Below are 55,628 nucleotides of genomic sequence, written 5' to 3'. Positions count from 1 at the left end.
TCGGCGCTCTATTTCCTCTCCATCTTCCCGATCCTGCTCATCTACGGCGTCGGGCTGACCAACACGGTGGAGAGCTTCATGGTCAACCAGCTAGGCCTGGCCTCCCCGGATCGGGTAATGCTCTCCGGCGTGCTGGTGTTCGCCATGATCGCCGTGATGCTGGCCGGCGAGAAGGCGATGCTGCGGGCCTTCGCCGTCATGGTCTACCCGCTGGCTGCGATCCTGCTGGCCCTCTCCTGCTACCTCATTCCCCAGTGGCAGTGGCCGGAAGTGACCGCCTTTGAAGGCACGAGCTTCCTCAACACCGTCTGGCTGGCGCTGCCGGTCACCGTGTTTGCCTTCAGCCACGCCGCCGCCATCTCGGGCTTTGCCAATGTGCAGCGCCGGGAGTACGGGGAGCAGGCCGAAACCAAGAGCGGCCTGATCCTGCGCAACACCACCGTCATGCTGGTGGGCTTCGTGCTCTTCTTCGTCTTCTCCTGCGTGCTGAGCCTCTCCCCTGCCCAGTTGGCCGAGGCCAAGGCCCAGAACGTCTCCGTGCTCTCCTATCTCGCCAACATCACCGACAACCCGGTGATCGTGACCCTGGGGCCGCTGATCGCCTTCATCGCCATCAGCTCCTCCTTCCTCGGCCACTTCCTCGGTGCCCGCGAGAGCCTGAAAAGCCTGATCGCCAAGCCCACCGGCCTGCCGCTGGCGAAGGCGGACAAGCTCGGCATCGTCCTGATGTTCTTCGCCATCTGGGGCGCCGCCATCATCAACCCGGGGATTCTGGGGTTGATGGAGACCCTCTCCGGCCCCGTTATCGCCATGATCCTCTTCATCATGCCGGTGGTGGCCATCTACAAGGTGGAGGCGCTGGCCCGCTTCCGTCACCGTTGGGTCAACGGCTTCATCCTGCTGACCGGTGCCCTGGCGGTCTCGGCCCTGCTGTTCAGCCTGCTGAAATAAGCCAGGCCGTCAGCATCAAACAAGAGAGGCGACCCCGGGGGGCGCCTCTCTTGTTTCTGCTCTCTGGTTACCTTGCCGTCGTCTCACCCCAGCTTGGCGCCGTTCTCCACCGCCTGCTCGGGGATGGCGATCACCACGGCGCCATCCGGGCGATAGAAGCCGGTCAGCAGAAACTCCGACTGGATGGGGCCTATCTGCTTGGGGGGAAAGTTCACCACGGCGACGATCTGGCGGCCCACCAGATCCTCCGGTCGATAGAGGTCGGTGATCTGGGCGCTGCTCTTGCGCACCCCGAGCTCGGGGCCGAAATCCGCCCACACCTTGTAGGCGGGGCGGCGCACCTCGGGGAAGGGCTCGACCCGCACCAGGGTGCCCACCCTGAGCTCCACCATCTCGAAATCCTGCCAGCTTATGGTCTGCATCTTGGCTCCTCGTTGCCCATACCTTGCATGAGCCTCAGCATGCCTCGAATGCCCGGGGATTGTCTTCGGCAAAGAGCCGACCGATTACGGCAGGCAGCCGTTTTGTCGGCGCCAGAGGGAAGGGGTCAGTCCGGTCTCGGCCAGGAAACGCTCGGCAAAGGCTCCCTGGTTCTGGTAGCCGCAGCGGCTGGCCACTTCGCCGACGGGCAGCCGGGTGCGAGCGAGCAGGGTGCGGGCCAGCGCCATGCGCCGCATCCTGAGGTAGTGGGAGACGCTCGTGCCCACCTGCTGGCGAAAGGCGTGTTTGAACTGGCTCAGGCCGAGGCAGGCGATGGCGGCGAGTTCCTCGTTGGTGAGGGGGTCTGCGAGGTGGGCTTCCATATGACGCTGCACCTTGGCGATACGAGGGGCTATGCGGGGAGCGACGGCGGGGCCCATGCCGCGTCCCTCGGTCAGCAGCCCGAGCCACACCTGATCCATGCCGGCCACGTGGCGCCCCTCGGCCACCATGCGGTGCAGGAAGGCGAGGTAGTGGCGCTGGGCCTCATCCAGCTCGACGAAGGGGTGGTCCCCCAGGGCTGCCGGCAGCCAGTGGCTCTCCTGCACCAGAAACACGTGCGCCGGGTCGGCGGCGTAGTCGTGGCGAAGGCCAGGGGCGATGATGCAGGCAAAACCGGGGGCGAGGCGACATCCCCGACCCTGCACCTCGATCTCGAGGGGGCCGACGAGGGGGATCACCAGCTGGGCGTGGTCATGACTGTGGCTCTGCATGTCGCTCTGGTAGTGACGCAGGCTGAAGGGGGAGGCGGCAGATAAGCATGACGCGGCACCGGGCCGCGTCATTGAAAGGGATGCATCGTTTGCCATGGGCAGCCGCATTACTCGGCGTCGAAGTCTTCGATCTCTTTGCCAAGGGCTTCCATGATGGCGCGGGCCTCGGCGGGGACGCTGTCCGGGTGATCCTTGCGCAGGTCGTCGTCACAGGGCAGCGGCTGGCCGGTGAAGGCGTGCAGGAAGGCTTCGCAGAGCAGCTCGCTGTTGGTCGCATGACGCAGGTTGTTCACCTGGCGACGGGTGCGCTCATCGGTCAACACCTTCAGCACCTTGAGCGGGATCGAGACGGTTATCTTCTTGACCTGTTCGCTCTTCTTGCCGTGCTCTGCATAGGGGCTGACGTAGTCGCCGTTCCACTCTGTACCCATGTTCCACCTGTAGTCGTTTGGCCGTGAGCGCGGATTTTAACCCTTAAGGAATTCAATGGCAATCCAACAGCAAAGCCATTTAGACGTCTAGAAGTGTTGACGGCTTTTTTAAGGTGGCGTAGTGTGGTGCACCATGGGCCGGCAGTCCGGCCAGCGAAAATGAGAGCGGGGCTGGACGACACGAGGCGGACCGGCTCCGGCAACCCATCAAGGAGAGTGACATGACCCACAAGGCCACCCTGGCGGTACGCACCGGGATTGAGACAGACACGCAGCACGGTGCCGTGGTGCCCCCCATCTACCTCTCCAGCAACTACACCTTTGCCGACTTTGGCGAGCCCCGTCAATACGACTATGCCCGTTCCGGCAACCCGACCCGCACCAATCTGGCGGACGCCCTGGCGGCCCTGGAAGGGGGAGCCGGCGCCGTGGTGACCGGCACCGGCATGGGGGCCGTTCACCTGGTGACCACGGCTCTGCTCAAGGCGGGGGATCTGCTGATCGCCCCCCACGACTGCTACGGCGGCACCTGGCGCCTGTTCGAGTATCTGGCGGCCAAGGGCCACTACCAGGTGCAGTTCGTGGATCAGGGAGACGAGGTGGCGCTGGCCGCCGCGCTGGCCCAGAAACCCGCACTGGTGTGGGTGGAGACCCCCTCCAACCCGCTGCTGCGGGTGGTGGACATCGCCGCCATCGCCGAGGCCTCCCACGGGGTGGGGGCCCAGGTGGTGGTGGACAACACCTTCCTCTCCCCCTTGCTGCAACAGCCTCTGGCCCTTGGTGCCGATGTGGTGGTCCACTCCACCACCAAGTACATCAACGGCCACTCCGACGTGGTAGGGGGTGTGGCGATCGCCAAGGATCAGGCTCTGGCCGACTCCCTGGTGTGGTGGGCCAACTGCCTGGGGCTCACCTCCGGTGCCTTTGACTCCTACCTCACCCTGCGGGGCCTGCGCACCCTGGCTCCGCGCCTGCGCACCCATCAGGAGAACACGGATCGCATCCTCGCCTTCTTGCAGCAGCAGCCGCTGGTCAAGCGGATCTATCACCCCAGCCTGCCGAGCCATCCGGGCCATGACATTGCGCGCCGTCAACAGTCCGGCTTTGGCGCCATGCTAAGTTTTGAGCTCGATTGCAACGAGACGGGGCTGCGCGCCTTCCTCGCGGGGCTGCGCCTCTTCTCGGTGGCGGAGTCCCTCGGCGGTGTGGAGAGTCTGGTGGCCCATCCGGCCAGCATGACCCACAGGGCCATGACCCCTGCGGCCCAGCAGGCGGCGGGTATCAGTGCCCAGTTGCTGCGCCTGTCGGTGGGGATCGAACACGGTGAGGATCTGGTGGCCGATCTGGCCCAGGGGTTTGAACAGGCGCAGTTGGCACAACAGGCAGAGCAGGTGAAGTAATGGAACAACAACAAGGAGAGTGTGTGGTGGCAACAGAGGCAGTCTTCAAGCGGCGCCATGTACACAAGTTCGGCGGCAGCAGCCTGGCGGATCCGGTCTGTTATCGCCGGGTCGCCAGCATCGTCGAGCAACAGGTGGGGGGCAACGAGCTGGTGGTGGTCTCCGCCGCGGGCAAGACCACCAACCGGCTGATCCAGCTGGTGGAGCTGGCGGAAGCGGGGGATGAGGCCGCAGGCGAAGCCATCACCGCCCTGCACGCCTATCAGCAAAGCCTGATCGACGGCCTGCTGGAAGGGGAGCTTCACCTCGATCTGAGCCAGCAACTGACGGACGACATGCAGCTGATCGCCAAGACCCTGGAGGGGCAGTTTGACCGCTTCGAGCGCAACGGCCTGCTCGCCTTTGGCGAGGTGTGGTCCGCCCGCCTGCTGGCTGCCCTGCTCACCAGCCGGGGTGAGGCGGCCGCCTGGCTCGATGCTCGCAGCTTCCTGCGCGCAGAAGACGGCGCCCTCATCAAGGTGGATACCGCCCTCTCCAGCGAGCTGCTCAAGGCCCGCCTGGCCGAGCACGCCGGTCGCATCGTGGTGACCGGCTTCATTGCCGCCGACATGGAGGGGCGTTCCCTGCTGCTGGGACGCAACGGCTCCGACTACAGTGCCAGCCTCCTGGCGGCGCTGGCGGACGGCGAGTCCACCACCATCTGGAGCGACGTGGCCGGGGTCTACAGTGCCGACCCGCGCCGGGTGAAAGAGGCTCGTCTGCTGGAGCGCCTGAGCCTGGCCGAGGCCAACGAGCTGGCGCGCCTGGGCTCCTCGGTGCTGCATTCGCGTACCCTGCAGCCGGTGGCCGACAGCCGTCAGCGCCTCACCCTGCGCTGCAGCTACAATCCGGACGAAGGCTGCACCCACATCCTGCGCCGTGCGCCCCGCTCAGGCGGTGCCCGCATCGTCTCCTCGGTGGATCAGATAGCCCTCATCGAGCTCAAGGTGCTGCCGCAGACTGACTTTGAGCAGACAGTGGCGGCCATCGAGGCCCATCTGGCCCGCCATCGCCTCCATCCGCTCACCCTGCAGCGCCAGCCGGATCGACGGGTCCTGCGTCTGGCCTACACCCTGGAGGTGGCACAAGGGGCCTTCGAGGTGCTCCGTGACTTCCAGTTGCAGGGCAACTTTACCGGCCTCATCCAGAAGGAGGGGTTCAGCCTGGTCGCCCTGGTGGGGGCCGGCGTTACCGACAACGCCGAGCAGTGCCACCGCTTCTATCAGCTGCTGGCGGATCAGCCTCTGGAGTTCGTGCAGGTGGCCAAAGACGGCCTGAGCCTGGTGGCCGTGCTGCGCCAGATTGTGCTGGAGCCGCTGCTCATCGCTCTGCACAGTGCCCTGTTCAGCCGCCCGACCCGGGTCGGGCTGGTGGTGTTCGGCAAAGGCAATATCGGCGGTCACTGGCTGGGGCTCTACGCCCGCGAGAAGGCGCGCCTCGAGCATGAGCTCAATCTGGCGCTCACCCTCTACGGGGTCTTCGACTCCAAGGGCGGGCTGCTGGACGAAGAGGGGCTGGATCCCCTCAAGGTACAGGACAACTTCCATCCCAAGCCGCTTATCTGGCCGGAGCTGCTCTCCCAGCTGGAGCTGCACAGTTTTGACTCCCTGATCGCGCTCGACATGACCGCCAGCGAGACGGTGAGCCGCTACTACCCGGACTTTGCCCAGCTCGGCATCCACATCATCGCCGCCAACAAGTTTGCCGGTGCCGCCGACAGCGAGTTTTACCAGCGCATCAAGCAGACCTGCCGCGACCACCAGGTGCAATGGCGCTACAACGCCACCGTGGGGGCCGGGCTGCCCATCCAGTCCAGCATCCAGATGCTGCGCCAGAGCGGTGACCGCATCCAGGGGGTCTCCGGCATCTTCTCCGGCACCCTCTCCTGGCTGTTCCAGCAGTATGACGGCACTCGCCCCTTCTCCGAGCTGGTGGACGAGGCGTGGCAACACGGCCTGACCGAGCCGGATCCCCGGGAGGATCTCTCCGGTCAGGATGTGCGCCGCAAGCTGCTCATCCTGGCGCGGGAGGCGGGCTTCGAACTCGACTCCGCCGACATCGAGCTGGAGAACCTGGTGCCGGTGGCCCTGCGCAAGGTGAGTGCGGATCAGTTCATGGACAGGCTCAAGGAGCTGGATGACCCTATTCAGACCGCCTTCGAGGGGGCGCGCCGGGTCGGCAAGGTGCTGCGCTATGTCGCCCGATTCGAACACGACGGCAAGGCCCGCGTCGGGCTGGAGGCGCTGGAGCCCCATCACCCGTTTGCCAACCTCTTGCCCTGCGACAACGTGTTCGCCATCGAGAGCGACAGCTATCGCACCAACCCCCTGGTGATCCAGGGGCCGGGAGCGGGCCGGGAAGTGACGGCCGCCGCCATCCAGTACGATCTCTGGCAGATCTGTGCCAGCCTCTGAGGCTGCGTGACACGATGCAATGAGAAGAGGCGCCCCAGGGCGCCTCTTCTGTTATCGGGTGGCGGAGTTACCAGAACAGCCGGCCCAGGAGGGGGGCGAGCAGCACGGTGGCCATGCCGGCGATCATCATCACCATGCTGGAGACCACCCCCTCCTCGTTGCCCATCTGATAGGCCCTGGCTGTCCCGGCCCCGTGAGCCGAGGCACCAAAGCCCGCGCCCTTGCCGAGGCGGCTGCGGATGGCGAGCACGGTGAGCACGCTTTCTCCCACCGCCATGCCGATGACGCCGGTCAGCACCACGAACAGGGCGGTGAGATCGGCGTTGCCACCCACGGAACGGGTCGCCTCCACCGCGAAGGGGGTGGTGATGGATCTCATGGCCATGCTGCGTTGCAACAGCTCGGAGAGGTTGAGCCAGCGGGCCAGCAGCACTGTGCTGCCCACCGCCATCACCACGGACGCCACGACCCCGACCGAGAGGGAGAGCCAGTGGCGGCGCATCAGCTGGCGATTCTCGTAGACGGGCACCGCGAAGGCGACGGTGGCAGGGCCCAGCAGCCAGAGCAGCCAGTGGGATTCGGCCATGTAGTCCCGGTAGGGAATGTGGAACAACATCACCACGGCCACCAGCAGGGTGGGGGCCAGCAGCAGCGGCATCAGGGGCAGGATGCGCTTTTTGCCATAGAGCCACTTGCTGGCGTAGTAGAAGAGCAGGGTCAGGGCGAAGCAGAGCAGGCCGAGCAGGGTGTCAGACATGGCGGCGACTCCGGCGGGCCAGCTTCAGCTCGAGGCGATAGACCCTGTCCACCACCAGCGCCGTGGTGCCGAGCACCAGCACGGTGCTGACGATCAGGACCACCATGATGCGCCACCCCTCCTGCAGCAGCAGCTCCTGATAGTTGACCACGGCCACTACGGCAGGGACGAAGAAGAGCAGCATCTCCGCCAGCAGCCAGCGGGCCCCGGCACTGAACCACTGGGCCTTGACCACCCCGAGCAGGATGCAGATCAGCAGCAGCAACATGCCGGTGAGGTTGGCGGGCAGGGGCAGGTGCAAGGTGCGCACTGCGATGTCGGCCAGCAACCAGATGGCCGCCAGCAGGGCGATTTGGAAGGGGGTTTGCAACCAGCGAAGGCAGAGGGTTTTCATGGCAAGCGTCTTTCTGTGAACCTGCTCACAGTATAGAGAGGGACCAAACCTGCAAAAAATGAATTTAAATTATCAAAATCATGCCAAAGAGGCATGATTTAGCCAGCCATCCCCGTCAAGAGAGCACCATGGATATTCGAGCCCTGCGTTACTTCGTCGAGCTGGTGCGGGAGCAGAGCTTCACCCGCGCCTCCGAAAAGCTGTTCGTCACCCAGCCCACCATCAGCAAAATGATCCGCAACATGGAAGAGGAGTTGGGCCAGCCCCTGCTGAGCCGGGTTGGCCGCCGCTTCACCCTGACCGACAGCGGCCAGGTGCTGTTCAATCGGGCCCAGACCATCCTGGCGGAGATGCAGCAGCTGGAGGCGGAGCTGGCGGATCTGCAGAGCCTGCAATCCGGGCGTCTTGCCCTCGGCATCCCGCCCATGGTGGGCCATGTCTATGCGGATCTCATCCGTACCTATCGCAGCCGCTACCCCGGGGTGGAGCTCTCCATCGTCGAATATGGCGGGCGGCGCATCGAGCAGGCGGTGCTGGCGGGGGAGCTGGATCTCGCCATCACCATGCTGCCGACCAGGGAAGAGGGGGCTCTCTGCGCCCTGGAGCTGGACAGTTACCCCATCCGGGTGGTGCTACCGGACCTGCCCCGCTGGCGCGAGGGGGGCGAGATCCGGCTGGAGGCTCTGCGGGACGAACCCTTCCTGCTCTATACCCAGGCCTTCACCCTGAGCGAGCGGCTGGAGCAGGCCTGCGAGCAAGCCGGGTTCGTGCCTCAGGTGGCGGCCCGCAGCAGCCAGTGGGACTTTCTCACCGCCATGGTGCGAAGCGGCATGGGGGTCGCTTTCCTGCCGGAGCCCATCTGCCGGCGGCTGACGCCGGACGGCCTGGTGTTGCGCCCTCTGGCCCCGGCGCTGAGCTGGCGGCTCGGGGTGATCTGGCCAGGGGATCGCTACCTCTCCCGCACCGCCGAGGCCTGGCTTGCCCTGTGCCGCGAACAGGGCTGAAGAGCGGGTCAGGGGGTCCCCGGTGACGCCATGCCTGTGACGAAGCGGGCATAGGCTGCGGAGTGTCGCACCTCCTCAATCTCGTCCCACACCTGTTGGCTGAGATCGGGGTGGGCTTGATGGAAGGGGTGGGAGAAGATGAGGTAGTAGGGTTTTTCGACCAGGGGAGGGGTGATCCGCTCGAGTGTGGCCTGCAACTGCGGGTGGGCGGCCAGGGTCCGTTCTGCGACCCCGGTTTGCAGGGCGGCGGCAACGGCGCGCTGCATCGCGACCTTCTTGAGCAGGATCAGTGGTTCCCTGCTGGAGTCATCCACCCTGACACCGCTCTCCTGCAGCTGGGCGACGATGGAGAAACCGGACTGCGCCGCAATGACGCCAGGGGCGACGAGCTGCCGGCCATCCCAGCGAACCTGTCCGCCTTTTGGCTGGTAGAGGCTGTAGCTCTCGGTGAGCAGGCGCTTGGCGGGATCAGGTGCCCCCTGTCGCATGGGATAGACCCCTATGGTGCGAGCACGCTCTTCGCTGTAGCTCAGCTTGACGGCGGCATCGAGCTGGCCCTGGCTGACGAGGGAGAGGCAGCGTTTCCAGGGAAGGGGGGTGAGAATGATGGGATGCCCGATCCGGTTTGCCACCTCCTTGAGGTGGAACTGCACTATCCCCTCGCCGGACATCAGCAACCAGGGAGGCGAATCACTGTTCTCCATGCAGGCACGAATGCTGCCGGGAGCGGCCATGACGCAGGTCGGCAGCAACCAGAGCAGCAGCGCCAGGCAGAGAGTGCGCAAGGGGAGCCTGCCTGACAGGGGAGAACCGGCGAGCCAGTCAGGGAGCGATACCAAAGTCATCCCTCATCGGGTCATAGAGATAGGAGCGGTAGTCGGTGCTCTCGTCGGGCAACTGCGGGTTGGCCAGCCGGAAGATCTGGCGTGAATCGAGTCGGGCAAAGACCAGGGAAGGCTGGAAATGATGGCGCCAGAGGCGCTGCAGGGAGCCATCTTTCCAGGCCAGTTGCAGGCCGCGCAAAAGGCGCTCGCGCTCCTTGCTGTAGGTGGCGTGGCTGTAGAGGGAGTGGATGAGCGGATAGAAGAGGGCGACATGGCTATCCACGGTCAGCCCCGGCAGGCCGGGTCTGTGGTTTTTCCACTCGCTCAATATCTCGTTGGCACCACGGCAGAAGAGATCGATCCGGCCACGGGCCACCAGGCGAAACAGTGACTCATAGTTATCCACCTCCTGCACCCTGAAGCCGTTGTAGCGCAGGATGTCGGCATCCCGCCAGCCTGTGCCCACCCCTTGCCTGAACTGCTGCAACTGGGACAGGGTGTGAACCCCGGCCAGGGCCTGGGCACGGGCGCTGCCGACAAAACAGACCCGGTAGCCGAGCACGCCCAGATCGATGGGGAAGGGGACCAGGGTGACACCGGGTTGAGGGATCTCCTGGGGCCAGCTGTCGACGATGAAGAGGGCATTCTTGCCCGGCGTTTGCACTTCGAGCCGCATCCTCGCCTTGTTCATCCTGATGGCGTCGAGCAGTTCATAGTCGCCGTAATCGGGCCGTGTTTTCTCCAGCGCCAGCCGCATCGCCGCCCGGTAATAATTCATGCGGACATCCTGTTGGGTCTCCCCGGTGATCAGGGTGAAGCGGGTGGCCGCCATCGTGAGGGACGGGAGGGAGAGGGCGAGCAAAAGGAGCAGGATTCGATGCATCTTGACCGGGTTCGGCAACGGGATTGTGCCCAGTATAGACGGGCCATTCCCGTCGACACAGCGCTATCAGGCTCTGGCAGATCTGACCTCTTGAGAAGGGGGTCATGCGGATTGCATCAAGAGACCCAGGCGACGACAGAGTTGGCGCAGCGTCTGGTTGTCGAGGCAGCCAAAGCCGAGCAGCCACCCTTCCAGCGTCGGCGGGCCCAGGTAGAACTGGCCCAGATGGCGCAGCCCCAGCCCGCAGGCGTTGGCGGCATCGGTCCAGCGCGCCTCGCCACCGGGGGGCAGCAGCACGGCGCACTGCAGGCCGGCGCCGCTGTGGATGGGGGTGAGCCCCGGGCAGTGCTCGGCCAGTTCCGCCAGCAGCAGATCCCGTCTGCTCTGGTAGAGGAGGCGGCTCTGGCGCAGGTGGGTGGCGAAGTGCCCGCCCCGGATGAAGTCTGCCGTGACCGCTTGCTGCAACTGGTTGCTGTGGCCGTCGACGGCGGCCCTGGCGCGGCAGAAGGAGTCCATCAGCGGCCTGGGCAGCACCAGGTAGGCGAGGCGCAGCGAGCCGAACAGCACCTTGCTGAAGGTGCCCACATAGATCACCCGCCCCTGGCCGTCGAGCCCCTGCAGGGCGGGCAGGGGACGCTGATCATACTGGTACTCCCCGTCGTAATCGTCCTCCAGGATCCAGGCGCCGTGACGCTCTGCCTCGGCCAGCAGCGCCATGCGGCGGGGCAGGCTCATGGGGACGCCAAGGGGATACTGGTGTGCCGGGGTGCAGTAGATGAGGCGAGGTGCCGGGTGATCCCCATGAGGGTTGAGCCCCTCTTCATCCACCGGCACCGGATGTACCCGGGCACCGGCGCTCTCCATGGCGGTGCGAGCCCCGGGATAACCGGGGTCTTCCACCCAGACGGTGTCACCGGCATCGATGAGCAACTGGGTCGCCAGCAGGATCCCCTGCTGGGAGCTGGTGAGGATCAGGATCTGATCCGGCTCGCACACCACGCCGCGTGACTGCACCAGATAGCTGCTGATGGCGGCGCGAAGTTCCCCAAGCCCCTGGGGATCCCCGTAGTTCATCCAGTCGCTGGCGCGCTGGCGCCACTGTTGCTGCATCAGCCGACCCCAGAGTGCCTGGGGGAAGAGACGGGGATCCGGCTGGCTGGAAGCAAAGGTGGTGCCCACCTCGGGCACGTCGTGACAGGCGCCACCCAGGGCCATCTCCTGGCCGCGACGGGAGAGGCCAGCCGCTGACTGGGGCGGGCGCGGCGCGGGGCGCACCGCCGCCAGGGCGACAAAGCTGCCGGCGCCCACCTTGCGCACCAGATACCCCTCCGCCTCAAGCCGGCCATAGGCCAGTTCCACCGTGCTGCGGGAGATCCCGAGATCCCGGGCCAGGAGACGGCTGGCGGGTAGGCGGCTGTGCAGGGGCAGGTGGCCCGCCAGGATGGCCTCGCGCAGGGTACGCACCAGTTGTTCGTGCAGGGGCAGATCCCCTTGCTGCTGGCTGGCGAAGAGCGTTGGCAGAACGGTCATGGTGTGCTCCCGTTGGCTCGGGGGGTGCACCTCTTTCGAGGCAGGGAGACTGCCCGCAGGGCATGGCGCGGCAGTGGGGCTGGCGACCGACGGGCAGAGCGGGTGGGGTGGATGGTCATGGTGGCGGCTCGATGAAATTGGTCTGCCCATATTGGCAAAATTGGTCGGCGTGGCAAGGCCATTTTGTCGCTACATTGGTGGTCACAGGGTGGCGCCAGCGGGCGGCACGGATTGGCAACACAAGGAGTCTGCATGTCGGAATACAGTGCCACCATCAGTTGGCAGAGGGGGGAGCACGAGCCCTTCGTCGATCAGCGTTACAGCCGGTCCCATGAGTGGGCGTTTGATGGCGGGGTCAGGGTGCCGGCCTCCTCCTCTCCCCATGTGGTGCCGCTGCCTTACTCGGTGGCGGAACATGTGGACCCGGAAGAGGCGTTTGTGGCGGCCCTCTCCAGTTGCCACATGCTCACCTTTCTCTGGCTGGCGGCGAAGGCGGGCTATCGGGTAGAGAGCTACCGGGACGAAGCGGTCGGCATCATGGCTAAAAACGGGCAAGGTCGCCTCGCCATGACCCGGGTCACCCTGCGTCCCAGGGTGATCTTCGGGGGAGAGCGGGAGCCCGCCCTGGCGGATCTGGAGCAGTTGCACCACCAGGCCCATGAGGAGTGCTTCATCGCCAACTCGGTCAACACCGTCGTCACCACAGAGATCGTCATCTAGTCATCAGGAGCGTTCAGGATGAGTCATGTATTGAGCACAGGGGTGGCAGGGGCCGCCGAAGCCAGCGCCTTTTTCGAGGCCCAGCTGAAGTTTCGTACCGATCCGGCGGATCTGGCCGCCGATCTGCTGGCCGGGGCGGCGGGGATCGTGGTCATCGATACCCGCTCCCCCGCACACTATGCCGAGGGGCACATTCCCGGCGCCATCTCCTTCCCCCACAGGACCATGACGGCGTCGACCACGGCGGTACTGGACCGGAACCTGGTGTATGTCTGCTATTGCGACGGCATCGGCTGCAACGGTTCGACCCAGGGGGCCTACAAGCTGGCGTCCCTCGGGTTTGAGGTCAAGGAGTTGATAGGGGGTCTGCACTGGTGGCGTCAGGACGGTTTCGCCGTCGCCACGGGCAGCGAGCCCGGAGTGCTGCTGGAAGGGGGAATTGCCTGTGCCTGTTGAACGTTGCAATGAGGGGGGCGACGCCTCCCTGTCCGGCGCCGCCCTTTTCAACGACTTTGGGCAGCCTCTGGGGCGTGCGCTGCCAGAATGGCGCGGCGCCGAGTTCCCTCCCCACCGCGCACTGCATGGCTGGGGCTGTCGTCTCGAGCCCCTTGATCCCGAGCGCCACCTGGGGGATCTGTGGCAGGCATTCAGTGCCGACAGCGGGGCCATGTGGACTTACCTGACCAGCGGCCCTTTCGCGGACGAGACCGCCATGGGGGTCTGGCTGCGGGAGGTTGCCACCAAGCGGGATCCCCAGTTCTACGGCATCATCGACGAGGGGAGCGGACGGGCGCTGGGACTGGCGAGCTACCTGCGCATCGATCCCCTGGCGGGCAGCATAGAGGTGGGCTGGCTGCACTTCTCCCCCGCCATGCAGCAGTCACGGCTGGCGACGGCGGCCATGGTGTTGATGATGGCCAATGCCTTTGCTCTGGGATACCGGCGCTACGAGTGGAAGTGCAATGCCCTGAACCTGCCTTCGCGCCAGGCGGCCCTGCGCCTCGGCTTTCACTATGAGGGGACCTTCCGTCAGGCGCGGGTGGACAAGGGACACAACCGGGATACGGCCTGGTTCTCCGTCATCGACAGCGAGTGGCCCGCCCTGAAAGGGTGCTTCGAGCGCTGGCTGGAGGACGGCAACTTCGATGCGGCAGGGCGCCAGCGGCTGCGCCTCTCCGAGCTGACCGCCGCCTGCCGTTCGGCAGAGGCATGAGGGAAGGGGTGAGGCGGACCCGATCGCCCGCCGTGTTCTGGTCACCCGCGAAGGGGCTCCGATGTCGGAGCCCCTTCGTCCTTTTCAGTCGTGGTGATCGCCGATGGGGGCGGCAATCCAGTTCATCAGGCGCACCATGTCTGCCGGCGCCACCCCGACCGAGAGGCCGCGCTTGCCGCCGCTGACCAGGATCTCGTCGAAGGCCATGGCGGAGTCGTCCAGCACGGTGGGCAACTGCTTCTTCTGGGCCAGGGGGCTGATGCCACCCACCTTGTAGCCGGTCAGCTTCTCGGCGTCGAGCGGCTTCATCATCTCCACCTTCTTGAGCCCGGTCGCCTTGGCGAGTTGCTTGAGGCTGCACATGCCCGATGACGGGACTATGGCGACCACTGCCTGCTTGTCGTGATGGGCGAGCAGGGTCTTGAACACGCGCTCCTCGGGCAGGCCGAGCTGGGTCGCGGCATGCTTGCCGAAATCGTCGTGGGCCTCGCACTCGTAGGGGTAGAGCTTGTGGGGGATCTTCAGCTTCTTCAGCAGGTTGATGGCGGGTGTCATGGGGTCTCCTCGAGCCAGGGCAAGGCCAGACAGTCTGCGCCCGGGCGCCTGATGTGGCAAGTACCTGGCTGCATCAAATGGGACTCGTGTTCGCGTAACCGAGTGCCGGATCCTATGCTCTGAACTCTTGTTCCCGCATTCTCGCGGGGGGCGTCGGCGAACGAAAGGAATCGTAGCCATGAATACCCCAGCAATTCGCGCTCGCGACGTCGAGACGTTCGATCGTTATGAGTCCCTGGCCCGGCAGACGGCTCTGGAGCGGGCCTACGGCATGGTCGAGTTCGATCTCGATGCGCGCATCGTGTCGGTCAATCCCCTGTTCTGCGACATGCTCGGGTACGAGGCCGAGGCGTTGATCGGTCAATCCCACCTGATGTTGCTGCCGGCGGATCTGCACGTCGGGCACGCGTTCTTCTGGCAGAGGGTGCTGAACGGCGAAATCCACTCGGGGGAATTTCGCCGGATCACGCGAGACGGCGGCACCCTCTGGATCCATGCCACCTACATGCCCATCACCGACGAGGAGGGGTCCCTGCTCGGGGTGATCAAGCTGGCTCACGACATCACTTCCGGGGTACTGGCCAAGCAGCGGGTCGAGCTGCAGAGCCGGCTGTTCGACATCGTCGTGGCCGCCCACCAGAGCTTTCTGCTGGACCGCAATCTCGCATCCGCCTGCGACACCGTCTTCGAGCGGCTGCTGAGTGTCAGCCAGAGCTCCTATGGCTTCATCGGCATCCTCCAGTACGAGGAGGGGAGCCCCAGCCTCTATGTCCCCTCCATCTCCAACGTCTCCTGGGACGAGCAGACCCATGCCTGGTACGAGCAGCAGCGCCAGAATCGGGGAGGGCTCACCTTCAGCAAGCTCGACAACCTGTTCGGCCACGTGGTTACCCACAACGTCCTGGTGTGCTGCAACGATCTGCCGAGCCACCCGGCGAGCCGCGGCGTCTCCCCTCGTGGGCATCCGCATCTGGACAGCTTCCTCGGCATCCCCATCCGCCACAAGGGGGAGGCCATCGGCATGATAGCCCTGGCCAACCGCCCAGGTGGCTTCGATGAGGCGTTGGTGACCCTGCTCGAGCCGCTGACCACGGCACTGGGCACCCTGATCCATGCCCGCAACCTGGAGGATGAGCGCAGCCGCATGGAGCGGGTGCTGCGTTTCAATGCCGAGCACGACTTTCTCACCAAGCTGCCGAACCGCAGCAGCTTCTTCAGCCAGGCCAACGTGGTGCTGGAGCACATCCAGCGCCATCCCGCCGGGGGAGAGGCCTGCTGTCTGGCTCTGATAGACATCGACTTCTTCAAGCAGATCAACGATGAGCATGGCCACCTCGCCGGGGATGCGGTGCTGGAGGCGCTGGCCAGCCTGCTGATGCAGGCGGTGCGCAGCAAGGATCTGGTGGCACGCTTTGGTGGGGAGGAGTTCATCATGCTGCTGCGGGGGGTGGGCCTGGAGGAGGCCCATGTCATCATGGAACGCACCCGCCAGCTGGTGGAGCGTCACCACTTTGCCTACCAGCAGCAGGCGATCACCGTCACCATCAGCGTGGGGCTCACCGCCTATCAGATGGGCTATCGCCGCATGGACGACTGGCTGCAGTGCGTGGATCAGCGCCTCTACGAGGCCAAGCGCCGGGGACGCAACCGGGTTGCCTAGGATGCAGGGAGATGAGACAAGAAGGGCGCCATCAAGGCGCCCTTGGTTTGAGGAGCGGCTAGCGCGATGACCTAGAGCGAAGACCCATTGAAGCCCCTTAGTGAGCGCTACTCGATGCGGCGGTAAGGGGGGGGCGGGGAGGAGTTTGCTCTTTTCTCTGCGATGATGTGGGTCAGCCTCGCGGCCGGCAGGGCCTTGTAAAACAGCCAGCCCTGGATGAAGGCGTGCTTGTCGAACGACTCGATCAATCTCAGTTCGTGCGGGCTCTCCACCCCCTCGAAGACGAGCTGCTTGTTCAGCTTGGCGATGCCGTTGAGCATGGAGATGAAGAGATCCCTCTTCAGCTCTTCATGCAGGCCATGAATAAATATCTTGTCCAATTTTATTTCGTCGAAATCGATGGATGTCAGCCAGACAATATTGGATGCTCCGGTACCAAAGTCGTCCAATGATACCTTGAACCCTTTTTTGCGGGCGGCAATGGCGAACTCCGATATTTTCTGGTGGTACTCGTTGATCCTCTCCGTTATTTCAAGCTTGATCTGATGAGGCTTTATATCGTGCAGGATGACTTGTTTATGCAGGTAGTCGAGATATTCCGGTTTGGTGATTTCATAGTTGCTGATATTCAATGACACCATCAGGTTACTGTCTTGCTTGAGCAGGTGCTGCAAATCATGCAGGGCGCGATGAGCAATAAAGAAGGAGATATGCTTATACAGCGCAAGCTTGGTGGCGATGGGAATGAACAGCTCGGGGGAGACCTGGCCATAGAGCTCATCCTTCCAGCGCAGCAGCGCCTCCACACCGACGATGTGATGTTGTACGGCATGCACCACTGGCTGATATTCGAGGTAGAGCTCCTCCCTTTTTATCGCGCGTATCAGACGAAACTCGAGGGAGCGCTTCTCTTCTTGATAGCTGGTGACCGAGAAGGCGATGAGGCCGCCGAAACACAATGCGATGACACAGTACAGCGCGATCAGCAGCGGGTGATAGGCGAGGATGCCTACGCTGTCATTGTAGGTCACGATGCAGTAATCGAAGGTGTCGCTGCACAGCCGGGTCGACAGGGTCGAAAAGTGGTTGCTCGCGGCGGGGGAGCCCGCCAATGAGATGAACTTGTGTTCCCCATTCTTGGTGACGAGCTCATACGAGAAATCCGCGGTGTCCTTGTATATCTGCTCCGCTCTCAGCCGAGAAGAAAACGCCACGACGTTGCCGAGGCGGGTCATATTTCGGATGAGCTGGGAGGGGAAGAGATCGCGCGGCTTGAGATAGACCTCGAATCCGGAGGCCGTGATGAAGTCATGGCGGGGAAGCTGCGATTGTTTCTCCAGGATCCCCCAGTTGGCGGTACAGAGCAGCTTGTCACCCTCGGCGATGCCTATGTCATCGACATAAGGGTAATAGGAGGCGATGATCCTGATTTTATCTATGGTGGGTTTGTTGCATTCGATGAGGGCGGCCTGGTTGACTGCACGTAATGAGGTCGCAAGCTGTAAGGTGACCTCATCCGATTTTATTAACAGGTTTTTTGAGAAAGCCAGCTGCTTGTTTTTCTGAAGTGCCAGGGTGGAAAAATGGCCGACAAGCAAAAATAAGAGCAATGAGATGAAACAGCCTAAATAAATGCGTTGATTGCCAGCAACAGACTTTAACATGCAAAGCTCTCATTATTGACACTGTCAGGCAACGAGAGTATCCCAGCCCGAACAAGGCTGACAAGGCTTAATACGAGGCTAAATATCCCTGTGACGAGGCGATATTATTTTGGTTGTCAATTGAGTGCTATTTCAGCCTTGGCGGTCACAACCTCGGGGGGAGGGTGGGGCGGTATTGCACCCTGGTCTCTCTCCTGACGGGAAAGGGCACACCACGACAGACATAAAAAGGGCGCCTTGTGGGCGCCCTTTGGCTGGAAGGAGGCTGGATAGCCCGCCTGTCAACCCGTGTTGCGCATGCCTGCCGCGATGCCGGCGATGGTGACCATCAGCGCCTGATCCAGCTCGGGATGCAGGGTCTCAGGATGGTTGCGGGAGCGGTTGAGCAGCTCGGCCTGCAGCACGTTCAGCGGATCCGTGTAGGGGTTGCGCAGCTTGATGGACTCCTTGATCCAGGGCTGATCGTCCAGTAGGTCGCCCTGCGGGCGCAGTTTCAGCACCACTTCGATGGAGTCGGAAAGCTCCTGACGCAGCTGCTTGCCCAGGCCCCACAGCTCTTCCGGTACCAGACGGGTGTCGTAGTACTCGGCGAGCCAGAGGTCGGCCTTGAGGAACACCATCTCCAGCATCTCCAGACGGGTGCGGAAGAAGGGCCACTGGCGGCTCATCTCGTCCAGCACGGCCTTCTGGCCGTCGTCGATGGCCTGTTGCAATCCCTTGTGGGCGCCGAGCCAGGCCGGCAGCATCAGCCGGTTCTGGGTCCAGGCGAAGATCCACGGGATGGCGCGCAGGCTCTCGACGCCGCCGTTGGGCTTGCGCTTGGCGGGGCGGGAGCCCAGCGGCAGCTTGCCCAGTTCCATCTCCGGGGTGGCGGCGCGGAAGTAGGGCACGAAGTCCGGGTGACCGCGCACTATGCCGCGGTAGTGTTCGCAGGAGACGGTGGCCAGCTGCTCCATCACGGCGCGCCAGCTCTCCTTCGGCTTGGGCGGCGGCAGCAGGTTCCCCTCCAGCACGGCGCTGGTGTAGAGGTTGAGGCTCTGGAAGGCCACCTTGGGCAGGCCGAACTTGAAGCGGATCATCTCCCCTTGCTCGGTGACGCGCAGGCCGCCGCGCAGGGATCCCGGCGGCTGGGAGAGGATCGCCTGGTGGGCGGGGGCGCCGCCACGGCCGACGGTACCGCCACGGCCATGGAACAGGGTGAGGCGGATGTTGTTGGCCTCGGCCAGCGCCACCAGGGATTCCATGGCGGCATACTGGGCCCAGCCCGCGGCCATCATGCCCGCGTCCTTGGCAGAGTCGGAGTAGCCGATCATCACGTACTGGCGGCCCTGGATGTAGCCGCGATACCAGTCCACCGACAGCAGGCGCTCCATCACGGCGGTGCCCGCCATCAGGTCTTCCTGGGTTTCGAACAGCGGCGCCACCGGCATGCGGAACTTGCAACCGGCTTCTTTGAGCAGCAGTTGCACCGCCAGCACGTCGGACGGCGCACCGGCCATGGAGATGATGTAGATGCCGAACGCATCGGGGTCGTGCTGGGCGATGACCTTGCAGGTGTCGATGGTCTCGCGGGTCTCGGCACTCGGCTCCCAGTCATTGGGGATCAGCGGGCGGCGGGAGTTGAGTTCGTTGAGCAGGAAGGCCTGTTTGTCGTCCTCGCTCCACTCGGCGTAGTCACCCAGCCCCAGATAACGGGTCAGCTCGGAGAAGACCTGGCCGTGACGCTCGCCATCCTGACGGATGTCCAGCTTGACCAGGTGGATGCCGAAGCAGGCCAGCTTGCGCAGCACGTCCAGCAGCATGCCGTCGGCGATGTTGCCCATGCCGCAGGCGTGCAGGGAGTGGTAGCAGAGCTCCAGGGGCTCGCGCAGCTGGGCGGTGCTCTTGACCAGATCCCGGCTCTCGCTCGCCTGGCCCTGTACCTTGGCGGTCAGGTACTCCTGGGTCTCGCGCAGTTGCTCGCGCAGCTCGCGTACCAGGGCGCGATAGGGCTCGGGATTGTCGCCGACCCGGGCACGCACGGCGTCGGTGCAATCGGCCATGGAGAGCTCGGAGGTGAGCTCCTTGATGTCCTTGTAGAACAGGCTCACCGCCATCCAGCGGCCCAGCTCCAGCACTTCGGCGGTCACCTTGGCGGTGACGAAGGGGTTGCCGTCGCGGTCACCGCCCATCCAGGAGGTGAACTTGACCGGCGCGGCGTCCAGCGGCAGCCGCACACCCAGATGGTGTTGCAGGCGCTCGTCCAGATTGCGCATGAATTCGGGGATGGCCGGCCACAGGCTGTTTTCCACCACGGCGAAGCCCCACTTGGCTTCGTCCACCGGGGTCGGGCGCTGTTCGCGGATCTCGTTGGTGTGCCAGGCCTGGTTGACCAGTTGCTCGATGCGACTCTGGATCTTGTCCCGCTCGCGGGGCAGCAGATCGGAGAGTTCCAGCGCCTCGAGGCAGTCGTTGAGCTGCACGTGCTTGTGGATCAGGGTACGACGGGTCACCTCGGTGGGGTGAGCGGTCAGCACCAGATCGATGTCCAGCTCGCGCACGGCCTGGATGATGGCCTCCTGGGACAGGTTGGAGGCTTTCAGCTTGTCGAACATCTGCTCCAGCGGGTCCGGGGTGCAGACCTGCTCTTCGCAGCGACGGGAGATGGTGTGGAACTGCTCCGCCACGTTCGCCAGGTTGAGGAACTGGCTGAAGGCACGGGCCACGGGCAGCAGTTCGTCATCGGAGAGGGTACGCAGGGTGTCGAGCAGGCGCTCTCTGTCTGCCTCGTTCCCCTTGCGGGAAGACTTGGCAAGTTGGCGAATGGTCTCAATCTTGTCGAGGAAGGCCTGCCCCTGATGATCCTTGATGGATTTACCCAGCAGTTGGCCCAACATGCCTACGTTGGCCCGTAGTGCGGCGTACTTTTCGTTCATTCCACATCCTTATTTTGTTGGTGCCTCCTGACCTTCCAGGCGGGAGGCGACCTCACTTATTGTTGTGCGATTACAACATATGCTCCGTCATCTTAGGGGGACAATCTACCCAGATTGTCTGCGCAAGGTCAAATAACAAGCCGATTCAGAACATGTATTTCCCTCACCTGTCCCAAGGCGCCTGTCATGTAACTTACTTACATCCCTATTTGGCTAGACGCAGAAGCGCCGGATCAGGTGCTGCAGCACCGCCGTGGTCGGTTTGACGAACGACAGATCCAGGTATTCATCGGGCTGGTGGGCCTGGGTGATATGGCCTGGGCCCATCACTATGGTCTCGCAACCCAGTTGCTGGATAAAGGGGGCTTCGGTGCAATAGTTCACGGACTCGGCGGCCCGGCCGCTCGCCTTTTCCGCCTCCCGCACCAGCTCGGAGTCATCCTGGCAGGCATAGGCCGGAATGGGTTCGTGCAGGTGCTGCAGGTGCAGGCAGCCCGGCTGGTGGATCTCGATGGGGGAGAGCGCCTCTTTCAACATGCCCATCAGTTCGTCGGGACCCACCTGCGGGGTGGGACGCATGTCGATGTGCAGCTCGCAGCAGCCGCAGATGCGGTTCGGGCTGTCGCCCCCCTGGATGTAGCCGAGGTTCAGGGTGGGCTGGGGCACGGCGAAGCGGTGATCCGCGTACTTCTCCTTCAGATCCTGCTGGAGCCTGAGCACCTGACCCATGGCCTTGTGCATGATCTCCATGGCGTTGACGCCGTTGGCGGGATCCGAACTGTGGCCGCTTCGGCCTGTGATGCGAATGGCTTCCGACATGTGGCCCTTGTGGGCCACCACGGGCACCAGCCCGGTGGGTTCGCCGATCACCGCGTAGTCGGGTTTGAGTTCAGCTGCGGCGGCGATGGCGCGGGCCCCGGCCATGGTGGTCTCTTCATCGGCGGTGGCCAGGATGCGCAGCGGCTTGCTCAGGGTCTTGAGGTCGACCTCCTTGAGCGCTTCCACGATAAAGGCGAAGAAGCCTTTCATGTCGATGGTGCCGAGCCCGTACAGGCGGTTGCCCTCTTCGGTCACCTTGAAGGGGTCTTTGGTCCAGGCTCCTTCATCGAAGGGAACTGTATCCGTGTGGCCCGCCAGCAGCAGCCCCCCTTCTCCCTGACCATAGGTCGCCACCAGGTTGAACTTGCCCGGCAGATCCGGCAGGGCCGTCACCTCGCACTGGAATCCAAGCTGGCCGAACCAGTCGGCCAGCAGCCGGATCACCGCCTCGTTGCTCTGATCCCAGCGAGTATCCGTGCTGCTGATAGAGGGAATCGCAATAATATTCTTATAAAGTGAAAAAAAATCCAGTTTGGCCATCAGCTCCTCCTTGCGTCCCCGGAGTGTTTCTGTTAGAAAATACAAATGCAAAGTGAGTGCATGAATATTCTGTTCGAGTGCTCATCGACAAGGCCTCTAGTTGTAAGGGAAAGTTAATGTTCTGTCACCTGATCTGTAACCGACGACGCATATCCGCCTGAATTGCCCCTCCGCACTCGTTGCATCAAAGGGGCGATAGCCGACCCCTTGCACCGCAGCACCATGCTGTGAATTTCGAACCCAGACTTGGAATACTCAAACATGCTTAAGACCGTTATCGTCGGTGCCAGTGGCTACGCGGGGGCCGAACTGGCCGCTCTGGTCCAGAACCATCCACAACTCGAGCTGTTCGGCCTCTATGTTTCCGCCGGCAGCCAGGACGCCCACAAACGTTTCTCTTCCCTGCATCCCCAGTGGGTGGGCAAGCTGGATCAGCCGCTGCTGCCTCTGGACGAAGACGGCATGACCCGGATCCTGACCCAGGCCGATCTGGTGGTGCTGGCCACTGCTCACGAGGTGAGTGCGGAACTCGCGCCCAAGTTCCTGGCCAAGGGGTTGCCGGTGTTCGATCTCTCCGGTGCCTTCCGGGTCAACGATCAGCAGTTCTACGCCTCCTTCTACGGCTTCACTCACGAGAATGAGCAGTGGCTGGAGCAGGCCGCCTACGGTCTGGCCGAGTGGAATGCCGATGCCGTCAAGGCCGCCCAGCTGATTGCCGTGCCGGGATGCTACCCGACCGCCTCCCTGTGCGCCCTCAAGCCGCTGCAACAGGCCGGGCTGATTGCTCAGGGATGGCAGCCCATCATCAATGCGGTTTCCGGCGTCTCCGGGGCCGGTCGCAAGGCCGCCATCAACACCAGTTTCTGCGAAGTGAGCCTCAATCCCTACGGCACCTTCAATCACAGGCACCAGCCGGAGATCAGCCACCACCTTGGCAAGGAGGTGCTGTTCCAGCCCCACCTCGGCAACTATGTGCGGGGCATCCTGGCCACCATCTATGTGCAACTGGCGGAAGGGGTGACGCACACCCAGGTGGATCAGGCCTACCTCAAGGCCTACGAAGGCAAGCCGCTGGTACGCCTCACCGGCCAGATGCCCTCCATCCGCGGCGTGGCGAGCACGCCCTACTGCGACATCGCCTGGCAGCAGCAGGGCAACATGCTGGTGGTGGTTTCTGCCATCGACAACCTGCTCAAGGGGGCCGCCTCGCAAGCCATGCAGTGCATAAATATCAAGTTTGGTTTTGAACCGGCCACCGGCCTGATTTAACGCTTTAAGAAAGGATCGAGAAGATGGACAAGCAGACGCTGGTAATCAAGTTGGGTGGTGCCCTGATCGAGAACGACGAGGCCCTGACCGCCCTGTTCGCCACCCTGAAGACCTTCCTGGATGATCAGCACCGTCCTCTGGTGCTGGTGCACGGTGGTGGCTGCCTGGTGGACGACCTGCTCAAGGGGCTGGGCATGACCTCCACCAAGAAGAACGGCCTGCGGGTGACCCCGTTCGAGCAGATCCCCGTGATTGCCGGTGCCCTGGCCGGGACCGCCAACAAGATGATGATGGCCAAGGCCATCTCCACCGGCATTCCTGCTGTGGGTCTGTGCCTCGCCGACGGCGGTCTGTGCCAGGTGACCCAGCTCGATCCGGATCTCGGTGCGGTCGGTGACTGCAAACCGGGCAACCCGGCGCTGGTGGCCGGCATCCTGGGGCAGGGCTTCCTGCCGGTGGTGAGCTCCATCGGCATTACCGCCGACGGACAGATGATGAACGTCAATGCGGATCAGGCGGCCACCGCCATCGCCGAAGCGCTGGGCGCCGATCTGGTGATGCTGTCGGATGTGAGCGGCATTCTGGATGGCAAGGGCAAGCTGGTGCCGCAACTGGACAAGCAGAGCGCGCTGGACCTGATGGAGAAGGGAGTTATCACGGACGGCATGGCCGTCAAGGTGAAAGCCGCCCTGCACGCCGCCGAAACCCTGGGCAAGCCGGTCTGTGTCGCCAGCTGGCGCTACCCGGATCAGCTGCTCAAGCTGCTGGCTGGCGGCGCGGTCGGCACCCAGGTCACCCTCTGATCTCCACCGGGAAAAGGACAATCCGATGCAACATCTTCTGAAAGACAGTGATTTAAGCAAGGCCCAGATCGAGGCGCTGCTGGCGCTTGGCAAGGCGGTCAAGGCCGATCCGAAGAAATACAGCCAGGCCCTGGCGGGCAAGAGCGTGGTCACCCTGTTCGAGAAGCCCTCCCTGCGTACCCGGGTCACCTTCGACATCGGCATCGCCAAACTGGGTGGTCACATCGTCTATCTGGATCAGCAGAACGGGGCGCTCGGCAAGCGGGAGTCGGTGAAGGATTTCGCCAGCAACCTGTCCCGCTGGTGTGACGCCATCGTCGCCCGGGTGTTCGATCACCAGACCCTGGTCGAGCTGGCCGAGTTCGGCTCGGTGCCTGTGGTCAACAGCCTGTGCAACCTCTACCACCCCTGCCAGGGGCTGGCGGATTTCATGACCATCAGCGAGCACTACAGCGATCTGTCCAAGGTGAAGCTGGCCTATCTCGGCGATGGCAACAACGTGAGCCACTCCCTGCTGCTGCTGGGGGCGACCCTCGGCACCGATGTGACCCTGGTCTGCCCGAAAGGCCATGGCCCGGATACCCAGATCTTCCTGCAGGCCCAGGCGCTGGCAGCTCAATCTGGCGCGACCATACATATCAGCGATGATGTCGCGGATATCGAAGGCTTTGACGTGGTTTATACCGATACCTGGGTTTCCATGGGTGACAACACACCAATGGAGCAGGTAAAAGATATCTTCATGCCTTATCAGATCAACCAGGCCCTGCTCGATCGGACCGGCATCCAGCACGTGCTGCACTGCCAGCCGGCCCACCGGGAGCTGGAGATCACCTCGGAGGTCATGGACGGCCCAGCCTCCCTCATCATGGATGAGGCAGAAAACCGGATGCATATCCAGAACGCCGTGCTGCTGACCCTGTTCGGACAGGGCCAGAAGTAATCCGGCAACCGACCCGGAATCACCCCTTTTTATCGAATCATCACGGAGAGAAGTAAATGAGCGGAATCAACAAGATCGTACTGGCTTACTCGGGCGGACTGGATACCTCGGCCATCATTCCCTGGCTGAAGGAGCACTATGACGCTGAAATCATCGCCTTCGTCGCCGACGTGGGCCAGGAGCGTGACGATCTGGAAGGTATCGAGCAGAAGGCCATCGCCTCCGGCGCGGTCAAGTGCATCGTCAAGGATCTGCGGGAAGAGTTCGTCAAAGAGTATGTCTACCCGACCCTGAAGACCGGCGCCGTCTATGAAGGCACCTACCTGCTGGGCACCTCCATGGCTCGTCCGGTGATCGCCAAGGCCATGGTCGAGGCTGCCCTGGCAGAAGGGGCTGATGCCATCTCCCACGGTTGCACCGGCAAGGGCAACGACCAGGTGCGGTTCGAAGGGGCGGTAGCTGCCCTGGCGCCCCAACTGAAAGTGATCGCCCCGTGGCGGTTGTGGGACATGCGTTCCCGGGAAGATCTGCTGGCCTATCTGGAAGCCCGCAACATTCCCTGCAAGGCGACCCTGAAGAAGATCTACAGCCGCGACGCCAACGCCTGGCACATCTCCACCGAGGGTGGCGAGCTGGAGAGCACCTGGAACGAGCCGTCCGAAGCCGTCTGGCAGTGGACCGTCTCTGCAGAGGATGCCCCGAACGAGCCGGAATACGTCAAGCTGACCGTGGCCAAGGGCGAAGTGGTCGCCGTTGACGACCAGCCGCTCAGCCCGCACCAGATCCTGACCACCCTGAACGAGCGTGCCGGCAAGCACGGCGTGGGCCGGATCGACATCACCGAGAACCGGATGGTGGGCATGAAGTCCCGTGGCTGCTACGAGACTCCGGGTGGTACCGTGATGGTTGCCGCACTGCGCGCCGTGGAAGAGCTGGTACTGGACAGACCGACCCGCGCCTGGCGGGAAAAACTCGGCGCCGAGTTCTCCCACCTGGTGTATGACGGTCGCTGGTTCACCCCGCTGTGCAAGGCCATTGTCGCCTCCGCCAACGCCATCGCCGAGGAGCTCGACGGTGAAGTGGTGCTGAAGATGTACAAGGGTCAAGTCACCGCGGTGCAGAAGAAGTCGCCGAACAGCCTCTACTCCGAAGACTTCGCCACCTTCGGCGCCGACGAAGTGTACGACCAGAGCCATGCCGAAGGCTTCATCCGTCTCTACACCCTGGCGAGCCGGATCCGCGCCATGAAAGAGCAGCATCAAGCCATCGGTGGCGACCATACCCACGGCTAAGCAAGCGCTATCACCCGTTGATTCGAGGGGGCATGGCCCCCTCTTTTACAGGCAGAGAGGCCCTTTGCCATCCTCATCGGGTGTGACAAGAGCGGCTGCGCCCTGGCCGCTTCTGTGAGATAACAGGCTCGCAGAAAAACAGGGCAAGATTTCAAGTTCGACGGAGCAAGGCGCCGCCGACAACGCATTCAAGGAGAGCAGTATGGCACTTTGGGGTGGACGCTTCAGTCAGGGAGCCGATAGCCGGTTCAAGCAGTTCAACGATTCGCTGCGGTTCGACTACCGTCTGGCGGAGCAGGATATTCAAGGCTCCATGGCCTGGGCCAAAGCGCTGGTCAAGGTGGGGGTGTTGACCGAGGGTGAGCAGGCTCAGTTGCAGCAGGCGATGGAGGTACTGCTCGCCTCTGTGCAGCAGGATCCCCAGCAGATCCTGAACTCGGACGCCGAAGACATCCACTCCTGGGTCGAGAGCCAGCTCATCGACGCCGTCGGCGCCCTTGGCAAGAAGCTGCACACCGGCCGCTCGCGCAACGATCAGGTCGCCACTGACCTGAAACTCTGGTGCAAGGCGCAGGGTGAGCTGCTGCTGGGTTCCATCACTGCCCTGCAACAGGGGCTGGTCGCCTCCGCCCGTGCCAACCAGGCCGCCGTGCTGCCCGGTTACACCCACCTGCAGCGTGCCCAACCGGTCACCTACGCCCACTGGGCGCTCGCCTATGTGGAGATGCTGGAGCGGGACCATTCCCGTCTGCAGGATGCCCTCAAGCGCCTCGACACCAGCCCGCTCGGCTGCGGCGCCCTGGCGGGCACCGCCTACGCCATCGACCGGGAGGCACTGGCGCTCGACATGGGCTTTGCCGGTGCCACCCGCAACAGCCTGGATTCGGTGTCCGATCGGGATCACGTGGTGGAGCTGATGCACGTGGCGTCGCTGTCCATGGCTCACCTCTCGCGCTTTGCCGAAGATCTCATCTTCTACAACACCGGCGAGGCGGGCTTTGTCGAGCTGTCTGACGCCGTCACCTCTGGCTCGTCCCTGATGCCCCAAAAGAAGAACCCGGACGCGCTGGAGCTCATTCGTGGCAAGACCGGCCGGGTGGTCGGCGCCCAGATGGGCATGTTGATGAGCCTCAAGGCGTTGCCGCTGGCCTACAACAAGGACATGCAGGAAGACAAGGAGGGGCTGTTCGACGCCCTGGATACCTGGCACGATTGCCTCGACATGGCGGCCCTGGTGCTGATCGATCTGAAGGTCAATGGTGAGCGCACCATGGCGGCGGCCCAGGGCGGCTATGCCAATGCTACCGAGCTGGCGGACTATCTGGTGGCCAAGGGCATTCCGTTCCGCGAGGCGCACCATATCGTCGGCGAAACCGTGGTCTATGCGATCCAGGTGAAAAAGCCCCTGGAAGAACTCTCCCTCCCCGAGTTCCAGCGCTTCAGCCCCGTGGTGGGGGAGGATGTCTACCCGAACCTGGAGCTGGAAGCGACTCTGGCCAAGCGGGTCGCCAAGGGAGGCGTCGCTCGCGAGCAGATAGAGGCAGCCCTCACCGCCGCCGAAGCCTGGCTGAGCAAGCGGGCGGGTTAAGCCAAGCGGCTCGCCATGGGAACAAGAAGGCAGAACGGCAACCCCAGGGTTGCCGTTTTTTTTATGGGTACGCCTCGGCGCCGTGGGGCGCGTTGACCAGGCGCTGTTCAGCCTCTGCGTCCGGCGCTGGCCTGATGCACGGCGTCCGTGAGCAGTCGTTGCAACTGGCATCTGGCCTCGTCGGTTTCATGGCTGGCGGCGAGCAGCACCACCCCCAGGGTACCCGGTGAGGGCAGTACGCCGCCGAGGGTGGCGAGACTGGCCGGCATGCCGATGGGGGAACGCACCGTGATCCCGAGCCCGGCCTGCACGGCGGCCCAGATCCCGCCCAGGCTCTGGCTGGTGAAGGCGATCCGCCAGGGGATCCCGGCATCGTCGAGGGCGCGGATGGCCCGCGCCCGCATCAGGCAGGGGGCATCGAAGAGCACCAGGGGCAGGGGCTCCCCGCGCGCGAGCAAAGGGGCGAGGTCCCACTCGGGGTGGGCAATCCAGGCCAGTTGCACCACCTCGATGAGGGGAAGATCCTCCCGCTCTCCCTGTGGCTGCCAGGCGAGAGCCATATCGAGGGTGCCCTCCCTGATCCCCTGCACCAGGGCCCCGTTGCGATCGATGCGGGTCGTCATGCGCAGGGCCGGGTGCTGGCGACAGAGGGGCCCCAGCACGGCGGGGAGCAAAGATTCACCGAAGTCCTCCTGCACCCCGAGCCGGATCTCCCCTTGCAGCAATTCCCCTTTGAGGGCGAGCACGGCTTCGTCATTGAGCGCCAGCAGCCGCTTGGCGTAGCCCAGCAGGCGCTCACCGCTGGCCGTCGGCACCAGGTGACGTCCCTGCTTCATGACCAGATCGGTGCCGCACTGTTGTTCGAGTTTTTTCAACTGGGCACTGACCGCCGAGGTGGAGCGGCACAGCCGCTGCGCCGCCAGCGCAAAGCTGCCGCACTCCAGCCCCAGCACGTAGCTGCGCAGGGCATCGAGATCCAGGCTGGGGGGAAGGGGTGACATAACTATCCTTATAATCGGGATGATTGGTCTTGAATATTTCGATTTTTTAAATTGTAGCAGTGAGGGAGAGTGGCTTCATCCACCAAGGAGATTGCCATGACACCCGATGTTCCCGATCGCGCCACCCTGGCGCAGCTTGCCCCCCGACTCGCCCGACTGGCGGAAGAGACGCTGTTTGGCGATATCTGGCAGCGCCCCACCCTCTCGGCCCGCGAGCGCAGCCTGATCACCCTGGCCATCCTGGCGTCACTGGGCCGGGTGCAACAACTGCCCTGGCATATTGCATTCGCCCGGCAAAACGGCCTGTCCCGGGATGAGCTGGAAGAGCTGTTCACCCATCTTGCCTTCTACGCCGGTTTGCCCGCCGCAGTGACGGCCGTGGGCTATCTGCCCCCCCGCGAGGAGGTGACCCCATGCCGCTGACCCGTATCACCCTGTGCGAGGGGATGAGCGACGCACACCTGCAACAACTCAGCGCCCTCTACCACCAGACCCTGGTGGAGGTGTTCGAGGTGCCGCCGAAGGATAAATTCCAGATCCTCGAGATCTTGCCTGCCAGTGCGCTCATCTATGACCCCTACTACCAGACCGGCCGCCGGGACCAGGGTTTCATCCTCTTCCAGATCCTGGCGGGCAAGGTGCGCAGCACCGCGACCAGGGAGCGGCTTTATGCACGTCTCGCCGAGCGCCTTGAGGCCGAGCTTGGGATCCACCCCGACAACCTCATGGTGGTGATCCAGCAGACCGATGCCGAGGCGTGGAGTTTCGGCCAGGGCCGGATGTTCAGACAGGAGGTGGCCTCATGATCGCCATGCACTACCGATTCACCCTGCCCGCAGACTACGACATGGCGCTGATCGAGCAGCGGATCGCCAGCAATGGCGCCAGACTGGACGGCTTTCCCGGTCTGTTGTTCAAGGCCTATCTCTACAGCCGTCAGGACGATGGGACCCTGCCGGGGCAGGAGAACCGCTATGCCCCCTTCTATGTGTGGCACAGCGCCGAGGCGATGCACCGATTCCTGGCAAGCGAGGGATTCGCGGCACTCACCCGGCATTTCGGCTGGCCCCGCATCGAGACCTGGCATCTGGTGCGGGCGCCGGATCCGGCCTCCCTCGACGGGGCTTGCATGGCCAGGCTGCGGCGCACCAAGGTCACTTCCCACGGCGAGCTTGCCGACCTGCACGGCGAGGCCATGGTGAGCGGCTGGGATCTCACCCGATGGGAATGGCTGGAGGCGGATTTGCTCCCGTCCTTCTCATCGCCCTTGCCTGGCGGGGGCGAGATCTACCGTATTGGCTATCTGGCGAAGGGGGGAGGGGTGTAAAGCGGAATTATCTTTGTCATTGAGGTTATTTTCTCATTCACTTGGGCTGTTAAAGTGATATTTGCATCGTGAACATATGATGTTATATCGCGCTTGTGGATGATGATGTGGAATTGCGTTCACCTGCTGCAATGAACTGGCTCAGTGGGGCACATTCAGGGTGACGGCCCGCGCCGGGCAGGGCATGATCCCGCTGCAATGCGTATGGACGCGTCAACCGGATCAAGGAGTTCCCATGTACCTGCCACCCCATTTCGCCGTTACCGACCCCGAGGCGCTGCACCAGCTGATGCAGGCGCACCCTCTGGGGGCCCTGATCACCTGTGGTGAAGGGGGGCTGGATGCCAACCATCTGCCGTTCGAGTTCGATGGGGAGCAGGGGGCCCACGGTGTGCTGCGGGCCCATGTGGCCCGCAACAACCCGCTCTGGCAGGAGGTGAAAGACGGCGATGAAGTGCTGGTGATCTTCCGCGCCGCCGAGGGTTATATCTCCCCCAGCTGGTATCCTGGCAAGCAGGTGCATCACCAGCAGGTGCCCACCTGGAACTATGCCGTGGTGCACGCCCATGGCCGTATCCGGGTGAGGGACGATGCCCGCTTCGTGCGTCGCTTGCTCGCGGCCCTGACCCGTACCCACGAGGCGGGAGAGTCCATTCCCTGGAAGATGGCGGATGCACCGAGAGACTATCTCGAGACAATGGTGCAGGCCGTGGTGGGCATAGAGATCGAGATTGAGCGGCTGGTCGGCAAGTTCAAGCTGGGTCAGAACAAGGAGGCGGCGGATCGCCTGGGAGCGGCCAATGCCCTGCAGGATCGCGGGCAGAGCGCGCTGGCCGGCGCCATGCTGAACCCGCCCCCTTCACAGTCCTAGCGTGACATCTTGAGATTCGGCCCGACAAAAACGGCAACCGTCTGGTTGCCGTTTTTCATGGTTCCACTCCCGCTCACGCGCTGGCATTGAGCAGCTTGCCTACGCCTTCCCCCGGGCCCTGGGGCAGGGTTTGCTTGAAGGCATAAAGCAGCTGATCAAGGTTGAGGTCGCTGTTGCCGAGGGAGCCCTTGAGGGTGTCGAGCTCGCTCTGCAGCGCATCGAGGCGGGTGCTCTGGGTGCCGTCTGCCAACTGGGTGCGGGCGGCATCGATGGCCTGGGGCAGCGACTGGCCCGAGGATTCCTGGCCCAGGGTCTGCATCAGCGCCCCCATGAAGTGGTTGATGGCAGGGCGGTTCTGCTCGCTGTCAGCCTCCTGGATACCAAGGCGCTGGAACAGGCTCTGCACCGTGGGGGCAAGGTGCTCTTCCTGCACGGCAGGCTCGGTCTGGGCGGGCGGCGTGCCGTCGCCCAGCAGCTTGCTGCCGAGCTTGATGGCAAGGGAGGCGAGGGGAAGCAGGGTGCCGATGGCGATCATGATGTCACTCTCCGTACGACTGATGTCATGACGGAGCAGGGAACGGGCCAGCTTGGCGAGCATTCAGCCGAAAAATGGCAGGGGATTGATCCTGCTGTAAATTTCGTTTTGCCAGGCAGAGGGCGAGCGGGTGCGAACGGGGGCGGCGGCAAACCCTTGCAGCCCGGGGGCTGGTTGGTTTGCCACCCGGCTTGCCGGATCAGAGATCCTTGAACGGGCGGCGTTTCTCCTCCTCGATGACGATGGCCTCCAGATTGGCGATGCGCTCCTGCAACTCCTTGATGATCATGTCCTGCTTGCCAAGACGGTCGGTAATGCGGGCATCCCCCATCTGGTAGCGGGCGCGCTTGGTGAGATAGCTGAACGACACGCTGATAAAGACGATCAGAACGATACCTGTCCACATGGTCATGAATGACTCCTTTCAATATTTGAACGAGAGGATCTGTCTCCCGTGCTGTCGTTGTCTCATACCCAACCTTGGGCGGCAATGCCTGCCTGGTTGTTCAGAGCGGCCAGATCGGCCAGCCGAGCCAGATCCCGAGTAGCAGCAACTGCCCCCAGACGATGGCCCAGAACCGCAGGCGGTAGCTCCCTTTCTGGGTCTTGTGGCGCAGCCACTGGCGGGCGACCAGGGCGCCGGGCCAGCCGCCGCACAGCTCAAGCAGATGCAGACGGGCCTCGGGCACGCGCCAGCCACCACGAATGGCCTGGCGCTTGTCCCAGGCGTAGGCAGCCAGGGTCAGCAGGCTCATCAGCAGGATCAGGGCCAGCGGCCACCAGTTCGCATCCCGCACCCCGAGCCAGCCTGCCCAACCCAGGGGCAGCAGGGCAAGGGCCATCATGACAGGCACGCCGGATCCCGGGTCTCGCCCGGGTGTAGCGTGCGGATCACCCGGGCCGGGTTGCCCACCGCCAGGGAGTCCGCCGGGATGTCCCGGGTGACCACGGCGCCAGCCCCTATGATGGAGCGCGGCCCTATGGTGACGCCGGGGCAGATGATGGCGCCGCCGCCAATCCAGCAGTCATCGCCGATCCGCACCGGCTTGTTGTAGGCGGTCCAGTTGCGTCGCTCCAGATAGTCCATGGTGTGGGTGGCGGTGTAGATCTGCACGTTGGGGGCCAGCAGCACATGGTTGCCGATGTGCACCTCGCCCACGTCGAGTATGGTGACGTTGAAGTTGAAGAAGGTCTTCTCGCCGATGTGGATGTTGCGGCCGAATTCGCAGGTGAAGGGGGTGCTGATCCAGCAGGAGTCGGGACAGTGGGCGAAGAGGTCGCGGCAGATCTGCTGGCGCAGGACGTGATCCCCCGCCGGTGAGGCGTTGAGTCGGCTCAGCAGCGCCTGGCCGCGAATGCGGTCGTTCGCTATCTCCTCGCTCTGGCTGTCCAGGGCGCCCCCAGCCAATACCTTGTCCCAGTCGCTTGCCATGGTTATCTCCTCCTGCTGCAAGAGGGGGCAGTATACGCGACAAGGGGAGGGGGTGTCAGAGTGCCGGGCCCGTCAGGTGATCCCCGTCATCATGTCATCAGGACAAGGGGCAGGATGAGCAGGATGGAGACGAGGTAGGGGAGCAAGACCCGCCGCCCCAGGCTGCGTCCGCCAATCACCAGTGCCAGCACCCCTTTCACCAGGGAGTTGACCAGCCCGGCGAGCAGTATGCCCCTGGCGGCTACCTCCAGGGCCAGCTCCTTCTGGGCGAGCTGGGAGAGGGAGAGGGTGATGGCGTCCACGTCCGTGATGCCGGAGACCAGCGACAGCAGATAGACCCCGGAGTTGCCCACCTTGCTTTGCAGCAGGGTGGCCATGAAGCCGATGAGGGCGAGCAGCAGACCGAACTTGATGGCGGTGGCGAGATCCAGCGGGTTGCGGGTTTCGGGCTGTACCGGGCCGTCCGGCATCTCTTCCCGCTGGCGCCAGAACCAGAAGGCAAAGCCGTAGACGATGGCTGCCAGCAGCAGCAGAGGGGCGGCCAGACGCAGCGCCAGCTCTCCGTGGATGATCAGCACCAGTGCCAGCAGCCTGAGCCACATGGTGGCTCCCGCCAGCAGAATGCCGGTGGCCAGCAGCCGCTCCAGCCCTCCCTGCTCCTTGTTGAGGCGGGCAAATTGCAGGGTGAGGGCGGTGGAGGAGGCGAGCCCCGCCAGCATGCTGGTGAGCACCAGCCCGGAGCGGGTGCCGAGCAGGCGCACCGCGAAGTGACCACAGAACGAGATGCCGGCGATCACCACCACCATGAGCCAGATCTTGAAGGGATTGAAGGCATTGAGGGGACCCATCTCGGTATCGGGGAGCACCGGCAGCAGCACCAGAGAGATGAGCAGAAAACGCAAGGTGGCGTGAAACTCCATTTCGCTCAAGAACAGCATCCCCTGCTGGATCTTGCCCTTGAGCCCCATCAGGAGGGCCGCCAGCACGGCGCAGGCCACTGCCTCGCTCGGGCTCTGCAGCACCGACATCAGCCCCAGCAGATAGGTGAGCACCATGGCCACCGAGCTGGTGAGACCGAACTCCCCCTGCCAGCGCTGGGCCAGCCAGACCGAGAGGCCGCACCCCGTCACTACGCTCAGCAGACCGAGCAGGGCCAGCCAGGGCCCCAGGGTGGGCAACAGCAGGGCGCAGACCCCGCCGAGCAGACCGATGAGGCCATAGGTGCGCATCCCGGCGATGCGCTGGTTGTCTCCGAGCTGGCGCACCTGCCAGCCCCGCTCCAGCCCGATGATGAGCCCGATGGCCAGGGACACCAGGGCGCCGTAGACGGGCTCGGCCTCTATCCACATGGGTTTCTCCTCCCGCTGCCGTTTCAGTGAGGATGGCACAGGGCATCCCGGGGCAGGGGGAGCTGGCTCACAGAGCGGGTGTCCCGCCTGCCGGGGTCTTGCAAACAAAAAAAGGCGCCACCTGGAGGGGGCGCCTGGAAAGGTCAAACCTTGCGGTTTGCAGACCAACGGAACCAAAGATCACACACTTCACACTCAGCACTGCTGTGGGGGCAGGGCTCAACCCTGCCACTTGCCTCCTTCCACTATCACGTCGTTGGGATCGGTATCGGCGCTCAGCTTGTCGCGCACATACTGGTCGTAGAGTTTGAGCAGGTACTTCTCTTCCCCCAACTTGGCGAGACGGTCGTTGACCCAGTCACGCAGCTCGATATTGCCCTTCTTCACCGCCGGCGCGATGGGGTCTTCCGAGCCCAGCTTCTCGGGCAGCACCCGATAGCCCGGGTTCTCCTTGGCCCAGCTGAACAAGACCAGGTTGTCCTGGGCGTAGGCGTCGCCGCGGCCCTGGGCCAGGGCCTGCAGGGATTCGGTGTTCTTCTCGAACTTGAGCACCTTCCACTCCGGGTGGTTGCGGGTCAGCCAGATGTCGGCCGTGGTGCCGGTGGTGACGATAAGCCGCTTGCCGGCCAGATCGTCGAGCTTCTTGGCGTCGCTGCCTTCCGACACCAGCACCTGCACCGCGACCTTGAGGTTCGGGTTGGTGAAGTCCACCACCTGCCGCCGCTCCGGGGTCACAGTCATGTTGGCGAGGATGAGATCCACCTTGTCGCTCTGCAGGAAGGGGATGCGGCTGGCGGGCTCCACCGCCACGAACTCGACCTTGTTCTCGTCCCCCAGCAGATCCTTGGCGAAGCGGCGGCCGAGATCGGTGTCAAAGCCGACGTAGTTTCCTTTCTCGTCCACATAGCCAAACGGCGGCTTGTCGGTGAAGACGCCGACGATGAGCTTGTCACGGGCCTTGATCTTGGCGAGGGAACCGTCTTCTGCCTGGGCGGCGCCGCTGGCGAGGCCCAGGCCGATGAGGGCGCTAAACAGGACCGAGGTAATTATCTTCATGCTGACTCCTTTCGTTTGCTGACAGTTGTATAAGAAAACTTGGCGAGGAACTGGCGGGCACGCTGGCTGCGCGGGCTCTCGAAAAACTGATGGGGCGCGGCCTGCTCCAGGATGTGGCCGCCGTCCATGAAGACGATGCGATCCGCCACCGCCTGGGCGAACGCCAGCTCGTGGGTGACGATGAGCAGGGTCATGCCGCTGCCGGCGAGATCGCGGATCACCTCCAGCACCTCCTGCACCATCTCAGGATCCAGCGCAGCGGTCACCTCGTCAAACAGCATCACCTGCGGGTTCATGCACAGGGCCCGCACGATGGCGATGCGCTGCTGCTGGCCACCGGAGAGCTGGCGCGGATAGTCGTGGCGCCGCTCCCACAGGCCGATGCGGGTCAGCAGCTGCTCCGCCTGCAGCAGGGCCTCGGCCCGCTCCCGCTTCTGCACCTGCACAGGGCCGAGCAGCACGTTCTCCAGCACCGTCAGGTTGGGGAAGAGGTGATAGCTCTGGAACACCATGCCGATGCGCTGGCGTACCCGCTGCCAGTCGGTGCTGGCATCCAGCAACTCTCCGTCGAAGCGAATGTCGCCCCCCTGAATGGGTTCGAGCCCGTTGAGGGTGCGCAGCAAGGTGCTTTTGCCGCAGCCGCTCGGCCCCAGGATGACGATCACTTCCCCGGCGTTCACCGTGAGGCTGACCTCGTCCAGTACCCGGTGTTGGCCGAATTGTTTGCTGACAGCATTGAGCTCAAGCAGAGGTGTCATACCGCATTACCCCATTGTTGCTCCAGCCGGCGCGAGGCGAGCGAGAGCGGATAGCAGACCAGAAAGAAAAACAGGAACAGCAGACTGTAGATGAGCAGCGAGCCATAGGTGCGCTCGATGATCTGCTGGCCCACCTTGATCACCTCCACCACCCCGATCAGCACCGCCAGCGAGCTGGTCTTGATGATGCGGGTGTAGATGTTGATGGTCGGCGGCGTCAGCCGTTGCAGCGCCTGGGGCAGCAACACGTGGCGATAGAGCTGCCAGCGGGAGAGCCCGAGCGCCAGGCCAGCCTCCTGCTGGCCGCGGGCGAGGGACTTGAGACCGCCGCGCACCACCTCTCCCACCTCGCTGGCGCCCCACAGGGTCAGCACCAGCACGGCGCACCAGAAGGCCGGGATATCCAGGCCAAAGAAGATCGGCAGCCCGAAGAAGAAGAGGTAGAGCCAGACCAGCACGGGCACCACCCGAAACAGCTCCAGATAGACTCGCAACACTACCCGCGTCAGCCTTCCCCCTTGCTGGGCCAGCACGCCGTAACCGACCCCGCCCAGGGTGGCGAACAGGATGGCGAGCAGGGAGATGGCGAGGGTCTGGCCCGCGCCCACCGCCAGCAGCGGTAGCGCCTGCGTCAGCTGCTCAGTGACCGGACTGGCCATAGCGAGCCCTCCTTCTTTGTGCATGGGTGGCGAGTGACGGCGGCAGCAGGACAATAGGTGCCTTCATCAGTTGCTCAATGACCGAACTGACCATGTTGCAGCCTCCTTTCAACGACGCGCAGGGCGAGCGACAGCGGCAGAAAGATCAGCACGCACATCAAGGTCAGTACCGCCAGCATCTCGTAGGTCTTGTAGTAGAGGGCGATGTAGTTCTTGGTGGTGTAGAGCAGTTCCGGCACCGCCACCGCCGAGGCCACCGTGGTCTCTTTCAAGAGGAAGATGAAATTGGCAAACAGCGCCGGCAGGCTGGCGAGCCAGGCCTGGGGCAGCTGCACGTGGCGTAGCAGTTGCCAGCGGGAGAGGCCGATGGCCCGCCCCGCCTCCAGTTGGCTGGGGGGGATTGCCTGAACGCCTGCCCGCAGCGCCTCGGTCAGGTAGCCGCCGCCGAGGAAGGTCATGGCGATCACCGCCGTGGCAAAGCCCGACAGCGACAGACCGAGCGCCGGCAGCCCGAAGTAGAGAAAGAACAGCTGGATCAAGAGCGGCGTGTTGCGGGCCAGCTCCACATAGGCGCGGATCACCCCGCTCAGCCAGGGCTTGTGCAGGCTCAGCAGGGTCACATTGAGCAGCGCCACGGCGAGCGAGGTGAGGATCACGATGGCGCCGAGCTGCAAGGTAACCCAGACCGATTGGCCGAACGCCGGCAGGGTGGAGAGAACAAAAGACCAGTCGAAGCTCATGCCGGGATCCTCCCGTCGCGGCGCAGCCGCTGGGGCACGACCGTGATGGCGTCCGGGTACTTGATGCCGGCGCCGGTGTTGAGCACCACCACCCGCTCGCCTCCCTGGATCCAGCCCGCTTCCCGCAGCTGGCGGGCGGCGGCGAAGGCGGCCGCCCCTTCCGGGCAGACGAAGCAGCCCTCCTGGGAGGCGAGTTGACGCAGCTCGCGCTGGATGGCGCCATCTTCCACCGCGACGGCGCAGCCCTCGGTGCGATAGAGGGCGTCCAGCACCAGAAAATCCCCCAGCGCCTTGGGCACGTTGATGCCGAACGCCAGGGTCTGGGAGTCGGGCCAGAAGCGCGATTCGCGCTCCCCCTGCTGCCAGGCCTGGACGATGGGGGCGCAGCCGCTCGCCTGCACCGCCACCAGGCGCGGCAGCGGCCCCTGCACCCAGCCCAGCTCCTGCAGTTCCCGCAGCGCCTTGTAGATGCCGATGAGACCGACGCCGCCGCCGGTGGGGTAGAGGATCACGTCCGGCAGGGTCCAGCCGAGCTGCTCGGCGATTTCAAACCCCATGGTCTTCTTGCCCTCGATGCGATAGGGCTCCTTGAGGGTGGAGGCATCGAACAGCCCCTGCTCGGCCACCGCCTCGGCCACTTGGCGACCGGCGTCGCTGATGAGGCCGTCCACCAGATAGAGGCGGGCACCGGCCAGGGCGCTCTCCAGTCTTGTGATGGCGGGGGCCGCCTGCGGCTGGACTATGGTGCTGAGCAAGCCGGCGCGGGCGCCGTAGAGTGCCCAGGCCGCACCGGCGTTGCCGTTGGTGGGCATGGCGAAGTGGGTGATGCCGAGCTCCCGGGCGCGGGAGACGCCGACCGCGGCGCCGCGGGCCTTGAAAGAACCGGTGGGGATGATGCTCTCATCCTTCATCCAGAGATCCGGAATGCCGATCTGTTTGCCGAAAGCGGGCAGGGGCAGCAGAGGGGTGAAGCCTTCCCCCAGGGTGATCACCTGGGCGGGGTCGCGCACCGGCAGCAGCTCGTGGTAGCGCCACAGGCTGGCGGGGCGCCCCAGCAGCGCGGCCGGGTGCCAGGCCTGTTTCAGGGCCTCGAGGTCGTAACTGGCCAGCAAGGGGGCACCGACCGGGCTCAACTGCTGGGGCTGATCGGCATCCACTATCTCGCCGGTCTTGCTGCAACGCAGATGTGATAGGTAGCTGTACGGCATGCTTTATCCTGAATGGCTCACGTTGGCTGGTGTCTTATTCCATCCTGTGACCCAAGGGCCGGATAACAAACAAAATAAAGCGGCAAACTTAAGCGAAAAAATTCATATGGCTCCCCCGTGTCGGCGGGCCATCCTCTGCCACCGGTCGGGGGGTTGGGCCATCCGGCGCGCTTTGTTAACCTGCCCGCTCACTCAAACCGCAGGGAGCCGCCTCGATGCGAGCCATTGTCAGCCTGCTGGCCCTGTCACTGCTCTGTGCGTGCAGCGGCCAGCCAACCAGAGAGGATGCCATGTCAGGGAATACGCGCCTTCACTACCCCGTCACCCGCCAGGGTGAGCAGGTGGATCACTATTTCGGCCAGGCCGTGGCCGACCCCTATCGCTGGCTGGAGGATGATCGCAGCCCCGAGACCGAAGCCTGGGTCAAGGCCCAGAACCGGGTGACTCAGGGTTACCTGGCGCAGATCCCGTATCGCGCCGCCATCAAGGAGAAGCTGGCCGCCTCCTGGAACTACGCCAAGGAGGGGGCGCCGTTTCGCGAGGGGCGCTACCACTACTTCTTCAAGAACGACGGCCTGCAGAACCAGAACGTGCTGTGGCGCCAGCTGGAGGGCAAGCCGGCCGAGGTGTTCCTCGATCCCAATACCCTCAGCCCCGACGGCACCACGGCGCTGGATCAGCTGAGCTTCTCCCGTGATGGCCGCATCCTGGCCTACTCCTTGTCGCTGGCGGGCAGTGACTGGCGCGAGATCCACCTGATGGACGTGGAGAGCAAGCAGCCGCTGGAGGCGCCCCTCAAGGACGTGAAGTTCAGCGGCATCAGCTGGCTCGGCAACGATGGCTTCTTCTACTCGAGCTACGACAAGCCGGATGGCAGCGAGCTGTCGGCCAAGACCGATCAGCACAAGGTCTATTTCCACCGGCTCGGCACGGCGCAGGAGGATGACCGGCTGGTGTTCGGCGCCATCCCGGCCCAGCACCACCGCTACGTGGGGGCGACCGTCACCGAAGATGACCGCTTCCTGCTCATCTCGGCGGCGAACTCCACCTCCGGCAACCGCCTCTATGTGAAGGATCTGGGCCAGGAGAACGCGCCGCTGCTAACGGTGCAGGGGGATCTGGAGGCGGACGTGAGCCTGGTGGACAACCAGGGCAGCAGCCTTTACCTGCTGACCAACCGGGACGCCCCCAACGGCCGGCTGGTGACGGTGGATGCCGCCAACCCGGGCCCGGCCCACTGGCGGGATCTCATCCCCGAGCGTCAGCAGGTGCTGACGGTGCACAGCGGCAGCGGCTATCTGTTCGCCGAGTACATGGTGGATGCCACCGCCCGGGTCGAGCAGTTCGACTACGAAGGCAAGCGGGTGCGCGAGGTGGCGCTGCCCGGCCTTGGCAGCGTCAGCGGCTTCAACGGCAAGCACGATGATCCCGCCCTCTACTTCGGCTTCGAGCACTATGCCCAGCCGCCGACTCTCTACCGGTTCGAGCCCAAGAGCGGCGCCATCAGCCTCTATCGCGCCTCGGCGGCGCCGTTCAAGCCGGAGGATTACGTTTCCGAGCAGCGCTTCTACCAGAGCAAGGACGGCACCCGGGTACCGCTCATCATCAGCTACCGCAAGGGCCTCAAGCTTGATGGCAGCAACCCGACCATCCTCTACGGCTACGGCGGTTTCGACGTGAGCCTGACCCCGAGCTTCAGCGTATCGGTGGCCAACTGGCTGGATCTGGGGGGCGTCTATGCGGTGGCGAACCTGCGCGGGGGCGGCGAGTACGGCCAGGCCTGGCACCTGGCGGGCACCCAGCAGAACAAGCAGAACGTGTTCGACGATTTCATCGCGGCGGCCGAGTACCTCAAGGCCGAGGGCTACACCCGCACCGATCGGCTGGCGATCCGAGGTGGCTCCAACGGCGGTCTGCTGGTGGGGGCGGTCATGACCCAGCGGCCGGATCTGATGCGGGTCGCCCTGCCGGCGGTGGGGGTGCTCGACATGCTGCGCTACCACACCTTCACCGCCGGGGCGGGCTGGGCTTATGACTACGGCACCAGCGCCGACAGCGAGGCGATGTTCGACTACCTGAAGGGCTACTCGCCTCTGCACAACGTCCGACCCGGGGTCAGCTACCCCTCGACCCTGGTGACCACGGCGGATCACGACGATCGGGTGGTGCCGGCCCACTCCTTCAAGTTTGCCGCCACCCTGCAGGCCGACAATGCCGGCCCCCATCCCCAGCTCATCCGCATCGAGACCAATGCTGGGCACGGGGCGGGCACGCCGGTGGCCAAACTTATCGAGCAGAGTGCGGACATCTATGCCTTCACCCTGTACGAGATGGGCTACAGGGAGCTGCCGCGTCAGCCTTGATCCGGGCGAGACGGGCGCCAGCCATCCACTATCATCAGGGCCCTGCGGGGCCCTTTTTATTGCCGCGTGTTTGAACGTGGGCCTGCGACCATCCCTGTCTCGCCGCTGGCCCGTTTTGGCAGACGGGCCCCATCTGTCATCCCCCCGGTGGTATAGTCAGCCACAAGATCCGCATTCAAGGAGTCCATCGTGAAGAAGATCATCTACATCCTGCTGGGGTTGGCGCTGGCGGCCGTGGTGGCCATCGCCGCCCTGGTGTCCCTCATCGATCCCAACCAGTTCAAGCCCCAGCTGGTGGAACAGGTGCGCAAGAGCACCGGCCGCGAGCTGGTGATACAAGGGGATATCGGCTGGCGTTTCTGGCCAAGCCTGGGCCTCTCCCTCGAGCAGGTGGCGCTGCGCAACCCCGCCGGCTTTGCCGAGCCCGATCTGGTGCGCTTCGAGCAGGGTGAGGCCTCGTTAGGCTTGCTGCCGCTGCTCTCCCACCGGCTGGAGATCGGCAAGGTGACCCTGAGCGGCGCCCATCTCTTTATCCAGACCAAGGCTGACGGCAGCTCCAACCTGAGGGATCTGCTCAAGGCCTCCGCCGAGCCCAAGGGGGAGGCGACAACCTCCGAGCCTGCCGCAACGACGCCACCAGCCGCCAGTGACAAGCAGCCCTGGCAGATCAGCCTGCAAGGAGTGGAGCTGCAACAGGCCAGCGCCCTGCTGCAGGACGATCGCAACGGCACCGTCTCTCGTCTCGAACAGCTGGACCTGAACCTGGGCCAGCTGGCGGTCGATCAATGGGTACCGGTGACCCTGGCCGCCAAGGGGGCCCAGGGTGAGCTGGCGTTTGATCTCAAGGGGTCGGCCCAGCTCAAGCTGGTGCCCGATGCCAGCCGCAGCGAGCTGAAAGATGTCGCACTGGCGGGGAGCCTGAGCGAACCGACCCAGCGGCTGGATGCCTTCTCCCTCAAGGCCGACCGGTTGGCGCTGGGGCAGTGGAGCAGCCTCACCCTCAGTCTGCAAGGGGCACAGGGGGCAGCGGACAAGCCGACCCTGGCCGGTACGCTGGAGGGGACCCTCAAGGCGCGCCTCGATGAAAACCGGCAACTGCTGGAGATATCGGATGCCGTGCTGGCCGCCAAGCTGAGCGGCGATGTCCTGCCGCGCCCGCAGATGCAGGTGAAGTTGGCGGGCTTTGCCCGCGCCGAGCTGGACAAGCAGGTCGTCACCCTCAGCAACCTGGTGATGGGGGTGGATGATGCTCTGCTGAGCGGCAACGGCAGCGTGCAGTTGGGCGCCGTGCCCAGGGTAGGGTTTGACCTCAAGGGAGAGAAGCTGGATCTCGACGGTTGGCTCGGTCAACCGGCCAAGGCTGCACCTGTGGCCGCCACCTCGGGCGCCGCAGCTCCGGCCGGAGCACCGGCACAGACCGCTGCGCCCGCCGCCCAGGCGCTCTCCACGGTAGAGCCTGATCTGACCGCCCTCAAGTCGGTGGGCCTGGCTGGCCGCCTGCAACTGGGCAGCCTGCGCCTCAAGGGGCTGGATCTGAGCGCCGTGGATCTGCAACTGGCCCTAGCCGGTGGTCAGCTCACCCTCAAGCAGTTCAGTGCCGGGGTGGCCGGTGGCCAGGTGACCGCCAGCGGCGTGCTCGATGCCCGTCAGCAACCCGCCCGCTATCAGGTGCATAAGCGGGTGCAGGGAGTCGATGTGCGGCCCCTGCTGCAGACCCTGGCCCAGACAGACCTGCTGGAAGGCAAGGGGGATCTGGAGGTCGAGGCGCAGGGCTCAGGCCTCTCCGAGCAGGCGCTGCGCAGCCGGATGCAGGGCAAGGTGAACCTCAAGTTGAGCGATGGCGCCCTGCACGGCATCAACCTGGCGGAGATGATCCGCGAGGCGCGGGCCACCCTGACCGGCAAGGGGGCGGATCAGGTGAAGGAGGTGCGCAAGACCGACTTCAGCGCCCTCACCGCCAGCTTCCAGATTGCCAACGGGATTGCCAGGAGCGATGACATCCAGCTCTTTGCCCCCGCCCTGCGGGTGAAGGGGCAGGGCCAGACCGCCCTGGTGCCGGAGACCCTCGACTTCCTGTTCCTCACCTCCGTGGTGGAGAGCAGCAAGGGGCAGGGGGGCAAGACGGTGGACGAGCTCAAGGACATCACCATACCGGTGCGCATCGGCGGCCACTGGCAGGCGCCGAGCTACAAGCTCGACGTGAAGGAGCTGCTCAGCAACAACAAGGTGCTGGAGGAGAAGGCCCGCAAGGAGGCCGAGCGCGGTCTCAAGAAGCTGCTGGGTGACAAGGCCGACAACGAAGGGGTGAAGGGGGTGGCGGACCAGCTGCTCAAGGGCCTGTTCAAATAGCCAGCCTCCCGTTGTTGTCATCAAGAGCCCGCCCCGTGCGGGCTCTTTGCTGTGGTGCCGGGCGTTACGGGACGAGGTGTGGTCGGCAACATGAGGTACTATGCGAAATAGTCTTCGAAACCGGGAATCAGGAGGGTTCATGAACAAACGGGTGCTGATCACCGGCGGCGGCAGAGGTATCGGGGCCGCGACAGCCCGCTATCTGGCGGCGCAGGGTTACCATCTCTGTCTCAACTATCGTCAGGACAGGGCGTCCGCCGAGGCGGTGGTGGCCGAGATCCTGGCCACCCATCCGGTCGAGTGCATTGCGGTGCAGGCCGATGTCAGCGTGGAGGCCGAGGTGGTGCGCCTGTTCAAGGAGATGGACGCGCGGCTCGGCCCCGTTACCCACCTGGTGAACAACGCCGGCAGGTTGCAGCCCCAGATGCGGGTGCTGGAGATGAGCGCAGAGCGCATCAACCAGACCCTGACCACCAATGTCACCAGCTGCTTTCTCTGCTGCCGCGAGGCGGTGCGCCGCATGACGGCGGGGGGCGCCATCGTCAACGTCTCTTCCGCCGCCGCGCGCCTGGGCTCCCCCGGGGAGTACGTGGATTATGCCGCCGCCAAGGGGGCCGTCGACGTGCTGACCAGAGGCTTGTCGCTGGAGCTGGCGGCTCAGGGGATCCGGGTCAACGGGGTGCGTCCGGGTTTCATCTACACCGACATGCATGCCGACGGCGGCGAGTCCGGCCGGGTGGACAGGATCAAGGGGGCCATTCCGCTGCAACGGGGCGGTCAGCCGGCCGAAGTGGCCACCGCCATCGCCTGGCTGCTGTCGGACGAGGCCTCCTATGCCACCGGCACCTTTATCGATGTGGCAGGCGGGCGCTAGGTCATCTTCAACAAGCCTTTCGTCAACGAGAAGGGGCGCCATGGCGCCCCTTCTGCTTATTCTCCCAGCAGCTGTTGCCAGACCGCCAGCACATGGCCACGCTCTCGCGGCAACTGATCGTCCCCCACCTTGCGGGAGATCTCCGAGAGGTTGAGGCGATGGCCGAGGTTGCGGATCTCCAGATAGGCCTGCTTGAGCCCCTCTGCCTGCTCCAGTGTGAGTACCCCCGCCATCACGCACTCATCGAAGATGCGCACATTGTCTGACCAGCGGGTGAGGGCGTCCGGCTCACCGCAGGCGTGGGCCAGCACCAGGTACTGGGCGATGAACTCGATGTCCACCATGCCGCCGGGGGACTGCTTGAGATCGAACTCTCCCTCTCCCGCCTTGAGCAGGTGATCCCGCATCTTCTGGCGCATCTCCCGCACTTCGCGGGCCAGGGTGGGCAGATCCCGCTCCTTGGCCAGCACGTCGCGGCGGATGCGGGCAAATTCGGCGACCACGGCATCATCGCCATAGATGGGACGGGCTCGCACCAGGGCCTGATGCTCCCAAGTCCAGGCTTCCTGCTGCTGGTACTGCTCATAGGCCGACAGCGATGAGACCAGCAGGCCTGAGTCGCCGGAGGGGCGCAGCCGCATGTCGATCTCGTAGAGGATGCCGGACGGAGTGCGGGTGCTGAACAGGTGCAGGATCCGCTGGGCGAGGCGCAGGTAGAACTGGCGGCTGTCGATGGGCTTGCGCCCGTCGGTGTAGCTGTTGGGGTCGCCGCCGTGCAGGAACACCAGATCCAGATCCGAGCCGTAGCCCAGCTCGATGCCACCCAGCTTGCCGTAGGCCACCACCGCAAAGCCGCGCTCACCGCTCACCGCCACCTCGGGCGGCACCCCGTAGCGTTCGCTCATCTGGGCCCACGCCTGATTGACCACCTCCTCGGTGATCGCCTCCGCCAGCCAGGTGAGGTGGTCGCTCACCTTCATCAGCGGCAGGGCACCAGCGATGTCGGCGGCGACGATGCGCAGCAGCTGCACCTGCTTGAACTGGCGCAGCGCCTCCATCTGTTGTTCCACGTCCTCCTCGGGGATGCGCAGCAGGAACTGGCGCAGCTGGGGCTTGTACTGATCCAGCGGGGTGGGGTGGTAGAGGTGCTGGGGATCCAGCAGCTCGTCCAGCAGGATGGGGTAGCGGGCCAGCTGCTCGCTCACCAGGTTGCTCTCGTCACACAGGCGTACCAGCTGGCGCAGGGCGGCGGGGTTTTCCGCCAGCAGTTGCAGATAGGCGCTGCGGGTGAAGATGCGAGTCAGCAGGGTGCAGACCCGCTCGAACAGGCGGGCAGGCTCGCGGCTCGCCACCACCAGGCGCAGCAGCTCCGGCATCAGCCAGTCCAGGGCGATGCGCCCCTGGGGCCCCACCTGACGGCGCTTGTACTCCTCCTTGAAACGCAGCAGGGCGGCGCAGAGGGGGGCGGGCTCCACCACTCCCTGCGTGGTCAGCAGTTTTTCCAGCTCGGCGGCATCAAGCTCGGTGCGCCAGAGATCGAGCCAGAGCTGTTCCAGGTGGGCGGGGGCCTCCTTCTCTTCTCCCACCACGGCGACGAACTCCTGATGGACGGCGGCCATCTCCTCATCGAGGTGGGCCATGAAGGCGTCCCAGTCGGTAAAGCCGAGGGTGGCGATGAGCCGTTGGCGATCCCGATCCTCGGTGGGCAGGGTCTGGGTCTGCTGATCGCCGATCTCCTGCAAGATGTTTTCCACCCGGCGCAGGAAGCGATAGGCGGTGAGCAGGCGTTCGCACTGGCTCCCCTCCAGGGCACCCCCCTGGGCGATGGCGGCCAGCGCCTCGGGCAGGTGGCGTACCCGCAGGGCGGGCTCGCGCCCGCCACGGATGAGTTGCAGCGCCTGGGCGATGAACTCCACCTCGCGAATGCCCCCGGCCCCCAGCTTGATGTTGCCCTCCAGTCCCTTGCGGCGCACCTCGGCGGCGATCATCGCTTTCATCTGGCGCAGGCCGTCGATGACGCCGAAGTCGATATAGCGGCGGAACACGAAGGGGCGCAACAGTTCGGTCAGGGCCATGGCGTGTTCGCACTGGGGGCCCAGCACCCGCGCCTTGACCATGGCGTAGCGTTCCCAGTTGCGGCCGTGATGCTGGTAGTAGTCCTCCATGGCGGCGAAGGAGATGGCGAGCGGCCCCGCATCGCCAAAGGGGCGCAGCCGCATGTCGACCCGGAACACCTGACCATCCTGGGTGGGCTGGTGGAGGGCGTTGATGAGACGCTGCCCCAGCTTGATGAAGAACTGCTGGTTGGCGAGCTCCCGCCGACCGCCAACGGTGTAGCCGTTCTCGGGGAAGGTGAAGATAAGGTCGATGTCCGAGGAGAAGTTGAGCTCGCCGCCGCCGAGCTTGCCCATCCCGAGGATGAGCAGCGGCTGGGGGTTACCATCGCCGTCCATGGGGGTGCCCAGCTCGCTGCACTGTTTGGCGTAGAGCCAGTCGCGGGCTCCACAGATGAGGGCATCCGCCAGCTTGGTGAGATGGATGAAGCTCTCTTCGACCTCGGACTCCCCGAGCAGCTCGCGCCAGGCGATCACCAGCATGCGGCTGCGGCGGAACTGGCGCAGGATGCGCTTGAGCGCCTCCTCGTCCGCGACCTCGGCGAGCAGGGCTGCGAGTTCAGGTTCATAGGCGGGCCAGCGCTCGGCCCGGGTCAGTGCGTCCGATGCCAGGGTCTCGGCCAGCAGCCCCGGCTGCTTGATGAGGGAGTCGGCGACAAAGTCGGAGAGGCCGAGCAGGGTCAGCAGGGTCTGGCGGGTGGGCTCGGGCAGTGCGTCATACTGGGGCGCCAGGGCGAGCAGCCGCTGCCAGTGGCGCATGGCCTGCTCCTGCAACAAGGGAGAGAAGGCGGAGAAAGAGGGAGAGTGCTGGGCCACGGTTGCCATCCTTGTGGTTGACGAGTCTGCAGGGAGAGTGAAATGCCGGCTGCCAATCTAGCACTCCCGGGCGCTGGCGTCACAGCGCCGCTGCCCGGAAGGTGATCCGGCGACGGATCTGGCGATCGGCCGGGCTCAGGGGCGCCGGTAGATCTCGGGGTCGTAGATTTCCATCAGGCTGCCGGGGCTTCTCGGCGGCACAAAACCGAAACCGGCGTAGAGGCCGTGGGCATCGGAGGTGGCGAGGGAGAGACGGCGCAGCCCTTGCAGCTCCGGGTGGGCGAGGATGGCGGCCACCAGGGCCTTGCTGTGACCGCGCCCGCGATGTTCGGGCAGCACGAAGACGTCGGCGAGATAACCGAAGGTGGCCTTGTCGGTGATGACCCGGGCGAAGGCGACTTGCTGGCCGTCGAGATAGGCTCCGAAGCACAGGGAGTGGTTGATGGCCCGCTGCAGGGTAGCGAGGGGAATGCCGAGGCACCAGTAGGCCTCTTCACTGAGGAAACGGTGAATGAGCGGGACGTCGAGGCGCCCCTTGTCGTCGCTTATCTCAAGCGCAGGTTCTGTGGTCTGCATCCTGGCTCCTTGCCGTGATGAAAAAAGAAAGGCCCCTAAGGGGGCCTTCCAGTGTACTCAAATCACGACCTCAGGCCAGCCTGAAGGTTTGACGATGGGCGCCAGCATCAGGCCAGCATCAGGCTAGCTTGAAGGCCTGGATATGGCTGTCCAGCGTCTGGCTGTGGTGTTCCACCAGTTCGGAGGCATCTTTCAGCTCCCGCAGCACCACGACGGAGCCTTCCACCACCTGTTTGACCTGCTCCAGGTTGGCATTCATCTCCTCGGCGACCGAGCTCTGCTGCTCGGAGGCGGCGGCGATCTGGCGGTTCATGTCGGCCACTCCTTGCACCCGTTGCACTATGGTGTCGAGCTGGGTGCCTGCCTGGGTCACCTGCTCCACCCCCTTGTCCGCCTGCTGCACGCTCTCGGCCATCAGGCCGACGGCCTGGCGGGCGTTGCCCTGAAGCTGCTCGATCATCTTCTGGATCTCGACGGTGGCCGCCTGGGCACGGTTCGCGAGTTCGCGCACCTCGGAGGCGACCACGGCAAAACCGCGACCCGCCTCACCGGCGCGGGCGGCCTCGATGGCGGCGTTCAGGGCCAGCAGGTTGGTCTGCTCGGAGATGCTGCGGATGGTGTCCACCACGGAACCAATGCGATCGACCCCGTGCTCCACTTCGTTGACCACGGTGGAGGAGCGCTGGATGTTGCCGGAGAGAGTGTCGATGGTGTTGACGGTAGCCGCCACGCAGCGGCTGCCCTCCTCGGCCAGCTGGCTGGTTTCGGCGGTGGCGTGGGACGCCTGCTCCGCGTGGTTGGCCACTTCTCGAATGGCACCTACCATCTGGCTCATGGCGCTGGCAAGCTGCTCAATCTGGGTGAACTCCTCGTTGATGGCCTCGTTCGCCTCATCCATGCAGAGAGTCACCTGGGAGGCGATCTCGTTGAGCTCCTTGCAGGCGGCACGCTGGGTCCCGAACACCTCCTTGAGGTTCTCCTGGGAGTGGGCCACCGCCTTGGCGATGTCGCCGAACTCGTCCCGGGACTTGAGCAGCACGCTGTGGCTGAGATCCTTGTTGGCGAAACGCTCCAGCAGCCCCACCAGGTAGTGGACCTGCTTGACCATGAGGCGGGAGCCGGTGAGCAGCAGCACCACGAAGACGACCCCCATGAGCGCCGTCTCCACCAGCCCGGTCCAGAGCAGGCGATCGGCGATGGTGTTGGCCATGGCGGCATCAATGCCCTCGCTGAGCAGGGTCGCTTCCAGGTTGCTGGCATCGAACCAGAGTTTGGCCAGCAGCAGCAGGGTGCTGAACACCATGAGCAGCACCACCTTGGGCACCAGTCGGATGTTGCTCATGCGCCTCTCCAGCGGGTTCAACTGCATAATTTTTCTCCTTTCAACGTCCATTATTCCTTTGCCGTCATAGCCATCGGCATTATCTTCCTTTTTATTAATTTGCACCGTGCTTAAAGTTGGAAAATGTATGCGACATCACTTAACTCATTTGCGTACCATGGATCTGCTGATGGGGTTTCTCTCCGTGATTTCGGTTTGCCTGGTGGCTGCTCGCTGGCTGGGGCACGGTGAACTGAGCCCCCAGACTTTGCAGCTCTTTTATGATGTCGACAGCCTGATCTGCTACTTCTTCCTCGCTCACTTCGCCTATGGCTGGGCGCGCGCCTCCGACAGGATGGCCTTCTTCAAGAGCAACTGGTTCTATCTGCCCGGCAGCCTGCCCATGGTGGAACAACTGCGTTGGGCGCGGCTCATCCAGCTGTGGCGGGTTTACCAGTTGCTCCGGGACAGACCGGATCTGCTGGCCATGTTCCGTCGTGAACGCAACGAAACCACCCTCTCCGGCATTCTCTTCCTCTTCTTTCTGTTGCTGGGGGTCGGCTCCGGCGTCATGTACTGGCTGGAAACGGGGCAACCCGGCAGCCAGATCCAGACTCCTTACGATGCCTTCTGGTGGACGCTGGTGACCCTCTCTACCGTGGGATACGGGGATCTGGTGCCCAAGACGGAGGAGGGGCGCTTCGTCGCCAGCCTGCTGATCCTCTTTGGTGTGGGGTTGTTTGGCGCCCTCAGCGGCTTCATGGCCAGCCTGTTCGTCCATCCCGGCAAGACCAACGACGACACCGCTGTGTGGCGACGCCAACAGAGCGAGCAGCAGGCGCAACTGCTCAAAGAGCTCAAGGCCCTGCGCGCCGAGGTGCAGGCGCTGAAACAGAAGTAGGTGCGACGTCTGGAATGGTCGCGTGGCAAACCGGCGGCGCTGCGAGACAGCTCTCACTCGGGGAGATGGCGCTTTTCTTTGCTTGTCCTTTGACCCGCAGGCGGCTTAACATTCGGCCTGCAACCTAATCCAACGAAGAGAATCGATCGACCATGCGCGCCCTTCTCGGGATCCTGATCTGCTTGTGTGCCCAACAGGCACTGGCCGATACCCGCTATGTTTCAGACAACATCTTTACCTATATCCACAACGGTCCGGGTACCCAGTACCGGATCCTCGGCAGCGTCAAGGCCGGTGAGCCGCTGGAGGTCAAGGCGGTGAACCAGGAGGCCGGATTCACCCAGGTGGTGGACGGTCGTGGCCGCGAGGGCTGGATCAAGAACAGCGAGCTGCAGGGGGAGATCAGCCTGCGTGAACGCCTTCCCCAGGTTCAGAAAGAGCTGGACGAAGCCAAGGCCCGTCTGCTGAACCTCAATGGCGACAACGAGAAACGCTTCGCCGAGAAGGATGGCAAGATCGCCGAGCAGAGCAAGGAGATCGCCAGCCTCAAAGCCCGTCTGGACAGCCAGAGCGCCGAGATGAGCAGCCTCAAGGAACAGAACGACGCCCTGACCCAGAGCTATGACAACCGTGAGCACGACATGCAGATGGACTGGTTCATCCGCGGTGGTGCCATGGTGGGGGGCGGCATCCTGCTCGGGATCCTCCTGCCCATGCTCCCGCGCCGTCGCAAGAGCAGCGAGCGCTGGATGAACTGATCGCCCGGGCGGTCAACAGAATGAAAGGTCGCCAGAGGCGGCCTTTTTTCATGGTGTGTCTGGCGAGAAGAGGGCCATGTCGGGGGTCGCCATCGGCCCTTCCCGCTCGTAAGATGAGGCAACCGATCCTGTGCCGCGCGCATTCTCAACAAGAGCCTTCATCATATGTCATCAACTGAACAGGCCTTCTGGTTCGTGCTGGGGGGCGATCACCTCGTCCTGCTGGATGAACAGGGGCGCATTCCACAAGGGCCCCGCGCCGTTTTGCCCACCCATCTGCACACCGCCCCTTTCGAGCGCTTCGACGAGTGGGACGGCCTGCCTTGCCATCTGCTGGATCTGGGGGGCGAGGCGGAGACCGGGGCCATGGCCCCGCTGCGCCAGCTCATGGTGGCGGGGGACGAAGAGGGCTTTCGCCTCGCAGGGCGGGCCTGGCAGCTTGCCACTTTTCGCCGTACCCATCGTTTCTGCGGTGAGTGCGGCGCCCCCATGACCCCGAGGGAAGGGGAGTGGGCCCAGGGGTGTCATCACGGCCATGTCGTCTATCCGCGCATCTCCCCCTGCATCATCGTCGCGGTGCGCAAGGGGCCGGCCATCTTGCTGGCAGCCCACCGCCGTCACTATCAGGCGGATGATCCCATGTATACCGTGCTGGCCGGCTTCGTGGAGGCAGGGGAGAATCTGGAGCAGTGCGTGGCGCGGGAGGTGTTCGAGGAGAGCGGCATCCGGGTGCGCAATGTGCGTTACGTGGCGAGCCAGCCCTGGCCCTTCCCCCACAGCCTGATGATGGGCTTCACCGCCGACTACGAGAGCGGCGAGATCCGGGTGCAGGATGACGAACTGGTGGCGGCAGGCTTCTTTGAGGCTGACCGGCTGCCGCGCTTGCCCCCTCATGGCACCATAGCGCGCCGGCTCATCGAACAGTGCCTCGCCGAGGCGCGTTGAGGGAAAACGGGGGCGCTTGTATGCGCCCCCTCACATCTTTGCACTCCTGCGGCGATGTGCGGCGTCAGGGTCGCCCTCAGCCTTGCACAAAGTGGTATCATGTCCGCCATTTTATGCGTGACATGACTCAGGAACTGGGATGAAAGAGCTGAAAAACGATCGATACCTGCGTGCCCTGCTGCGCCAGGAAGTGGACATGACCCCGGTATGGATGATGCGTCAGGCTGGCCGTTATCTGCCGGAATACAAGGCGACCCGCGCCGTTGCGGGGGATTTCATGTCCCTGTGTCGCAACGCCGAGCTGGCCTGTGAAGTCACCTTGCAGCCCCTGCGCCGCTATCCACTCGATGCCGCCATCCTCTTCTCCGACATCCTGACCGTGCCCGATGCCATGGGGCTGGGCCTCTACTTCGAACAGGGGGAAGGCCCGCGCTTCGAGCGCCCGATCACCTCCATGGCCGACGTGAAGGCCCTGCCCATCCCGGATCCGGAAGACGAGCTCGGCTACGTGATGAATGCGGTGCGCACCATCCGCCGCGAGCTCAAGGGCGACGTGCCGCTCATCGGCTTCTCCGGCAGCCCCTGGACCCTAGCCACCTACATGGTGGAGGGGGGCAGCTCCAAGGCGTTCACCAAGATCAAGAAGATGATGTATGCAGAGCCGCAGACCCTGCATCTGCTGCTCGACAAGCTGGCCGACAGCGTGATTGCCTACCTCAACGCCCAGATCAGGGCGGGTGCGCAGGCGGTCATGGTATTCGACACCTGGGGCGGCGTGCTCACCCCGCGGGATTACCGCGACTTCTCCCTGCAGTACATGCACAAGATCGTCGATGGCCTGATCCGTGAACATGAGGGCCGCCGTGTGCCGGTCACCCTGTTCACCAAGAACGGCGGCCAGTGGCTGGAGCAGATCGCCGCCACCGGCTGTGATGCCCTGGGGCTGGACTGGACCACCGACATTGCGGACGCCAAACGCCGGGTCGGCGACAAGGTGGCGCTGCAAGGCAACATGGACCCCTCCATGCTCTACGCCACCCCGGAGCGGATCCGCGAAGAGGTCGCCACCATTCTGGCCGGTTTCGGTCATGGCAACGGTCATGTCTTCAACCTGGGCCACGGCATCCATCAGGATGTGGACCCGGAACATGCCGGCGTGTTCGTCAACGCGGTGCATGAACTCTCCGCCCGGTACCACGGTCGCTGAGGGCGGCAAACAGCGTGATGAACGGGGCCTGCGGGCCCCGTTTTGCTGTCCGTGACACAGGGGGCTGCATCCTGGTCGCGGCTCGGGTTACACTGCACCCCCATGTTGGCAGTCGTGGCCGGGATGGGGTCGTTGAGGGGCAGGAGGCTGGATGGAGAAGCGGGCGTGGGATTGGGGCATCGACCTTGGCGGGACCAAGTGCGAGTGCGTGGTGCTCGATGGCGACGAGGTGTTGCTGCGCCACCGCATTCCTACTGAACGGCACGGCGGCTACCAGCACATGCTGGGCCAGATCGCCAAACTGGTGGACGAGTGTGCCGCCAAACTCGGTCAGCGTCCTGCACTCATCGGCATGGGGACGCCGGGGGCCCGGGACCCCCAGACCGGGCTGCTGAAAAACAGCAACACCACCGAGTTCAACGGCAAGCCGCTCAAGGAAGATCTGGAGCGCAGGCTGGGCGTCCCCGTGCTCATCGCCAACGACGCCAACTGTTTCGCCCTGGCGGAAACCCATCTGGGGGCGGTGCGCCAGCATCATTCCTCTGCACGCGTGGTGTTCGGCATCATCATGGGCACCGGAGTCGGGGCCGGCATCGTCATCAACGGCCAGATCCTCAACGGTCACCACGGCATCGCCGGGGAGTGGGGGCACAACGTCCTGTTGCCGGAGGGGCCAGAGTGCTACTGCGGCAAGCGCGGCTGCGTCGAAACCCTCATCAGCGGCCCGGCGCTGGAGGCCTGGTACGAGGCCAGGACCAAACGCCGTCTCTCGCTCGCCCAGATTGCTGCGGCCAGTGCCCATGATCATGTCGCCAGGCTCACCATGGACAGGTTGCACCTGCTGTTCGGCCAGGCCCTCGCCAACGTGATCAATATTCTCGATCCGGACGTCATCGTCATCGGTGGCGGCGTGGGCAATGTGCAGAGCCTCTATCGCGCCGGGCGCGAAACGGTATTGCCCTTCCTGTTCAACCCCCGCTTCGCCACCCCCATGGTAGCGCCGGCTCTGGGGGACAGCGCCGGGGTATTCGGTGCCGCACTGCTGGCCCGCGGCGTCTTTCGCGAGGCACTGCTCTCGTGAGTCGCCCCTTCCTCCCATCCCTTTGTCGCAGCTAAGGACACAACGTTTCCATGATCAAGATTGCCATCAACGGCTATGGCCGCATCGGCCGCAACGTGCTGCGGGCCCTCTACGAGAGCGGCCGCGACAAGACCATCAAGATAGTGGCCATCAACGAGCTGGCGGCCCCCGAGGCCATGGTGCACCTGACCCGCTTTGACACCAGCCACGGCCGGTTCCGCTATCCGGTACAACTGGCGGGCAACAGCATGCAGGTGGGGGAGGATCTCATCGCCCTGTTTGCCGAGCGGGATCCGTCGAACTTGCCGTGGCGGGCGCTGGGGGTGGACGTGGTGCTGGACTGCACCGGGGTGTTCGGCTCCCGGGCCGATGCCGAGCTGCATCTGGGGGCGGGAGCGGGCAAGGTGCTCTTCTCCCATCCGGCGGACGCGGACGTGGACGCCACCATCGTCTACGGGGTCAACCACCAGGTGCTGACCGGGCGGGAGCGGATCGTCTCCAACGCCTCCTGTACCACCAACTGCGTGGTCCCCGTCATCGAAACATTGCATCGAGAATTCGAGATAAATTGTGGTACTATTACGACAATTCATTCGGCCATGCACGATCAGCAAGTCATCGATGCCTATCACGGCGACTTGCGCAGAACCCGGGCAGCCAGCCAGTCCATCATCCCGGTGGACACCAAGCTGGCAAAGGGGTTGGAACGTATCCTTCCCCACTTTGCCGGCAAGTTCGAGGCGATCGCGGTACGGGTACCGACCATCAATGTAACCGCCATGGATCTGAGCATTACTGTTCGTAAAAAAGTGACAGTTAGTGACGTAAATCAAGCCCTGCAACGGGCATCCAGAGGTACATTACACGGTATTCTGGACTACACGGAAGAGCCACTGGTCTCCGTAGACTTTAATCATGATGCACACTCCTGCATCATTGATGGTACCCAGACCCGGGTCAGCGATGCCAACCTCGTCAAGATGTTGATGTGGTGCGATAACGAATGGGGCTTCGCCAACCGCATGCTGGATACCACCCGGGCCATGATGGCCGCAGGCTGAGAGTCTGCACCGGGCGCAAGGTTACTGTTTTTTTAACATTACCTGAAAATATATAGAGGACTGAATATGTCTGTTATCAAGATGACCGACCTGGATCTGGCGGGCAAACGCGTTCTGATCCGTGCTGACCTGAACGTGCCGGTAAAAGACGGCAAGGTCACTTCCGATGCACGTATCGTTGCGACTCTGCCGACCATCAAGCTGGCTCTGGAAAAGGGCGCCAAGCTGATGATCACCTCCCACCTGGGTCGTCCGACCGAGGGTGAATACAACGAAGAATTCTCCCTGGCTCCGGTTGTCAACTATCTGAAAGACGCACTGTCCTGCCCGGTTCGTCTGGCCAAAGACTACCTGGATGGCGTAGACGTCGCCGCCGGTGAGCTGGTTGTGCTGGAAAACTGCCGCTTCAACAAAGGCGAGAAGAAGAACACCATCGATCTGGCCAAAAAATACGCCGCCCTGTGTGACGTCTTTGTAATGGATGCGTTCGGTACTGCTCACCGCGCCGAAGGTTCTACCTACGGT

The 55,628-nt window shown here is 64.0% G+C and carries 53 protein-coding genes (2 of these 53 running past the window's edge); 27 read left to right on the top strand and 26 right to left on the bottom strand.

Annotation, left to right across the window (positions count from 1 at the left end):
• Positions 1 to 951: the 3' portion of an aromatic amino acid transport family protein gene (locus tag J9892_RS16460; RefSeq protein ID WP_210538598.1), read on the top strand. It extends 318 nt beyond the left edge of the window; the window shows 951 of its 1,269 coding nt (coding positions 319-1,269); its start codon lies beyond the left edge, outside the window; its stop codon occupies positions 949 to 951.
• A gap of 83 nt (positions 952 to 1,034) precedes the next feature.
• Here J9892_RS16460 and J9892_RS16455 read toward each other — a convergent pair whose 3' ends face one another.
• The 3 genes from J9892_RS16455 to metJ form a co-directional block, all read right to left on the bottom strand.
• On the bottom strand, positions 1,035 to 1,373 hold the full coding sequence (locus tag J9892_RS16455; protein WP_200164365.1) for a tRNA-binding protein: 339 nt from the start codon (positions 1,371 to 1,373) through the stop codon (positions 1,035 to 1,037).
• Between the two features lie 84 nt (positions 1,374 to 1,457).
• Entirely contained in the window at positions 1,458 to 2,216 is a 759-nt protein-coding gene (locus tag J9892_RS16450) for an AraC family transcriptional regulator (protein ID WP_052815545.1), read from the bottom strand.
• A gap of 35 nt (positions 2,217 to 2,251) precedes the next feature.
• The gene (gene metJ, locus J9892_RS16445; RefSeq protein ID WP_005327165.1) at positions 2,252 to 2,575 is read right to left on the bottom strand and encodes a met regulon transcriptional regulator MetJ; all 324 of its coding nucleotides are present in this window, start codon (positions 2,573 to 2,575) and stop codon (positions 2,252 to 2,254) included.
• A gap of 221 nt (positions 2,576 to 2,796) precedes the next feature.
• Here metJ and metB point away from each other — a divergent pair, with 221 nt between their 5' ends.
• Together metB and J9892_RS16435 are read left to right on the top strand one after the other, a co-directional pair.
• Entirely contained in the window at positions 2,797 to 3,975 is a 1,179-nt protein-coding gene (metB, locus tag J9892_RS16440) for a cystathionine gamma-synthase (protein WP_010675705.1), read from the top strand.
• Positions 3,975 to 6,428: a bifunctional aspartate kinase/homoserine dehydrogenase II gene (locus tag J9892_RS16435; RefSeq protein ID WP_210538597.1), complete on the top strand. Its 2,454-nt coding sequence runs from the start codon at positions 3,975 to 3,977 to the stop codon at positions 6,426 to 6,428. Before metB ends, J9892_RS16435 begins: the two co-directional genes overlap by 1 nt.
• A 67-nt stretch (positions 6,429 to 6,495) precedes the next feature.
• Here J9892_RS16435 and J9892_RS16430 read toward each other — a convergent pair whose 3' ends face one another.
• The gene (locus J9892_RS16430; RefSeq protein WP_010675703.1) at positions 6,496 to 7,185 is read right to left on the bottom strand and encodes an LrgB family protein; all 690 of its coding nucleotides are present in this window, start codon (positions 7,183 to 7,185) and stop codon (positions 6,496 to 6,498) included.
• Complete coding sequence (locus J9892_RS16425; RefSeq protein ID WP_200164367.1) at positions 7,178 to 7,579, bottom strand: CidA/LrgA family protein; 402 nt, start codon at positions 7,577 to 7,579, stop codon at positions 7,178 to 7,180. Before J9892_RS16425 ends, J9892_RS16430 begins: the two co-directional genes overlap by 8 nt.
• Before the next feature lie 128 nt (positions 7,580 to 7,707).
• Here J9892_RS16425 and J9892_RS16420 point away from each other — a divergent pair, with 128 nt between their 5' ends.
• On the top strand, positions 7,708 to 8,583 hold the full coding sequence (locus J9892_RS16420; protein WP_167826123.1) for a LysR family transcriptional regulator: 876 nt from the start codon (positions 7,708 to 7,710) through the stop codon (positions 8,581 to 8,583).
• 8 nt (positions 8,584 to 8,591) lie between these two features.
• Here J9892_RS16420 and J9892_RS16415 read toward each other — a convergent pair whose 3' ends face one another.
• From J9892_RS16415 to J9892_RS16405, 3 genes are all read right to left on the bottom strand, one after another.
• A complete protein-coding gene (locus J9892_RS16415) occupies positions 8,592 to 9,428 on the bottom strand; it encodes a transporter substrate-binding domain-containing protein (protein ID WP_246876692.1) in 837 nt (278 codons plus the stop codon).
• Positions 9,406 to 10,290: a hypothetical protein gene (locus tag J9892_RS16410; protein WP_234035471.1), complete on the bottom strand. Its 885-nt coding sequence runs from the start codon at positions 10,288 to 10,290 to the stop codon at positions 9,406 to 9,408. Before J9892_RS16410 ends, J9892_RS16415 begins: the two co-directional genes overlap by 23 nt.
• Positions 10,291 to 10,392: 102 nt before the next feature.
• The gene (locus J9892_RS16405; protein ID WP_113069000.1) at positions 10,393 to 11,820 is read right to left on the bottom strand and encodes a PLP-dependent aminotransferase family protein; all 1,428 of its coding nucleotides are present in this window, start codon (positions 11,818 to 11,820) and stop codon (positions 10,393 to 10,395) included.
• A 252-nt stretch (positions 11,821 to 12,072) separates the two neighbouring features.
• On the opposite strand from J9892_RS16405, the gene J9892_RS16400 reads away from it, so the two are divergent.
• The 3 genes from J9892_RS16400 to J9892_RS16390 are packed head-to-tail and all read left to right on the top strand — an operon-like array spanning position 12,073 to position 13,753.
• Positions 12,073 to 12,540, top strand: coding sequence for an OsmC family protein (locus tag J9892_RS16400; RefSeq protein ID WP_182956759.1), 468 nt, complete (start codon positions 12,073 to 12,075; stop codon positions 12,538 to 12,540).
• An 18-nt stretch (positions 12,541 to 12,558) separates the two neighbouring features.
• Positions 12,559 to 12,996, top strand: a complete 438-nt coding sequence (locus J9892_RS16395; protein WP_042878345.1) for a rhodanese-like domain-containing protein — start codon at positions 12,559 to 12,561, stop codon at positions 12,994 to 12,996.
• Entirely contained in the window at positions 12,986 to 13,753 is a 768-nt protein-coding gene (locus tag J9892_RS16390) for a GNAT family protein (RefSeq protein WP_232098036.1), read from the top strand. Before J9892_RS16395 ends, J9892_RS16390 begins: the two co-directional genes overlap by 11 nt.
• An 84-nt stretch (positions 13,754 to 13,837) precedes the next feature.
• On the opposite strand, the gene ybaK is transcribed toward J9892_RS16390, so the two are convergent.
• Positions 13,838 to 14,308 carry a Cys-tRNA(Pro) deacylase gene (gene ybaK / locus J9892_RS16385; protein ID WP_041211703.1) on the bottom strand — a complete coding sequence of 157 codons (471 nt, stop codon included), beginning with the start codon at positions 14,306 to 14,308 and terminating at the stop codon, positions 13,838 to 13,840.
• A gap of 178 nt (positions 14,309 to 14,486) precedes the next feature.
• On the opposite strand from ybaK, the gene J9892_RS16380 reads away from it, so the two are divergent.
• A complete protein-coding gene (locus J9892_RS16380; protein ID WP_210538596.1) occupies positions 14,487 to 15,968 on the top strand; it encodes a sensor domain-containing diguanylate cyclase in 1,482 nt (493 codons plus the stop codon).
• A 107-nt stretch (positions 15,969 to 16,075) separates the two neighbouring features.
• Here J9892_RS16380 and J9892_RS16375 read toward each other — a convergent pair whose 3' ends face one another.
• The 3 genes from J9892_RS16375 to argE form a co-directional block, all read right to left on the bottom strand.
• The gene (locus J9892_RS16375) at positions 16,076 to 17,632 is read right to left on the bottom strand and encodes an EAL domain-containing protein (RefSeq protein ID WP_201922331.1); all 1,557 of its coding nucleotides are present in this window, start codon (positions 17,630 to 17,632) and stop codon (positions 16,076 to 16,078) included.
• Positions 17,633 to 17,913: 281 nt separating this feature from the next.
• The gene (gene ppc / locus J9892_RS16370) at positions 17,914 to 20,547 is read right to left on the bottom strand and encodes a phosphoenolpyruvate carboxylase (protein WP_210538595.1); all 2,634 of its coding nucleotides are present in this window, start codon (positions 20,545 to 20,547) and stop codon (positions 17,914 to 17,916) included.
• Between the two features lie 213 nt (positions 20,548 to 20,760).
• Positions 20,761 to 21,906, bottom strand: coding sequence for an acetylornithine deacetylase (argE, locus tag J9892_RS16365; protein ID WP_039040568.1), 1,146 nt, complete (start codon positions 21,904 to 21,906; stop codon positions 20,761 to 20,763).
• Between the two features lie 261 nt (positions 21,907 to 22,167).
• Between argE and argC the strand changes: the two genes are divergently transcribed.
• The 5 genes from argC (at position 22,168) to argH (ending at position 27,801) form a co-directional block, all read left to right on the top strand.
• Positions 22,168 to 23,175 carry an N-acetyl-gamma-glutamyl-phosphate reductase gene (argC, locus tag J9892_RS16360; RefSeq protein ID WP_201890329.1) on the top strand — a complete coding sequence of 336 codons (1,008 nt, stop codon included), beginning with the start codon at positions 22,168 to 22,170 and terminating at the stop codon, positions 23,173 to 23,175.
• Between the two features lie 23 nt (positions 23,176 to 23,198).
• Positions 23,199 to 23,978, top strand: coding sequence for an acetylglutamate kinase (argB, locus tag J9892_RS16355; RefSeq protein WP_010675689.1), 780 nt, complete (start codon positions 23,199 to 23,201; stop codon positions 23,976 to 23,978).
• 25 nt (positions 23,979 to 24,003) lie between these two features.
• A complete protein-coding gene (locus tag J9892_RS16350; RefSeq protein ID WP_200164373.1) occupies positions 24,004 to 24,921 on the top strand; it encodes an ornithine carbamoyltransferase in 918 nt (305 codons plus the stop codon).
• A gap of 56 nt (positions 24,922 to 24,977) precedes the next feature.
• Positions 24,978 to 26,213, top strand: a complete 1,236-nt coding sequence (locus J9892_RS16345) for an argininosuccinate synthase (RefSeq protein WP_010675687.1) — start codon at positions 24,978 to 24,980, stop codon at positions 26,211 to 26,213.
• A 202-nt stretch (positions 26,214 to 26,415) separates the two neighbouring features.
• Entirely contained in the window at positions 26,416 to 27,801 is a 1,386-nt protein-coding gene (argH, locus tag J9892_RS16340) for an argininosuccinate lyase (protein WP_200164374.1), read from the top strand.
• A 107-nt stretch (positions 27,802 to 27,908) separates the two neighbouring features.
• On the opposite strand, the gene J9892_RS16335 is transcribed toward argH, so the two are convergent.
• On the bottom strand, positions 27,909 to 28,802 hold the full coding sequence (locus tag J9892_RS16335; RefSeq protein ID WP_200164375.1) for a LysR substrate-binding domain-containing protein: 894 nt from the start codon (positions 28,800 to 28,802) through the stop codon (positions 27,909 to 27,911).
• A gap of 96 nt (positions 28,803 to 28,898) precedes the next feature.
• On the opposite strand from J9892_RS16335, the gene J9892_RS16330 reads away from it, so the two are divergent.
• The 4 genes from J9892_RS16330 (at position 28,899) to J9892_RS16315 (ending at position 31,000) form a co-directional block, all read left to right on the top strand.
• Positions 28,899 to 29,225: a carboxymuconolactone decarboxylase family protein gene (locus J9892_RS16330; protein ID WP_010675684.1), complete on the top strand. Its 327-nt coding sequence runs from the start codon at positions 28,899 to 28,901 to the stop codon at positions 29,223 to 29,225.
• Entirely contained in the window at positions 29,216 to 29,608 is a 393-nt protein-coding gene (locus tag J9892_RS16325) for a tautomerase family protein (RefSeq protein WP_200164376.1), read from the top strand. Before J9892_RS16330 ends, J9892_RS16325 begins: the two co-directional genes overlap by 10 nt.
• Positions 29,605 to 30,129, top strand: a complete 525-nt coding sequence (locus J9892_RS16320) for a DUF4865 family protein (RefSeq protein WP_160837693.1) — start codon at positions 29,605 to 29,607, stop codon at positions 30,127 to 30,129. Before J9892_RS16325 ends, J9892_RS16320 begins: the two co-directional genes overlap by 4 nt.
• Positions 30,130 to 30,364: 235 nt before the next feature.
• Positions 30,365 to 31,000, top strand: a complete 636-nt coding sequence (locus J9892_RS16315; protein ID WP_160837695.1) for an FMN-binding negative transcriptional regulator — start codon at positions 30,365 to 30,367, stop codon at positions 30,998 to 31,000.
• Between the two features lie 73 nt (positions 31,001 to 31,073).
• Here the strand turns inward: J9892_RS16315 and J9892_RS16310 are convergent, their stop codons facing one another.
• The 10 genes from J9892_RS16310 to J9892_RS16265 form a co-directional block, all read right to left on the bottom strand.
• Positions 31,074 to 31,535, bottom strand: coding sequence for a hypothetical protein (locus J9892_RS16310; RefSeq protein WP_160837697.1), 462 nt, complete (start codon positions 31,533 to 31,535; stop codon positions 31,074 to 31,076).
• 199 nt (positions 31,536 to 31,734) lie between these two features.
• Positions 31,735 to 31,947 carry a hypothetical protein gene (locus J9892_RS16305; RefSeq protein WP_043154852.1) on the bottom strand — a complete coding sequence of 71 codons (213 nt, stop codon included), beginning with the start codon at positions 31,945 to 31,947 and terminating at the stop codon, positions 31,735 to 31,737.
• A gap of 94 nt (positions 31,948 to 32,041) precedes the next feature.
• Positions 32,042 to 32,380, bottom strand: coding sequence for a DUF1294 domain-containing protein (locus tag J9892_RS16300; protein WP_010675679.1), 339 nt, complete (start codon positions 32,378 to 32,380; stop codon positions 32,042 to 32,044).
• A complete protein-coding gene (locus tag J9892_RS16295) occupies positions 32,377 to 32,967 on the bottom strand; it encodes a sugar O-acetyltransferase (protein WP_041211855.1) in 591 nt (196 codons plus the stop codon). Before J9892_RS16295 ends, J9892_RS16300 begins: the two co-directional genes overlap by 4 nt.
• A gap of 89 nt (positions 32,968 to 33,056) precedes the next feature.
• The gene (locus tag J9892_RS16290) at positions 33,057 to 34,316 is read right to left on the bottom strand and encodes an MgtC/SapB family protein (RefSeq protein ID WP_210538594.1); all 1,260 of its coding nucleotides are present in this window, start codon (positions 34,314 to 34,316) and stop codon (positions 33,057 to 33,059) included.
• Between the two features lie 219 nt (positions 34,317 to 34,535).
• Positions 34,536 to 35,372 carry a transporter substrate-binding domain-containing protein gene (locus J9892_RS16285; protein WP_200164379.1) on the bottom strand — a complete coding sequence of 279 codons (837 nt, stop codon included), beginning with the start codon at positions 35,370 to 35,372 and terminating at the stop codon, positions 34,536 to 34,538.
• The gene (locus J9892_RS16280) at positions 35,369 to 36,130 is read right to left on the bottom strand and encodes an amino acid ABC transporter ATP-binding protein (RefSeq protein WP_103858972.1); all 762 of its coding nucleotides are present in this window, start codon (positions 36,128 to 36,130) and stop codon (positions 35,369 to 35,371) included. The genes J9892_RS16285 and J9892_RS16280 overlap by 4 nt, the downstream gene beginning before the upstream one ends.
• On the bottom strand, positions 36,127 to 36,789 hold the full coding sequence (locus J9892_RS16275) for an amino acid ABC transporter permease (RefSeq protein ID WP_200164380.1): 663 nt from the start codon (positions 36,787 to 36,789) through the stop codon (positions 36,127 to 36,129). Before J9892_RS16275 ends, J9892_RS16280 begins: the two co-directional genes overlap by 4 nt.
• Positions 36,790 to 36,863: 74 nt before the next feature.
• Positions 36,864 to 37,529, bottom strand: coding sequence for an amino acid ABC transporter permease (locus J9892_RS16270; protein ID WP_200164381.1), 666 nt, complete (start codon positions 37,527 to 37,529; stop codon positions 36,864 to 36,866).
• The gene (locus J9892_RS16265; protein WP_200164382.1) at positions 37,526 to 38,737 is read right to left on the bottom strand and encodes a threonine synthase; all 1,212 of its coding nucleotides are present in this window, start codon (positions 38,735 to 38,737) and stop codon (positions 37,526 to 37,528) included. Before J9892_RS16265 ends, J9892_RS16270 begins: the two co-directional genes overlap by 4 nt.
• A gap of 215 nt (positions 38,738 to 38,952) precedes the next feature.
• On the opposite strand from J9892_RS16265, the gene J9892_RS16260 reads away from it, so the two are divergent.
• The 3 genes from J9892_RS16260 to J9892_RS16250 all read left to right on the top strand — a co-directional run bounded on the left by J9892_RS16260 (position 38,953) and on the right by J9892_RS16250 (position 44,323).
• Complete coding sequence (locus J9892_RS16260; RefSeq protein WP_210538593.1) at positions 38,953 to 41,100, top strand: prolyl oligopeptidase family serine peptidase; 2,148 nt, start codon at positions 38,953 to 38,955, stop codon at positions 41,098 to 41,100.
• Positions 41,101 to 41,289: 189 nt separating this feature from the next.
• Positions 41,290 to 43,449, top strand: coding sequence for an AsmA family protein (locus J9892_RS16255; protein ID WP_210538592.1), 2,160 nt, complete (start codon positions 41,290 to 41,292; stop codon positions 43,447 to 43,449).
• 139 nt (positions 43,450 to 43,588) lie between these two features.
• Entirely contained in the window at positions 43,589 to 44,323 is a 735-nt protein-coding gene (locus J9892_RS16250) for an SDR family oxidoreductase (RefSeq protein WP_210538591.1), read from the top strand.
• A 56-nt stretch (positions 44,324 to 44,379) separates the two neighbouring features.
• Here J9892_RS16250 and glnE read toward each other — a convergent pair whose 3' ends face one another.
• The 3 genes from glnE to J9892_RS16235 form a co-directional block, all read right to left on the bottom strand.
• A complete protein-coding gene (gene glnE, locus J9892_RS16245; RefSeq protein ID WP_349237050.1) occupies positions 44,380 to 47,253 on the bottom strand; it encodes a bifunctional [glutamate--ammonia ligase]-adenylyl-L-tyrosine phosphorylase/[glutamate--ammonia-ligase] adenylyltransferase in 2,874 nt (957 codons plus the stop codon).
• A gap of 135 nt (positions 47,254 to 47,388) precedes the next feature.
• Positions 47,389 to 47,829, bottom strand: a complete 441-nt coding sequence (locus J9892_RS16240) for a GNAT family N-acetyltransferase (protein WP_039040551.1) — start codon at positions 47,827 to 47,829, stop codon at positions 47,389 to 47,391.
• A gap of 118 nt (positions 47,830 to 47,947) precedes the next feature.
• Positions 47,948 to 49,198 (bottom strand): methyl-accepting chemotaxis protein, encoded by a 1,251-nt coding sequence (locus J9892_RS16235; protein WP_010675666.1) that lies wholly within the window; start codon positions 49,196 to 49,198, stop codon positions 47,948 to 47,950.
• Positions 49,199 to 49,298: 100 nt separating this feature from the next.
• Between J9892_RS16235 and J9892_RS16230 the strand changes: the two genes are divergently transcribed.
• The 7 genes from J9892_RS16230 to J9892_RS16200 all read left to right on the top strand — a co-directional run.
• Positions 49,299 to 50,051, top strand: coding sequence for a potassium channel family protein (locus J9892_RS16230; RefSeq protein ID WP_029314808.1), 753 nt, complete (start codon positions 49,299 to 49,301; stop codon positions 50,049 to 50,051).
• A 152-nt stretch (positions 50,052 to 50,203) separates the two neighbouring features.
• On the top strand, positions 50,204 to 50,809 hold the full coding sequence (locus tag J9892_RS16225; protein WP_010675664.1) for a TIGR04211 family SH3 domain-containing protein: 606 nt from the start codon (positions 50,204 to 50,206) through the stop codon (positions 50,807 to 50,809).
• Between the two features lie 165 nt (positions 50,810 to 50,974).
• Positions 50,975 to 51,754: an NAD(+) diphosphatase gene (gene nudC / locus J9892_RS16220; RefSeq protein WP_161470282.1), complete on the top strand. Its 780-nt coding sequence runs from the start codon at positions 50,975 to 50,977 to the stop codon at positions 51,752 to 51,754.
• Positions 51,755 to 51,893: 139 nt separating this feature from the next.
• Positions 51,894 to 52,961, top strand: a complete 1,068-nt coding sequence (hemE, locus tag J9892_RS16215) for a uroporphyrinogen decarboxylase (protein ID WP_161470281.1) — start codon at positions 51,894 to 51,896, stop codon at positions 52,959 to 52,961.
• 151 nt (positions 52,962 to 53,112) lie between these two features.
• Complete coding sequence (locus J9892_RS16210) at positions 53,113 to 54,042, top strand: ROK family protein (RefSeq protein ID WP_161470280.1); 930 nt, start codon at positions 53,113 to 53,115, stop codon at positions 54,040 to 54,042.
• Between the two features lie 50 nt (positions 54,043 to 54,092).
• On the top strand, positions 54,093 to 55,103 hold the full coding sequence (gene epd / locus J9892_RS16205; RefSeq protein WP_041211676.1) for an erythrose-4-phosphate dehydrogenase: 1,011 nt from the start codon (positions 54,093 to 54,095) through the stop codon (positions 55,101 to 55,103).
• A 66-nt stretch (positions 55,104 to 55,169) separates the two neighbouring features.
• Positions 55,170 to 55,628, top strand: the start of a protein-coding gene (locus J9892_RS16200) for a phosphoglycerate kinase (protein ID WP_010675659.1). Its footprint extends 705 nt past the window's final position; the window shows 459 of its 1,164 coding nt (coding positions 1-459); its start codon is at positions 55,170 to 55,172; the stop codon falls past the right edge of the window.

The sequence above is a fragment of the Aeromonas sp. Prich7-2 genome, assembly GCF_017939255.1.
GTDB classification, from domain to species: domain Bacteria; phylum Pseudomonadota; class Gammaproteobacteria; order Enterobacterales; family Aeromonadaceae; genus Aeromonas; species Aeromonas caviae.
The sequence above is the reverse complement of the archived record's forward strand: the minus strand, read 5'-3'. Positions and strand labels throughout refer to the sequence as shown.

Coding starts and splice junctions, on each gene's coding strand:
- J9892_RS16265 (WP_200164382.1), bottom strand. CDS start 38,737: ATGCCGTACAGCTACCTATCACATCTGCGTTGCAGCAAGACCGGCGAG.
- ybaK (WP_041211703.1), bottom strand. CDS start 14,308: ATGACACCCGCCATCAACCTGCTGAAGAAGCTGAAGATCCCCCACAAG.
- J9892_RS16420 (WP_167826123.1), top strand. CDS start 7,708: ATGGATATTCGAGCCCTGCGTTACTTCGTCGAGCTGGTGCGGGAGCAG.
- J9892_RS16270 (WP_200164381.1), bottom strand. CDS start 37,529: ATGAGCTTCGACTGGTCTTTTGTTCTCTCCACCCTGCCGGCGTTCGGC.
- J9892_RS16450 (WP_052815545.1), bottom strand. CDS start 2,216: ATGACGCGGCCCGGTGCCGCGTCATGCTTATCTGCCGCCTCCCCCTTC.
- J9892_RS16295 (WP_041211855.1), bottom strand. CDS start 32,967: ATGGCAAGCGACTGGGACAAGGTATTGGCTGGGGGCGCCCTGGACAGC.
- J9892_RS16350 (WP_200164373.1), top strand. CDS start 24,004: ATGCAACATCTTCTGAAAGACAGTGATTTAAGCAAGGCCCAGATCGAG.
- J9892_RS16315 (WP_160837695.1), top strand. CDS start 30,365: ATGTACCTGCCACCCCATTTCGCCGTTACCGACCCCGAGGCGCTGCAC.
- J9892_RS16380 (WP_210538596.1), top strand. CDS start 14,487: ATGAATACCCCAGCAATTCGCGCTCGCGACGTCGAGACGTTCGATCGT.
- J9892_RS16410 (WP_234035471.1), bottom strand. CDS start 10,290: ATGCATCGAATCCTGCTCCTTTTGCTCGCCCTCTCCCTCCCGTCCCTC.
- J9892_RS16290 (WP_210538594.1), bottom strand. CDS start 34,316: ATGTGGATAGAGGCCGAGCCCGTCTACGGCGCCCTGGTGTCCCTGGCC.
- argC (WP_201890329.1), top strand. CDS start 22,168: ATGCTTAAGACCGTTATCGTCGGTGCCAGTGGCTACGCGGGGGCCGAA.
- J9892_RS16320 (WP_160837693.1), top strand. CDS start 29,605: ATGATCGCCATGCACTACCGATTCACCCTGCCCGCAGACTACGACATG.
- J9892_RS16335 (WP_200164375.1), bottom strand. CDS start 28,802: ATGTCACCCCTTCCCCCCAGCCTGGATCTCGATGCCCTGCGCAGCTAC.
- J9892_RS16330 (WP_010675684.1), top strand. CDS start 28,899: ATGACACCCGATGTTCCCGATCGCGCCACCCTGGCGCAGCTTGCCCCC.
- metB (WP_010675705.1), top strand. CDS start 2,797: ATGACCCACAAGGCCACCCTGGCGGTACGCACCGGGATTGAGACAGAC.
- J9892_RS16395 (WP_042878345.1), top strand. CDS start 12,559: ATGAGTCATGTATTGAGCACAGGGGTGGCAGGGGCCGCCGAAGCCAGC.
- J9892_RS16435 (WP_210538597.1), top strand. CDS start 3,975: ATGGAACAACAACAAGGAGAGTGTGTGGTGGCAACAGAGGCAGTCTTC.
- J9892_RS16325 (WP_200164376.1), top strand. CDS start 29,216: ATGCCGCTGACCCGTATCACCCTGTGCGAGGGGATGAGCGACGCACAC.
- J9892_RS16280 (WP_103858972.1), bottom strand. CDS start 36,130: ATGACACCTCTGCTTGAGCTCAATGCTGTCAGCAAACAATTCGGCCAA.
- J9892_RS16240 (WP_039040551.1), bottom strand. CDS start 47,829: ATGCAGACCACAGAACCTGCGCTTGAGATAAGCGACGACAAGGGGCGC.
- J9892_RS16300 (WP_010675679.1), bottom strand. CDS start 32,380: ATGATGGCCCTTGCCCTGCTGCCCCTGGGTTGGGCAGGCTGGCTCGGG.
- argE (WP_039040568.1), bottom strand. CDS start 21,906: ATGGCCAAACTGGATTTTTTTTCACTTTATAAGAATATTATTGCGATT.
- J9892_RS16345 (WP_010675687.1), top strand. CDS start 24,978: ATGAGCGGAATCAACAAGATCGTACTGGCTTACTCGGGCGGACTGGAT.
- J9892_RS16430 (WP_010675703.1), bottom strand. CDS start 7,185: ATGTCTGACACCCTGCTCGGCCTGCTCTGCTTCGCCCTGACCCTGCTC.
- J9892_RS16275 (WP_200164380.1), bottom strand. CDS start 36,789: ATGGCCAGTCCGGTCACTGAGCAGCTGACGCAGGCGCTACCGCTGCTG.
- ppc (WP_210538595.1), bottom strand. CDS start 20,547: ATGAACGAAAAGTACGCCGCACTACGGGCCAACGTAGGCATGTTGGGC.
- hemE (WP_161470281.1), top strand. CDS start 51,894: ATGAAAGAGCTGAAAAACGATCGATACCTGCGTGCCCTGCTGCGCCAG.
- metJ (WP_005327165.1), bottom strand. CDS start 2,575: ATGGGTACAGAGTGGAACGGCGACTACGTCAGCCCCTATGCAGAGCAC.
- J9892_RS16375 (WP_201922331.1), bottom strand. CDS start 17,632: ATGTTAAAGTCTGTTGCTGGCAATCAACGCATTTATTTAGGCTGTTTC.
- J9892_RS16225 (WP_010675664.1), top strand. CDS start 50,204: ATGCGCGCCCTTCTCGGGATCCTGATCTGCTTGTGTGCCCAACAGGCA.
- argH (WP_200164374.1), top strand. CDS start 26,416: ATGGCACTTTGGGGTGGACGCTTCAGTCAGGGAGCCGATAGCCGGTTC.
- J9892_RS16285 (WP_200164379.1), bottom strand. CDS start 35,372: ATGAAGATAATTACCTCGGTCCTGTTTAGCGCCCTCATCGGCCTGGGC.
- J9892_RS16305 (WP_043154852.1), bottom strand. CDS start 31,947: ATGACCATGTGGACAGGTATCGTTCTGATCGTCTTTATCAGCGTGTCG.
- epd (WP_041211676.1), top strand. CDS start 54,093: ATGATCAAGATTGCCATCAACGGCTATGGCCGCATCGGCCGCAACGTG.
- J9892_RS16210 (WP_161470280.1), top strand. CDS start 53,113: ATGGAGAAGCGGGCGTGGGATTGGGGCATCGACCTTGGCGGGACCAAG.
- J9892_RS16455 (WP_200164365.1), bottom strand. CDS start 1,373: ATGCAGACCATAAGCTGGCAGGATTTCGAGATGGTGGAGCTCAGGGTG.
- J9892_RS16235 (WP_010675666.1), bottom strand. CDS start 49,198: ATGCAGTTGAACCCGCTGGAGAGGCGCATGAGCAACATCCGACTGGTG.
- J9892_RS16400 (WP_182956759.1), top strand. CDS start 12,073: ATGTCGGAATACAGTGCCACCATCAGTTGGCAGAGGGGGGAGCACGAG.
- J9892_RS16260 (WP_210538593.1), top strand. CDS start 38,953: ATGCGAGCCATTGTCAGCCTGCTGGCCCTGTCACTGCTCTGTGCGTGC.
- J9892_RS16415 (WP_246876692.1), bottom strand. CDS start 9,428: ATGACTTTGGTATCGCTCCCTGACTGGCTCGCCGGTTCTCCCCTGTCA.
- argB (WP_010675689.1), top strand. CDS start 23,199: ATGGACAAGCAGACGCTGGTAATCAAGTTGGGTGGTGCCCTGATCGAG.
- J9892_RS16230 (WP_029314808.1), top strand. CDS start 49,299: ATGCGACATCACTTAACTCATTTGCGTACCATGGATCTGCTGATGGGG.
- J9892_RS16310 (WP_160837697.1), bottom strand. CDS start 31,535: ATGATCGCCATCGGCACCCTGCTTCCCCTCGCCTCCCTTGCCATCAAG.
- J9892_RS16405 (WP_113069000.1), bottom strand. CDS start 11,820: ATGACCGTTCTGCCAACGCTCTTCGCCAGCCAGCAGCAAGGGGATCTG.
- J9892_RS16425 (WP_200164367.1), bottom strand. CDS start 7,579: ATGAAAACCCTCTGCCTTCGCTGGTTGCAAACCCCCTTCCAAATCGCC.
- nudC (WP_161470282.1), top strand. CDS start 50,975: ATGTCATCAACTGAACAGGCCTTCTGGTTCGTGCTGGGGGGCGATCAC.
- J9892_RS16250 (WP_210538591.1), top strand. CDS start 43,589: ATGAACAAACGGGTGCTGATCACCGGCGGCGGCAGAGGTATCGGGGCC.